Source organism: Miniphocaeibacter halophilus, from assembly GCF_016458825.1.
GTDB classification, from domain to species: Bacteria; Bacillota; Clostridia; order Tissierellales; family Peptoniphilaceae; genus Miniphocaeibacter; species Miniphocaeibacter halophilus.
The window spans coordinates 1,273,265-1,330,935 of the sequence record NZ_CP066744.1 but is presented as its reverse complement, the minus strand read 5'-3'; the positions used below and the strand labels follow the sequence as shown (position 1 = coordinate 1,330,935).

The following is a 57,671-nucleotide window of genomic DNA, read 5'->3' as shown; positions in this document are numbered from 1 at the left end:
TATTTACTATTTAAGAGAAGCTGTGAAAGTTTCAGAAGAATCAGTTGCTAAGGGAAATCATCCCTTTGGGGCTATTTTAGTTTCTCCTGAAGGAGAAATTTTACTAAGGCAAGGTAATGTTGAAGTAACAAATAAGTCATCTATAGGCCATGCTGAAACAAAATTAATGGAAAAGGCCGGTGAGTTGTTCGATAAAGAATACTTATGGAATTGTACTATGTACACTACCTGTGAGCCATGTGTAATGTGCTGTGGTGCTGCCTATTGGACTAATGTTGGAACAATAGTCTATGGTGTTTCAGAGAAGAAACTCTTGGAAATAACCGGCTCTGATGATAGAAACCCAACATTTGATTTACCTTCTAGAGAAATTTTTTCAAGAGGACAAAAAAATATAAAAGTTATTGGGCCTATTGAAGAAATGACTGAAGAAATATTGAAACCGCATTTAAATTATTGGAATAAAAAATAAAACAATTTACCCTTATCCCCTAAATCAAGTATTGGTTTAGGGGGTTTTTTGTATTTTAAAATAATGAGATATTTAATATAAGATTTAATAGATTTTTTATTAACTTTTACCTTTGTTTTTTTATTTAATATATAATATATTTATATACTATGGTCATACTGTAGCTTACTTACTAAAGCTTTTAAATAGTATGGTTATATAGTAAAATCAATAATAACTAATTTTTTGGAGGCATTAATATGAGAAGGTCCGATAGAGAGGTTACAGGGCTTAATAATATACTATCTATAGCAAAAAACGGCGATACAATTATACTGGCTTTTAACGACAAGGATTTTCCTTATATTTTGCCTGTTAATTACGGTTGTGAATTAAAGGATAATAATTTATATTTCTATTTTCATGGTGCCTTAGAAGGTAATAAATATAAGTATATTTATAATGGCGCTAGGGTCTCCTTTGAAATAGACTGTAATCATAAGCTTGTAACTGGAAAAAGCAACTGTTCCTTTTCAATGAAATACGAATCTTTAATTGGAAGGGGAATTATTTATGAAATAAAGGAATATGAGGAAGTTACCAATGCCTTAAATTGTATAATGAAACAGTATACCGATTCCTATAGTCGCCAATATGATGAAGGCTCTTTAAAAAAAGTTAAAGTCTTTAAAATAGAAGTTATTAGTATAACTGGCAAATCCAATATATAAGTAGGAGGAGTTATGAGAAAAGCTGAAAGAGAAGTGTTTGGTATAGAAAATTTTTACAGGATTGCTTTAAGTGGAGATGTTATTGTACTGGCCTTCAATAATGGCGAATACCCCTATGTTCTACCTGTAAATTATGGATGTGAATTAAGGGATGATAATCTATATTTCTATTTCCATGGTGCCTTAGAAGGTAATAAGTATGATTTTATATACGACAATGCTAAACTTACCTTTGAAATAGACTGTAATCATGAACTTATTGTAAAATATGATAAGGGCTATTGTACAATGGCCTATGATTCAATTATTGGAAAGGGCGTTTTGCGAGAATTAAAAGATTATGATGAAATTTATAAGGCTTTAAATATTTTAGTAAAACACCATCATAAGGATGATGATTTTAAGTTTAATCCTGCAGCAATTAGTAGAACAAGGGTTTTTGAAATTAAAGCTACAAATATTACTGGAAAATCAAAAAAATAATATTTCCATAAACGAGGTTATACATGAAAAATTTTTTTAAATTTATTACAAGTAGAATGTTCTTTGTTAGTATTATTTTCATTCTACAGGTACTTCTTACTTACGAAGTATATGTTTTACTTGCTGACAACTTCTTTTGGTTCTATGTTGCAAGTTTAATTTTAGGTCTTATTTTAGTAGTAACTATTATAAATAAAGATACAAACCCTGCTTATAAAATAGCCTGGATTGTTCCTATTATAGCCTTTCCAATGTTTGGATCAATCATCTATTTGTTTTTTGCACAAAATAGATTTGTATCTAATATAAGAATGTCCATGTCAACAACAACCTCCTCTTTTCATTTTTTAATGACTAATCATATAAATACCTTAGAGGAGATTACAGATGAAGATGCCTACATACAAAGTAGGTACTTAGAACGATATGCTAGCTGTCCTGTCTATAAAAATACCAATTCTAAATACTATCCCAGTGGAGAAATGTTTTTTTACGATTTTATTAAAGATCTTAAAAATGCAAAAAATTTTATTTTTTTAGAATTCTTTATTATTGAAGAAGGTTATATGTGGAATACGGTTTTGGATATTTTAGTAGAAAAAGTCAAAGAAGGCGTTGATGTAAGACTAATTTATGATGATTTTGGCTGTATTTCTAAATTACCAAGAAACTATGATAAGTTTTTAATTTCTAAGGGAATAAAGTGTCAAGTTTTTAATCCTATAAAGCTATTTGTTATGCCAAAACATAACAACAGGGATCACCGAAAGATAATTGTTATCGATGGAAATATCGGATATACCGGCGGGGTAAATTTAGCAGATGAATATATTAATAAGGTGGAAAGATTTGGTCATTGGAAAGATAGTGCCGTTAGATTATATGGTCAGGCTGTATGGAGTTTAACTGTAATATTTTTATCTATGTGGAATTCTATTTCCGATGAATTTGTAGATTTTGAGTCCCATTTACATAGACTAAATTTTGATGATGAAATAGAAGATCCCGATAACGGTTTTGTCCAACCTTTTTCCGATTCACCTTTAGATGCTGATCCTGTTGGTGAAAATATTTATTTAAATATAATTAACAGAGCAAAAAACTATGTATATATTACAACACCCTATTTAATACTTTCCAATGAAATGCTTACAGCCTTAAAAAATGCTGCAAAGGGTGGTATTGATGTTAGGATTTTAACTCCTCATATTCCCGATAAAAAAACTGTCTTTATGGTTACTAGAAGCCATTATGAAAGTTTAATTGCCTCCGGTGTTAAAATATATGAATATACGCCTGGTTTTATACACGCTAAAAACTTTGTCTCCGATGATAAATTTGCAGTAGTCGGAACTATAAACGTAGATTTTAGAAGTCTTTATCTCCATTTTGAAGATGCAGTTTGGTTTTATGACTCTCCTGTTATTTTTGATATAAAAAGGGATTTTCTTAACACAATAGATATTTCTCAAAGAAAAACATTAACAGAGATGAAAAAAACATTATGGATAAAAAAAGTTGCTAGATCTGTACTAAGGGTCTTTGCACCAATGATGTAAAGGAAAAATTATGAAAGAACGATATAATTCAATTGATTTTATAAGAGGCTTTGCAATAATTAATATGGTCATCTACCATTTGTTCTATGACCTAGTCTATATATTTGGAGAAAATATTTCCTGGTTTCCCAGTAAGTACTCCTCTATATGGCAAAATTTAATAGCTATGACCTTTATAGTAACTTCCGGTATTTCCTATAATTTCGGAAAGAAAAATTCCAGAAAATTTACTATGCTTTTAGCTTGTGCCGCAATACTTTCAGTTTTTACCGCAATTTTTATGAAGGACCAATTTATAGCCTTTGGAATAATACATTTTTTTGCTTTTGCAACACTAATACTACTGGCTATTGATCCAATATTAAAACGTATAAATCCATTTATAGGAATAATCCTATTTGTTTTATTGTTTATAGCTACAAAACCAATTACAAATGGATATATTAATTTATTTTTTACAAAACATTACTTACCTGAAAATTTATATAATTTGAAATTTTTATTTTGGCTAGGATTTCCTGGTCCTAATTTTACATCAGCAGACTATTTTCCAATACTGCCATGGATATTTCTATTTATAGTCGGCTTTTATATTGGCCGCCTAATAGTAACTAAAAAGCCTATTATGAAGAAAAAAAGATACAACCCTGTGTGTATAATTGGAAGGCATAGTTTATTTATATATATGATTCATCAACCAATAATATATTTAATACTGTCTTTTGTTTATAAAACTTCTTTATTTTAAGGAAGTTTTTAAAAAAGGAAGTTTCAATAAAGAGAAAGGAGAAGAAATTGAAAAAAATAGTTACTCTTGGAGAAATAATGTTAAGACTTGCTACTCCTAATTTTGAAAAATTTAATCAAGCAACTAATTACAACGCCGTCTTTGGAGGAGGGGAAGCCAATGTTGCAGTTTCTTTAGCAAATTATAATAATAGGGTTCAGCACGTTACAAAGCTTCCCGACAATGAATTAGGTCAAGCTGCCATAGATTCTTTAAACAAATACAGAGTACATACTAATTATATTCCTAGAGGAGGAAAAAGAATTGGCATTTATTTTCTGGAACAAGGCTATTCCTACAGACCTTCTAAGATAATTTACGATAGGGAAAGTTCATCACTGGCAACTGCTACTATAGATGATTTTGATTTTTATAGTATTTTCGATAGAGCAGAATGGTTTCATATATCTGGTATTACCCCTGCCCTTAGTAAAAGTTGTGAAGAAATAACATTAAAAGCATTACAAGTGGCTAAAGAAATGGGAATTACCGTTTCTATGGATGTAAATTTCAGGGCCAGCCTTTGGGATATTGAAACAGCTAGAAAAGTAATCTCCAATTTAATGCAGTATGTAGATGTTTGTTTTGACGGTGATTGGCCATTAGGCTTTAGAGAAACAACACCGGACGGAACGAGTTTAGAAGATGAATTAAAATTATATGAAAAAGCTTTTAAAAATATGTCAAAAGTATATGGCTGTAAATATTATTTTAGTTCATTGAGAAAATTAATATCCTCTTCTTCAAATTTCTATTCTGCCTGTGGCTATAATGGAAATGAATTTTATCACACAAAGGTTTACGATGTAGATATTATTGACAGAGTTGGAACTGGCGACTCCTTTGTTGCCGGTGTAATAAATTGTTTAGTAAAGGGCAAAAACTTTAAAGAAGCCTTAGATTTTGGAGTTGCTGCTGCTGTTTTAAAACACACAATTCCAGGTGATGTTAACTTAGTCAAGGAAGAGGATGTCTATAATTTGTTACAAGGTGGAAACACCCGAATACAACGATAAAACTCCCTTAATTTAGGGAGTTTTTATTATTTTTATAGTTGAATTAAAATATTTTTCTATAAATAAGGTTCTTTTAAAAATCTCATCTTTTGAATAAATATTTTTGCCTATAACCCATTTTTCCTCAATATCATCTTTTCTTATTATTTTTGCTATTAATTCTCCTGTAAACTCTTCCAAGGGCTTATTGTCTTCTGTTAAAATATAAGCATCTTGTTCTTCACCATCACCACTACTAATTCCTAAAATATACCCATAATTAACAGGGTAAATATTTCCATAAAAATCTCTATATCCAATCGGCCTGTCAACAATAACTTTGAATTTTTTTCCTTTAAAATAATCCTCTGCTAAAATTCCATAAATTGAAATATCTGTAAACTCCCCCTTATTTTTAAACCTTTGTCTTAGAGTTCCTTCATATTTCAACCCACACTTTTTCATTACTTTACCAGAAGCAAAATTTAAAGGCATATGAGTGGCTTCAATTCTATTGACTTTAATATCTTCAAACAAAAATTTAATAATTCTTAAAAAAGCCTCTGTAACTATTCCTCTATTCCACCAATTTTTTCCTATAACATAGCCAATGGTTGCCATATTTAATTCTTCGTCCATATCTACAACATCTATTGTTCCAATAGGCTCTCTTATTTCCTTTAATTCGATTATCCATCGGTATGTTTTTTTGGACTTGTATTCATTAATCCAATTTGTAAATATTCTTTTCGTCTCTTCTAGGTTTTCATGTTTGCTCCATCCGACAAATTTAGTTACTTCCTTATCGGTAGCCCAGTTTTTATAAGCAAAACGAAAATCATCTGAAGATATTTTTCTTAAAATTAGTCTTTCCGTTTCAAGTCTTACAGTGCCTATATGATTCATTTCTTTATTACTAAAATAGACAATAGTAAATCTATTGTCTCAGGCTGTTGACAATGAAATTGTCAGCAGCCTTTTAAAATGGGTAAAAATAATATAGGGTGATAAAAATGATGGGTAAAAAAGACAAGATAAGTAAAACACAAATAGAGATATTAAGTTTAGATTCATTAGTTCCACAAGATCATTTGGTAAGAAAACTGGATCAAGTTATTGATTTAAGCTTTATCTACGATTTAGTAAAAGATCTTTATTCTAAAACAGGAGCCGAAAGTATAGATCCTGTTGTTTTAATAAAATTAAATATTATCCAATATACATTTGGAATTAGGTCTATGCGACAAACAATAAAAGAAATAGAAGTTAATGCAGCATATAGATGGTACTTAGGATATGGATTAACTGAGAAAATACCACATTTCTCAACCTTTAGTAAAAATTATCAAAGACGATTTAAAGGAACAGATATTTTTGAACAAATATTTTTCAGAATTTTAAATGAAATAGCTAAATGTGGATTACTTACAGAAGAAAATATATACATAGATGGAACTCATATAAAGGCAAATGCAAATATACATAATAAAGAAACCATAGAAGTAGAAGAATCTGTTAAATATTACCAAGACATATTAGAAAAAGAAATAAATGAAGATAGAAAAAATCATAATAAAAAACCATTAAAAAAAAACGAAGAAATCAAAACAAAAGAAATAACAGTAAGTAAAAATGACCCAGATTGTGGAATATTTCATAAAGGAGAGCATAAAAAAGTATTTGCATATTTATCAAATACAGCGTGTAATGATTATGGAATAATACTTGATTTTGAAGTAACCTCAGGAAATAAACATGATTCAACAGTATTTCCTATATTATATGAGAGAATAAAGAATAAATATAAAAGTAATAAATACATAGCAATTGATGCAGGATATAAAACACCGGCAATAGCAAAACAAATACTTGATAATGATAAAATACCATTATTACCATATAAAAGACCAATGACAAAAAAAGGGTTCTATAAAAAATATGAATATGTTTATGATGAATATTATGATTGTTATATATGTCCAAATAACAAAATATTAAAATATAGTACAACCAATAGAAATGGATATCAAGAATATAAAAGTAATCCTAACGATTGTAAAAACTGTAAATATGTCAAAAATTGTACAGAAAGTAAGAATAATCAAAAAGTAGTAACTCGTCATATCTGGGAAGAATACATAGAAAAATGCGAAGATATTAGACATACTAAAGGATTTAAAGAAAAATATGGAAGAAGGAAAGAAACAATAGAGAGAGTTTTCGCTGATGCAAAAGAATTACATGGGATGCGATACACATTACATAGGGGTTTAGAAAGAGTTAAAAATGAACTATACCTCTTATTTGGGTGCATGAATTTAAAGAAGTTGGCAAAAATCATATGGAAAAGGTATAAGAATTCTTCCGAATTACATGTTTTATTTGAAGATTTGAAAAATATTTCAAATTTCAGAATTTTAAAAAGGCATTTTAGATTATTGATAAATTCTAAAATGCCTTTTGTCTTCAATCTGAGACAATAGTAAATCTATTGTCTATTTTTGTCTCCTTTGTTTATTTTTCCTTACTCTATTTTCTCAATAAAAGCTGCTATTAAAATACAAATACCTCTAATAAATTCAAGCTTACTAAACCCAATTATAGAGCTTCCAAATATCATATATTAAAAATAAAGGATTTTTATTATGGCAAAAAATCCTTTATTGTATAATCTTCTGTATTATAGCTAATTGAAAGAAGTTTTTCCTATCTATTAATTAATATATTATTCACCTAAAAATTATCATTAGACCAAACTTAATTGCTTCCATAACTTTTTTATTTATAACAGATTTTACTAATATCTATTTTTATCTTCATTAATTATTTTTTCTTTTATTTTCTCGTATTCCTCTTCTGTAATTACACCTTTTTGCATTAATTCAAAGGCTTTTTCCAGCTCCATTAATTCATCTATATTAGAATTATTTCTAGCACTTTCATAATAATTTGCTAGAAAATACGCTACTAATAAACAAATTCCTCCAACTACCCAAGCAGTAAAGATAAATATAATTCCCCAGACTAATATATTATTGCTTTTTTCTTTAAATTCTTCATCGGAAAAATCTTTATATTTTAATAACGTAACTCCTCCAATAATATCTACAACTCCAAATATGACTCCAACAACTGTAAAAAACATAATAACTCCACCAACGATGCCAATTACTGCACCAATGAAAGTTAAAGTTTTTGCTATGTTAATATTTTTACTATCCATAAATACTCCCTATTTCCCTTCAAAATAATCTTCCGATATTAGTCCATAGTAAGAAGCGTCAACAATACCTTGATTACTCCAATCAGCTTGTTTTAAAGTGCCTTCGTATTTCATTCCACATTTTTTCATAACCCTGCCAGAACCAATATTGTTAGGATCAAACATAGACTCTATCCTATTAACTTCAACTTCTTCAAAAAAGAATTCTATTAGCCTAGTTAAAGCCTCTGTCATTATTCCATTTCCCCACCAAGCTCTTCCCAAGGCATATCCAATATGAACCATTTCTATTCTATTATCTATTTTTATAGCACCTATTGTCCCTATAGGCTCATTAATTTCCTTTAATTCTATTATCCAGTTATAGACTTCATTATTGTATTCATTAATCCAAGATGAAAAAATATACTTTGTTTCATCTATATTATTATGACTTTTCCATCTTAAAAATTTAGTAACCTCATCGTCTGTAACCCAATTTTTATAGGCCGGTACTACATCCTGTAAAGTAGCTTTTCGTAAAATTAGCCTTTCTGTTTCCAACCTTACAGTTCCTAAATGTTTCATAACCCCTCCAAAATATAATCTATACCTATATATTACTTTATATTTAACTCTACAACAAAATTATTTAAATTACCTTTATTGCTGTAATATATTTCACCCTTGTGTTTATTAATAATAGTTTTAGAAATGGAAAGTCCTAAGCCTAAACCACCGGAAGTAGACCTTGCCTTATCCCCTCTTACAAAGGGATTAAATAAAGTCTTTCTAGTATTCTTATCTATTAATTTACCATTGTCTGAAATTTCAAGTATTAGCTTATTGTTTTCTTCTTCTAAGGATATTCTTGTAAAAGTTCCACTATTATATTTTAACTGGTTCTCCATTAAATTATTTAAAACTCTTTTTATTAAATTTAAATCTATATTAATATATATGTCATCCTTGGGTAAATTTACCTCTACATCAATTTTTTTGTTCTCTAATTCATTGTAGTATTCTGAAACAGTTTGTCTTACAACTTCAGAAAAATTAGCTTTTTCCATATATAATTTATAATCTTTATTATCTAATTTTAACATATTTGTCATTTCATCTACTAAGTAGGAAATTCTAGAGGCTTTTTTGTCCAAGATATCATAATAATCTTTTTTATCTTCTTCTTTTACTAAATCATCCTTTAAGGCTAATGAATAGGATTTTATTGTTGAGATTGGAGTTTTAATATCGTGGGATAAATCAAGAAGTAATTTGTTTTTTTCCTCTTCTTTTTTTATTCTGTACTCCTCTTCCCTTTCTAATTTTATAATCATATCATTAAAATTATCCTTTAATTCATTTAACTCATTTTTAGTTTGAAAGTCAATTTGAACTCCCTTTTCTCCATCTTTTACCCTATCCATAGCAAAAAGCATCTTATCTATTGGTTTTTTTATTTTATTAGAAAGCCTTTTACTTAATAGAATAATCATAAATATATAAAAAGCTAAAAATAGTATTCCAAATACCTTGCTATTTTTACTCCTGCTATTTGTTAAGTTCAAGGTTAAGGCTAAATTTTTTGTTGGGATTTTTATTAAATATTTTTCTTCACCTAGAAATTTAATAAAAACATGAAATTCTTCACTATTATCCTTTAAATTTAATAGCTCCATAATATCCCTATCACTATAATTCATGGTTTTATCCAATTTATTTCCCACAACTGAAACAACCTTATTATTGCTATCCAACTGTTCTACCCAAGCATTATAATTATCTATTAAAAATCTACTTTGAATTTCTCCCTTATCATTTATCATATTTGTTGGTATATAATTATCTTCATTTTCAATAATATTAAATATAACTAAAGCTCCTGAAATTACCAATATTAATACAATTGATAAGGAAAATACTACAAAACTAGCTATTAATTCTTTAAATATACTTTTTTTCCTAGTCATCTTCTTCTACCATTTTATAGCCTAGGCCCTTTATAGTTTTAATTATATTTCTATTACTATCTCCAATTTTATTTCGAATTCTACTAATATGTACCATAATAGTATTTTCATCGTTCATAAATTCATCTTCCCAAACATAGGAAAAAATCTGTTCCTTGGTAAATATAATATTAATGTTCTCCATAAATAGAGTTAGTATTTTAAATTCTGTTGATGTTAGGTCTATAGGCCTCTTATTGTAGAAAAATTCCCCTGTAGTCTTATTTAATTTCATATTGCCAACTACTACTTCCCTGTTTTCCTTATTGCTTTTTAAAGCTCCATAATTTCTTCTTAGCTGGGCCTTCACCCTGGCAACTACTTCCATAGGATTGTAGGGTTTAGTAATATAGTCATCTGCTCCTAAATCAAGTCCTATTATTTTATCGAAATCCTGTGATTTTGCTGTTAACATAATTACAGGAATTAAACTCTTTTTCCTAATTTCTTGAAGCACTTCTATACCGTCAACTTCAGGCATCATTATGTCAAGAACTACTAAGTCCGCCCTTTCAAAATTTTCCAGTGCTTCCTTTCCGTCCTTTGCTTTAATTATTTCCCAGTTTTCCCTTTTGAAATAAAGCTCCAATACTTCAAGTAATTCAATTTCATCATCTGCTACTAAAATTCTGTATTTCATATCTACCTGTCCTCATTTTAATATCTTAAATATACCATAAAAAAATAGAAAAAAAGGAAGATCTTCCTAATTTTCTAATCATTTTTTCTTTTATATACTATTAATACTATAAGTCCTATAATAATTCCAATTCCTACTGCTATTAATGGTTTATAACTTACCTTGTTTCCAAATAAGTAGTTTTTTCCAATATTTAACACCTCATATAGATTAGGTGTAATTTTTAATACTATCTCTATTATTTTTGAAAGAATTCCCTCTGTTATTTTACTAAAAAATTCCAACATTTCATGAAAATATCCAATTATTGTAAAAAACATTCCTCCTATAGTCCCTAGTAAAAACCCTCCTATATTTGATAGGGAAGTACTAACTAAGGAAATAAATATTATATTTGGCAGCAATAAGAAAAACATCCCTATTAATTTTATTAGATTTATATTATCACCATACCTAACCCCAACAACTATAACCGGTATGAAAAGAAGTGCCATAAAAAACACTGAAGATATTATATTTCCTAAGCTTATTTTCAAATGATATTCCGGCTGTTTTATTCCCCTAATATAAATTAACTGGTTTCTCTTCTTGTTATATTCATCCGGTATTGAATTAGCAGAAATAAATGTAGCTATTACCGATGAAAAAAACATGGTCACAGGCAGCAATGTTGAAATAGCACCTTCAAAACTATTAATAGGCTTACCATTTATAGTTAAAGCACCAGGACTAAAAAATAAAAACACAAGTAGGGCACCTATTATTAAAGCGATTGTTAAATTTTTAAGCTTTAAATTCTTTCTAGTTATTATTTTACTTATACTCATAATTTCCAACTCCTTCAATAAATATTTCGTCTAAAGATCTACCTGTTTTATCCTTTTCCCAATTTACAACAATACGCCCCTTGTTAATTATTATTCCACTATTACAAGTTCTTTCAATATCGTTTAAAATATGGGAATTAATAACTATGGTCTTTCCTTTTTTCTGTAGCTCTAAAATCAAGTCCATAATAGTGTTTCTTCCTATTACATCTAGGTCTGAAGTTGGTTCATCTAGGATTAAAAGTTCCGGATTCCCCAGTAAGGCTTGGGCAATAGATAATCTTTGTCTCATTCCCTTTGAATAACCCTTAACCTTTGTTTTATTATTTTCCAAACCTACTATATCCAAGACTTTTAATATTTCATTTTTAAGTTCCTTCTTACTTATCTTCTGTAATTCTCCATAGAATTTTAAATGTTCATAGCCGGTTAACATCTCATAAAAACTAGGTCTTTCCGGAGAATATCCTATTTTTACCTTATCCTTTATATAAATATCCCCTGAAGTTTTTTTAGTAAGATTTAAAATCATCTTTATTGTTGTAGTTTTTCCTGCTCCATTACTTCCCAGTAAGGCAAAAACCTCTCCCTGCTCTATTTCAAAGGAAATATTATCCACTACTGTATTATTTCCATATTTCTTTGTTAAGTTCCTACATTTAATCATTTTTTCCCTCCTGTGTCCTTTTCTAAATACGTATTCTTGGGTTTTTACTTTAATCTTTTCTTAAATTCAAAATATACTATAATAAATGAAATAAATATTAAGAATAAATACAAACATGCTATTGTTTTTATTTCTAAATTCATGATTATAGTTAAGATTAATAAAACAACCCCTAATATAATCCATACTTTTCCTGTAAATTTATTTATATCTTCTTTTCTGTCCTTGAAAATAAAATAAATAAAATTATTCCATGTTAATTTTTTAAATACAATAAATAATAGCCCACCAATAATTAATAATATACTTGGTACATATTTTAAGAACATTGTAAGCATTTAAACATACTCCCTTTCATTTATTTCCTGTAACTATATTCTATGGCACCAATCTAAATATAAAATTGCTTTAACCTTAAGATAAGCTTAAGATTAAATAGGCTATAATTTAATTGGAGGTTATTATGATTAAATATAAAGATTATGTTGACAAGGACAATATTGAAATAGAAAATGGGGAAATAAGCGGATATAATTACAGGTATTCAATAGAAATTCCAATTTTAAATAGTAATTATAGAAAAGACAATAGACTTTTAATTTGCTCAATGAACCCAAGTAAGGCAACAAAAATACAATCCGATAATACTTTAAACAAATTATGTAAATACGCCTATGAAAATAACTATAAAACCTTAACTGTTGTAGGAATATTACCTTTTTACGAAACCAATTCAAAGGATTTAAATAAATTTAATAGTAATGAATTTGAAAATATAATCGATGAAAATTTCAATAGAATTAATGAAAAAATGAATTATGTAGATAATATTATTATAGCAACGGGAAATCCTACAAATAAAGGCATGGAAAAACTGATTTTTCGACTGAAGAAGCTTCTGGAAAGTAAGAATAATTTATTTTGTTTTAAAACAAACACCGGTGAACTACTTACTAAAAGAGGGTTTACTGTCCATCCCTTGTATTTAAAAGAACTAGTAGCCTGTAATTTACCGGAGGAGTATTTTTATAAATAATAACAAAGCAATAAGTCTTGTATGAGAAAAATAGCAGATTAACAAATATTTTTAACATTATATATAGAAATAAAAAAAACCTGTTATTTTAAAATAACAGGTTTTTTACTAGCTAAAGCTCATAGACATATTTGATAATTCATTTATTATATTTAAGTTTTTAACGGATATTGACTTTCTGTTTTTTATAATATATCCATTAATTTCTTCCGTAAATTTATTTAAAGATTTTTTAAAGGACTTGTCCTCTGCCTCTAAATCTTTTAAAGCCTTAATAATTGAATTTTTGATTTTTTTGTCCTTTGTATCTGACATTTCTATATTTAATTTGTTTATTAACTCTCTAGCTATTTCTCTATCTGTTTTTAACATGTCATACCTCCTAAGATAGATTTGTAAATATCTTACTTGGAGAATGATATATGATTACAAGGACTCTGTCAATAAAATAAAAAGCCCTCTACTAACTTTGTTAAGTTTTTGTAAAATTTACCAACATGTTAAAAAAACGAAATTTATTATTTATTTTAAATCCTTATTTTTCCACCTTTAAATCAAACCCTTGTCTTATTGCAGAATTTAATATCTTAGCTCTATTTTCCAATACATTTTCAAGTTTGCCAATAACCTGCTTACTGAAGCTGTCAACCCTTCTATTTGCCTCTCTTAAATCATAGTATGTTTGCATTTCCTCATCATAATCCTTAATTTCTTCCATATAATTATCGAATTTTTTATATTCATTTTCAAATACTCTTAAATTCATATCCATTCTAGGTTTTAATTGCGGCTCTTGATTTGGATAGCCAAAAGCAACTCCCAATACAGGAAAAGTAAGTTCCGGTAGTTTTAAAATCTCAATTATTTTATCGGTATCATTTAAAACAGAACCTAGAAAAACCCCACCTAGTCCTTCAGATTCTACTGCATTGGTTAAATTTTGAGCAGCTAAACAAGAATCTGTCCAACCTTGAAAAAACCTATCCATGTCATGGCTTGCAGAAAATTTACTTCCTGTTTTATCTTCAGCTATTCTATTATTCCTATATGCATCAACTATAAATATAAAAAGTTCCGGTGCCCGTCCAACATATTCCTGTTTACAAACCTCTGCAATTTGTTTTTTAATATTATTGTCAGTAACCCTAATTACTGAAGAAGTCTGCATTCCTGTACTACTTGCCGTTCTTTGAATTACTGAAATAAATTTTTCTAATAGATTTTCAGGAACTTCCTTCTCTTTAAATTCCCTAATAGTTCTGTGATTTAATTGAGTCTTTATTGTATCGTTCATAATACCTCCTATTAAAATGTTAATTATTGTTAATAAAAAATATATAAAATCCTATAATTATATATACCCTCTAATAATACTTATTTAAAGATTATTTGAAATTTTCATGATTATATAATTTATAGAAAAACCCTTAGAACTGTTTTTGTTAAAAAATCAACATACATTTAAAATAACTCAAAAGGAAGCTTGGATTAATGGTGTTTAAATTATAAAAAGGAATGAGTGTTTAAAATTTCAACAATAATGAAGTGACAATATAAAAATGAGTCCTAAACTAAAGGACTCATTTTTATAATTTCTTTAAATCTAGTTAACTAGCAAAAACTATTCTTTTATAAAATACTGTGGTTCAAATTCCATTTTTGCAAAAGCTGTTTGAGTCATAAATTCAAATTTAAATTTTTGACCAGGCTTCCAATTATTGACACTATTACTATAAGTAGATTCTACAATTATCCCTTCTTCATCTATTAGGGAAATTTCAAATGCAAAATTCTCAAATTCTACAGAAGATGTGTTTTCAACAACCGCTTCATAGTAGGATGAACCGTATTCTTCCTTCACCTTAGTAAATTCCACTTTGTTTACAATATCTTCTATTTCTTTATTCTTAGTATCATCTTCTATTGCCATCTGTGCATTTAATTTAAAATCATCTAAAATATTCTCATATTTCCCAGAAAATTCTATTTTATAACTATCAACAATATCTACTAAAATTTTACTTCTTTCAGCAGCAATTTTATCCCAAGTTTCATAAAATTTTATTTCATCAACAGTAAAATAATCGAAGGCTTCTTTTTGTTCTTTTAAAATGTTTATATAACTTAAAGCCTTTTCTTGTAATTTAGTATCTTCAAATTTTTCGCCACTGTAATCTTTAATTTCATTTAATTCAGTGTCAATCGCTTTTAAATATTCTTCTTTTTGCCCTTGAGTATCCATAGTTAAATCTACTTCTGGTAAATCCCATCTTTTTTCTAAACCCTTTTTAAAGCTAGATAAAAACTCTTTATCTACATAATTTATTTCCGTACTATCCTTAGCTCCATTAGATGAACAACCTACTAATAATGTTAAAAATAGTAATCCTATAATTAATATTGATTTCTTTTTCATATCTTCTCTCCATTACTTCATTCTCTTTACATTATAAAAAAAAACAAAACACTAACTTTGCTCATCATTCAACACCCAATGCCTTATATACAGCATCTTCTGCTGTATTGTAGAATATTAAGTTAAAGCCACCTATTAAGTCTGACGGAACTGTCCCAATATCTACCGCTGAACTCATTGGTAGTAATACTTTCTTTGCTCCAGCATCCTTACAAACCTGTAAAGTGTTTGCTAGTTCTTCTACTTTTATAATTGTACCGCCAATACTTAAATCTCCCAATACTGCAGCACTAGAAATAACAGGTTTATTTAAAGCTGCCGAACATATGGCTATTAGTGTAGCCAAGGTTAAAGTTGAAGTCATGCCTATTCCTGTCATATCCTGTATATTCACTAAATAATCATAATTAGTTGTACTAATACTTCCACTTATGCTTTTGCTATTGGCCTTTAAATATTTAAAGGCTAAGTCTACAGACTCCTTGGCTTCTGAATTAGAGCCAAGTCCTGTCCTTTCGAATTTTCCACTACCTGCTGTAACTTGAGTTTCTAGTTTAAATGTACCTATCATGTCACTTTTTCCCCTAGCGACTGTGTAAAGATGTCCAGGTTTTCCTATGCCTTCCGGTATTAAAGTCCCTCCACCTTGTTCAGGTACTGGAACATATTCCTCAATAAAACTTTCATTGTCAATATAGGAAAAATTAATATCATAGAATTCCATACCACCAATGCGTTTTAGCTGTTCCTTAACCCTTCTTCTCATTTCTAAAGCAAATCGAAGTATTTTTTCAATATTTTCTTTTTCAAAAACACCATTAGGGTATATTATTTTTACTAAACCGGAAATAGTCTTTTTTACACCTATAACATCCCTTTGATTTAATTGTCTTCCAAGTTTAAAGTACTTATCATAGGCATCTCCGTAAGATACCTTTCTTAATTCCCTCATTATTTCAGAATAATAATCGGTAATAAAACCATAATCATCTGTAAAAAATTCCGGTCTATATTTAGGTATTTCCCATCCTGGAATATAAGAGTGCATTCTATCTAAAAAAGCCGTGTCCTGTCCCATAGCATCTGGAAAGGGTTCAAAGAGACTAGATGTTTTTAACATTACATCTACAGATTGATTAATATTGCCAACAAAAACCATAGATGCTGTAGCATTTTTTTCTTCCTTTCCTCTAGCAAAAGATCCTGATGCCATATAGTCCTTCATAATTTGTACACCATCTTGATCTTTAAATTTAATACCTGCAACTTCGTCAAAAGCAACACAATCCCATAATCCTACTAGGCCTACTTGCCTTGTTCCCATATTGTAAAATAGATTTGCAACAGTAGTTTGCCCACCTGAAACCAAAATACTATTAGGGCTTATCTCCTTATATATATGGGACTTTCCCGTTCCTCTTGGCCCAAGTTCACATAGGTTATAGTTGTTTTCAACTAATGGAATTAAACGAGCCAGATGTAACCATTTTTCCCGTTCATTAAAATTACTTGGCTCCATTCCAGTACTTCGTAAAATCAAGTCAATCCATTCATCATCAGTAAAATTACTTCTTGCCTTTTTAAACTCTTCAATATCTATTTTAGGCATTTGAACTGGTGTTAGTTTCTTAATAATAAAAGGACTTTTCTTTTTATCCCCTTCATCATAGAAATACTCCATTTGAACTATACACCAAATACCACCACCTAAAAGGCGTTCATATTTCAAAGGGTAACCAGAGTCAATTTGAACTCCTCTTAAGGCTAAATTTGAAAATTCAGCCTCATACCTGTCTTCTTTTACATTTAATTTTACAGTTATCCTATCAATAACAGTGTAACTTCCCTTTTCCCTTATTTTAGATTTTATTTTCTCAGCTTCATCTGGTCTAACATAATTTTCGGCTAAAATTGTTTTTACGGATTTAACCCCCGACTCAATATCCTCTTCATCAGTAGAGGTGCAATACATTCCCAGCAAGTATTCTAAAACATATATAGGAACATTTGCTCCCTCTTTAATTTTTTTAGTTAAATCCTTCCTAACAAATTTCCCAGGAAAGTTCATTTGAAGTTTTTCAATTAAATTATTTTCTTCCATATTATTATCCACCTATACATCAAATCCAAAGTCATCAGCAAAAGGTATATCTATTTTTACCATGAGCTTGTCCTCAATACCAGTTTTTGTATTCTTTATTACAATATAATATTTTCCATTAGGATCATAGGACTTTTCTTTAAGTCTAAAAAATAGTTTTCTTATTCTATTTCCTGTATTTTCATCTCTGCTATCTGCAAAATATAACTCTTCGTTGGATATAATTTCACCAAGGGAATCTTCAAAATAAATACTATAATTAACAGCCTTAATTATATCTGTAACAATATCCTTCTGGTAGATTTCTAAAGAGGTATTTAAAGAAGTAATATTTTTAGAATTATTCAACATTTCAATAGAAACATCCTTAGTTTCCACAGCCCCTCTTCTGGTTTTAATATTAATTAAGGGAGTAATAACTTCCTGCATAGAGGCCCCACCATGGAAGTAATTTTGCCCTCCACCTTGAAGTTTAAAAACATTGGAACTATTTGGAAATATTACATACCTTTTGTCATTATTATTTAAAACTTTTCCCAAAGAAATACTTTTAGTACCATGAATCTTATATTCATTTTCAGAAATAATAAACCTTCTGTTTTTAATATCATCAGTCTTGTAAAATTTATCTATTTTTTCGGCTTCACTATTAACAGATCTTTTATAAATAAAACCATGGTCTGAAGTAACAATATAATTATGAATTGAAACATGCCCTGAAAGTTTTCTTATAAGGTTAATAATTTCTTCAATAGCTTCATTACAAGCATTAAAAACCTCATTTTCGGTTTTTAACTCATCACCTCTAGCGTCGATTTGATTATGGTAAATGTAAATAACGGATTGGTCTTTGACAAATTCCCTTAACTCTTCCTTACTGTAGTTATTTATGACATCAAATTGAATTGCCCTACTGTTTTCTTTACGGGATTTTAAAATATTTTCCCTTTCCGTTAGGGAGCCTGCCTTTTTTTCGTCTACAAACACATCGAATTTTTTATTTATTTCAATTTCCTTATGAGGTAATAAGGCAGCCATTCCCAATTTTGTAATAGAGGGCAATATGGAAATTTGAGGTTCAATTTCAGCCTCAAATTTTTCACTTAAATTCATTTGACTTACAAGATCCTTTCCAACCTCATACCTTAAGGCATCGGAAATAATAACAAGGGACCTTCTGTTGTCAAAATGAATATTATTATTATAAAAATCCTTTTGTAATTTTATATTATCTAGGTCCCCATAATTAAACACATTGTTAAAGGCAATATTGTAAGGGTCTAAGAAATTATTAACATATGTATTTTCAACATAATCCCTTAACTTTTCATATTGACTTACATTTTCAATTTTATCTAAATGAAAATAGAAACGTCTGTAGTTAAGGTCCTGTAAATACCAAGACTTATCATATTCCTTAACCATTTCATTAAGTTCAAGATCATAATTCCTATTTTCAAATGACAATACCTTGTAAGCAGCTAAAAGCATTTCGTAATCATTTGAAAAATCTTTGCCGAAGAACTTTTCTTTTCTTAAATTAATTAAATCTACAATGTTATACTCTTTCACCTTTGTGTCAAAATGTTCATCAAGAAATCTATTCACTATCCAGTTTATAAATTTATATTCAAGACTTTCAAAAACATCTAAATCCAATAGAACTTCTAGGTCAATTTTAGAAAATAAACTATCACCATCTATTTGTTCATATACATATTTAGATAAACTCCTAAAGGTTTCCTGCATTCTAATATCGTTCATTAAAGAGTTGATAAAAGCAATAACTCCGCCTGGTTTTTCAAGTATATATTCTTCGTTTTTAAGTATATTTTCAAGGCCTGTTTTTCTTTGAATATAGGTAGCAAACAAACCTAGAACAAATTTAACCAAAGTAGGTTCCTTTGAATTGTAGCCAAAATATTTATAGGAGTATTTCCAAAAAGCTTCCTTTAAACTATATTTTCCAAAATCCTTTAAAATACTATTTTCTTCTAAATTTCCTTCCTTTAAAATACTCTTTACTATGGATTCAAATCTTACTTCCTTTATTCCTACAAGTATAGCTAAGAATCCTAGCTCAATATTTTCCTCTGTATAACTATCTATTTCCAATTCCTTAAATTTATTAAACCTTTCTTTACTATTAAAGAATTTAGAATATTTTTCCAACAGTATCTTTCTTTCCTCTTTAATACCTAGTTCAACCATTATTAAAGACAGACGGTCAGCTACAAAGGTTTTCGAATAGAGAATTGTATCTGCTAAATGATTGTCCTCATTTCTAGGTCTTGGAAAAGGAGCGTAAACTAAGTAATTACTCTCCTTGTCCTCAACCTCTAAAATATGTTTTGTTTCAAATAGGTGATTTTCTTTTAATATCAACAGTTTTGCATTTTCTAAAACAAGTGAAGAAACATCTTCTACAAAATCACCTTTTGAATCATACCAAAAAACAATTTTTCTTCTAGAAGATACATCTCTAAATTCATCATTTAAGGTATTTTCTATTTGAGATAAATTTAATTCTGCCATGTATCCTCCTAAATTTTACTTAAAATTTTTAAAACTTTTCCATCTCTGTCTTTTTGTACTTTTTCGTAATTCACCTTAACACCATCATCAAGGTCTATAGTAATTCTTTCGTTGGCAATATGACCTAGGACTTCATCATATTTCCTACATTCATCTAATTGTTTTTGAATCTTTATTTTTTCATCTTCTAGTTTTTTCTTTGTTGATGCACTATTTTGGCTAAGTATATCCATTTCTATTAAATTAATTCTGTCCTCATAGTATTTTTGTAATTTATGAAGGTAATTTGTTCTAACCTTACCTGTTGTGTATTCATCGTAACGGTGCATATATATTAAGGCCTTAAAACCATTTTGTTTTCCTGAATCATATAGCCAGTAAATAGGTCTTTTTTGATATGTTTTTACATGGTCCTTGTAAAAATCCTTAAGGAAATAAGAGCGAATTACCTCTCTACTATCTCCCTTACCAGTTAAGGCTTCTGCAATAAAGCCCAAGTTTTCCTCCAAGGAATCTTCTCCATAAACCACTTTAACAAATTCTTCAAATCTTGTAACAATATCATCTTCAAAGTATTTAGAATCTGTAATAGGTATACAGTTGTCTCTATCTGGAATAAATCTCTTATACTTACTTTTGTCAAATTCCCCACCGCCATAGGCTAAGCCTTCAACATCTAGGGAATAACGGCCTAACATACAGCCTACGCCGTAGGAGATAAACTGTTTTACTACATCTTTTTTCGTAAGAACATATTTGTTTCCCTTAATCTCCTGGTCAATGTCCTTGTTGGTGTCAAATATTTTTGCTATAGTAATATCCCTGTCGGAAACCTCTGGGGTAAGTTCATCTTCTAAACCATAAATTTCTATGAAAATTCTATTTAACTCCTCTTCATTTTCCTTTAATTTTTGGAATTGCTGGTTGGTAAATTCCTTGTATTGTAAATAGGCATCTTCCATGTTTTTAATATAATATTCTTGTCTTTCAACTAGAGTTCCACTTTCTGCAAGGCTCTTATAATATTCATTTAAATAGTTGTTGAAATCAACTAAGGGATTTACCTTAAAATCCCAGGAGGTTTCAAAAGTATCCCAGTCGAATTTGGAGATAGTAACGGATAAGTTAATAAATATATCGACCTCGTTTCCTATATAGTTCATTTTTTCAACTAGAATAGGAAATTTTGCCACTTCTCCTGATTGAAAATTTAATGTCGGATTTAGTTCTCCAAAAATATAAATAAATACATTAGAGTTTAATAATCCTAAAACTGAATTTGAAGTTGTTCCTAAATCAAATATACAACATCCACCATTGTCAAAAATAAAACCATTTCCAAATTTTCTAAGACTGAATAATTTGCTGGATACTGTTGACCATGTAAGTCCAGGTTTACAAAAATATTGATAATTTGCTATTACTGCTGTTTTAATTTTTCTAATTTCTTCAGCATCATTATACCAATCAATAACATATTCATTGTTACCGTACCACTTCCTATATCCACCACCTTTATTATATGGATACCATGGTTGTATCAATGTATCTTCCAATATAATCTCAGTACTTTTGAATTTAATTTTTTTAAATTCAATTTCATACCATAATTTTAAAAATCTATTATTATCTGATGTAGAATTACCTTTTCGTGGTGAAGCTAAATTCCCCAATGGTATACCCTTTACATAGATATTTAAAAAGTTCTCACTAGCCCAATAAGCAATAGGCATACCTGGAATTTTTGTGAAATTTTCTTCTGATGTTTCGTAAAAATATCCACAATCTTTATTCTCCAATGCTTCTAAGACTTTTTTCTTTTGAACATCCATTCCACCCTTAAACTCTGAAAGTCTAAAATAGAGTCCTTTTGAACTTTCTTTTCCATTTTTCAAGACAAAGGAACATATAGGAACAGTTGCTTCTTCAAAGGCGGAGTATTCCATTTGAATTAATGTAGTTATAGATTTATGGTTAATTATATAGTTTCTTAATTCCTCATAGGTTTTTATAAACATCCATACAAAAGGTGTCATAAAACCAGAATATCCATTTTCTTCTAAAAACTCAAAATTCCTAAAAATAAAAGCAGAAAATAAATCACCTTTATATTGTTTATATTCTGTAGTTATAAATTTCTTTAATTTACCCTCAAATTTATTTAAATACGGTGGATTTGTTGCTACAACCTTATATTTATTGGATAGTATTTTTGCTTGTCTCGTTAAATTTTTAAATAGGGGTAAAGTTTTTCTTTTCCATTCAAAATTATAAATATTTTCTTCTACTTCTTCACATTCTTTTAAATATTCTTCAAATTTTTCATAGTCTAAATTTTCTACTTTTATTAAAGAACCATATTCTTTAGCATCTTTTAAAATATTAAGTAAGTAACTACCAATCTTATTCATTTCAGAATTATTAGTAACTCCAGCACATTCAAATTCATCAATTAAATTAGTTTCTTTAATATCCATAATATTAGGCTTTATTTCTCTAGTAAAAAATCTTCTGTCAAAACTTCGTCCCTTTATCATTATAGAAAAATATGCCAGTTGAGCAGCTCTTTTATCAATATCAAGTCCATACAAGTTTTTTTCTACTATTTTTTGAGCGGCTTCCCTTTCTATATAACCTTCCTCTTTGTAAATCTCCATTAAAACATTAAAAGCATATATAAGAAAATGACCAGATCCTACACAAGGATCAAAAAAGGTTAATCCTTCAATATTTACTTTTTCATCTATATAATGTATTTTATTGTCTTTAGATGTAACAAAAAACTCCAACTTATCTTGTAATTTACTATTAGGATTTCTTTCTATCCAATATCTGCCTAAAGAATTATCTACTATATATTTTACAACCCAGTCTGTAGTAAATAATTGAGTAGCAGCTGGTATATCCGCTTTTTTTACTGTACCTTTGTATATATTAATAACTTTGTCCTTGTATTCTTCATTATAGTACTGGTATAGCCAACCAATGATTTCTATTGTTCCTGTAACTTTTGGTTCTTCATCCTTATATACTTCTTCTTGGAGATTAATATTAAAATCATCTTCATCTATTTCATTTACTAGTTTGTAGATTACCCCTGTTTCTTCTATAAAGGAAGGTTTAAATAAAAGTTCCAAATAATCATCGGTTTTTTCAAATAAATAAGGGAGGTAGTTCTTAAGCTTTTCTGTTACTTTAAAAAATAAAAAACTGAAAAGTTCTTCGTCAGACTCTTTTGTAGCAGATTTTTTTAAATCTATTACATATTCTTTTTCTTGGTCTGTAAGATTTTCAAAAATGTCCAAATCCAATATATTGGTTAATATTTCCGGAATATGGTCGTCCTTACTTGCTGATGAAAGGACTCTTACTCTTTCTGGTAAGTATTCGTTTACCTCCATAAATCTAATAGCTATTAGCCGGTTAAACCAAGTGTAAGCTGTTTCTTCTACTAATTGTTCAAAATCTTCTTCATAGTTTTTAGCATTACTTAGTCTTTCTACTAATTTTTTCCTGTATTTTACTTCTTTTCCTTTTAAGGTGAAATTTCCTACTCCACCTATGTTAAAGGACATAAAGTCAGGCTCATCTATTTCCGGCTCTGTAATTCCCTCTTTGTTTACTCCTATTTGAGAAGCTAGGAGAATTACATCATCTCTTAGCTTTCTTCTAGCATGGGTAGCAAAATTTCTTAAAGCTGTTTTATTCATTATTTTCCTCTTTAAAATTCTATATTTATAATATCTTCATCTTGTATTTGGGATTTTATTTTATTCTTTAATTCCTGTAAGTAATTATCTAAGTCCTCTTCTTTTTCAATTTTCCAAGTACGGGTTGGATTTATATTTCTGAAAAGTATTGTTTTTTGTTTCTTTAACTTAGACTTTTCAATATTTTCATCATTACCTACTTCTTGTCCCTCTTCTTCTCCTCTTTGTCTTTCTTTCTCTCTTCTTATTCGTTCTTTCTCTAGCTCTTTTTCATATTCAATATCGGCATTTTTTAATGCTGATTCAAATATTGTATTTGCTTCAGCCTCTACAGAATATACATCCTTTAAATTGTCATAGCTTTCAGCCTTTTCCACTAGTTGCTTAAATCTTTTAATATGTTTATTTTCAAATTCTTCATTTAAATTATATTCTGCTGTTTTTTCACTAACTCTTGTTTCATATTCCTTAATTTGTTCTAAAACAGGATTTAAGGTTTCCTCTAATATAGGAGCATAGAGATTTAAAAATTTCATTCTTAAGTCCGGTAAATCCTTTATTTTATTAAAGGGCATATCCATTTTCAGAATATGATTTATTTCTCCTACTACTTCTTCAATTTCGGAATTATTTACAAAGTTTTTAGAATCTTCATAAATATTCATGGTTTGAAAGGCTTTTTTCCAAATATCTATTTGATTACTTTTTTCATAGCTTGTTCCAAAGAATGACTGTACTGGTTCAAAGTCTTCTACAAAATCTTCAAATTCATCCCTATTTTTGTAGATATAGTCAAAAAACTCTTCTGAATTTTTAATATTTACAAGATAATTAAATAATTTTTCTCCCGATTTAAGTATTTCTTTTCCAGGATATTTTATATTTATATCTTTATTGGAGAAATATGAGTTATATAATCTTTCAATTTCCTTTAATTTTCTTGAGGATTCATCTTTGAAATTTTTAGTCATACCATCTGACTCGTCGGTTCTCATATCCATATTAAAGATTAATTTGTAAAGGTCTTTTAAATTCTTCTTCTTTTTAGGATCTATTTCCTTTTTTAAACTTAAGAGAACCTTGTCTTCAAATTTTTTCTTTGTAATATAGTCCAATATTACTTCTTTGTCTGTATTTAGTAGATTTATTGAATTTCCACTAACGGTAAATTCTAATTTTCCATCCATAAATAATTTAGCTATAAGCCAGCTTATGTCATAATCTACAAAACCATAAGGGGCTTTGGAAAATTTGTTTTTTATATCCCTAATGGAAACCTTAGCATTTCCTAAAGTTTGTAATGAAATAAATTCTTCTAAATCCCTCAAAGCTAATTCGTTTTCTTTTATTTCTTCATCTAAATTCATTTGAGGTTTTTTATTTAGTAAAGCCCTAATGTGAGATATATCCTTTGTAGCAGTAATATAATCTAATTTATTGTAGGTGTATTTTACAAGGGTCCCAATAGCTTTTGTTAGGGAGGATTTAAAATCCATACTATTTGTAGGAACTTCTTCCCCTTCTACATAGTAAGTAGCATTTTTTAAAGCATCCTCTAAGGCTCTTTTACTTCTTTCTCGGTACTCTTTTAATTCAGAACTTTTTAGACCTTTTATTTCGTCGGATTTTGGAAAATTCCTTAATTCATTGGAAACTAAAAAACTTTCTATCTGTAGCACTTGTTTTTTCTCTTTTAAAAAGCTTTCATCTGATGGTAATTCCACATACACTGCTCTTTCATTGCTACTTAAAAGTTTTATAGTATCTTTTGCACCACTATATTCTGAACTTGGTGTTATTATTTTTACGAATATTTCCCCTAATTGATTTCCTATAGGTATTTCATCTACTTCTTTGTTAAAGGAAAATGTGTATCTGCCTCCAAATTCAGGATATATATATTTGTCGTTTATATAGATATCGTCAAAAATATCCTTACCTATACTTTTTGAAATCTCCGTTGATCTTACATCAATCTTTGTTATTAAACGTTCTACTTCCTGTTCCTCGTCTGTTAGGAAAATATAAATATCTCCATTTTGTTGAATAAGAGTTTGGCTTTTTAATATATTTAAGGCATCCTGAACTTTTTCTTTTAAAGCTAAGCGGTCTTCATCTATATTAGATGCCATTAGTGTTGTAATATTGTCCACTGTTGCTGTAATTTCCTTTACATATTTAACCATGAAGAGTGTTTTTAATACATTTACATTAAAACAATTTTCTTCTCCTTCAGGATTTATAGCTTTGTTCCTACTTGCTTGACTTACTACCCTAGCATGGGAAGAGTCTAGAAATTGAGAAAGGGCATTATAGAATTTATCAAAGGACACTAAAACTCCATCTTCTTCATTTTGAACCTTTTGAGCACTTTCCTTAAACATAGCAAGCATTGAACGTTCACCTTCTGAAAGATGTTTTCCACTTGCTCCAAATTGTCTTATGGCAGTTAAAACATTTGAAAGTAAATTAAATTGGTAGGGTATAAAAGGGTAGACCCTTACAAAATCATCTACATTTTCGTATTTTTTCTTTTCTACAGAATCATTAAATATTATTAAGTTGTCTAAAACCGATTGTTTTTGCTTGTATAAAATACTTAAAGTATCTTTAGCAGTGTCATTTTTTTCTAGGATTCTCTTTTCTATTACTTCTGAAACATCAGCTGATGTTAGGTTTATTCTTGTGTCAAAACGACCTTGTATTTTAGAAAAGTCGTCTCCTTTTATTACTGTAATTTGATCAATAGCTTCTTGACTAGTTACTACCACCCAAGCTTTTCCTTTACAGGCTGTTCCTAAATCCTCTACTACTGTTTGGAGATTTAACATTAACTCCCTATTATCTCCAATATATTGACCAACTTCATCTACAAAGAAAACTACATGATGGTTATTGCCTTTTTCCTCTATATATTTATTAACTAATTCTGCAAATTCACTTATGGAAATACTATATTCTTTGGAAGTTATTTTCTCATACCAGCCTTCTGCTGACTCTTCTGTCATGGAATTGGAGTTTACTAAGGCTTCAACTAGTTCACCACTTAAAAAGTCCAGTTCATATCTTTTGTCCTTCCACCTATCTCCTGTAATTTTTTCAAATTCAGCTTTGAAAGAATCATATTTTCCATTTTTTTCCAACCATCTTTCTAGGTCTGCTACATAGGGATCTGTTTCACTATAGCCTTGCATTTCATTAAATACTTTTAAAAATACTGAAAGTATTGCTTCTTTACCGGTAGTTCCAGTGTCGGATCTCGAGTCTATATTAAATAAGATGGAGTCAGTGGAAATTTGACTAGCTAGTTTCATATTTGCAACAACCATAGGATCGTTGATTTTATTATCATCTAAAAATATATCTATCGCTTTTTTCTTTTCTCCTTCATATTCTATTTCCTTGTTTGAAATTAAATAGGAAAGTATTTTTAAAAGATGTGACTTACCACTGCCAAAAAACCCTGATATCCATACACCCATTTTATCTGTGTAGCCATTTATTCCTTTAACATAGGCAGTAAAAAAATCTCTAAAATGTTTTTGTAATTCATCTGTTACTACATATTCTTCTAATTCCTGTTTTATATTTTCAACATTGTCCTGTCCAACTTTAATAACACCTTGAATATCCCTATTAATATCCTTAGTAAACATATCTTTTATTAACATATTCAAACTCCTTTATTTTATTAGGGGAAATGCCCTATAATAATTATCGTCTTTAAATTCTCCAAAAAGACTTAAACTTTGTCCATCATATTTTCCTGGATAAAACATTACTACTGGAGATTTGTAAAAGTTTAAATGTAAATTATTAAGTATTTTATGACTTCTTACGAAAGGAAATATTTTGCCTATGCCTGTTATAAATACTACTGCGCTATCTGGAGTATTTTCTTTTATTGTCCTTGTGAATAAATCATTGCCGCTACCCATTCTTAGTAGGGAAGTTATAGCTTTAACAAGCTGTTTCATACCTTTTTTTTCTTCAATTTCCTTACACTTTTTAATATATTTTTTTTCTTTTAAATGATCTATTAAAATTTCGTATAAATCATATTCTACTATTTTAAAGGAATATGACTGTTTTTCAATTAAGCCTTCTACATATTCCCTTACTATAATTTCATATTCTGGTTCATAATCAAATATAAAATAACCAACCTCATTTCCCAAACCCTTGTTTTCTAAAAAATCACTCTTTGTAATTGCTGGTTCAATTTTATCTAGTTTTTCATAAATATTCATTAGTATTCACCTTTTATAGCTTTAATATAGGAATTTAATCCCTCTTCTTTCATTAGCCTTTCCAGTTCTAAATCTAGAAAAATATTTTTATAATATGTTTTCCCATCAATATTTTCCAAAAGTCCAGCTTCTTTTAAATAGGTCCCATAAGCACCTGTCATTCTCTTTATAGAATTATCCGAAAATTTTGCAACTTCTTCATTTCTGTTTTGCATTTCTCTTAAAAATATTCTTACAATTGAAGGATTGTATTCCTTTGTTCCTAGTTGAATTTCCTCTCTATACTTTGTATATATAAATTCAAATAGTAATTGGTCTGTAAGTAAAACCCCTAGGAGGTTAATTATTTTTTGTGTGGAAATATCTGTGTTTTGAAAATATTCCAATATTTTTTTAGGTAAAGCCGTGGTTCTTCTTTTCATCTCACCTAAAATTTTAATGGCATAATCCTTAGATGGAGCTGCTAAAAAATTTTCCTTTTCTTGTTTTTTTCTAATTTCTTGTGGAGAATAACCTTCATTTAATAAATTTATGTATTTTTTAAATTCTATAAACCAAAACCCTTTACTTACAATTCCTGCACTATATTTTCTAGCCATATTAAACCTCCACTTCACAAATATCGCTTAATTGACATTTTAGTACACGACAGATCCTAACTAATACATCCATGGAAACATATTCATCCTTGGTGAGTTTCGACAAAGTACTTGTGCTCATTTTAGTTAACACTCTTAAGTCAGATTTTTTCATATCCTTATCTATTAGTAACTTCCATAATCCTTTATAATTTATGTACATTTTCCCCTCTTTTTATATTATTATATATTATTCCATACCATTTAATAGTATCTTAAAAGATACTTAATAACAAGATATAACTTTGACTTCTCAAATAAAATATTCGCATAAAAACAGAGCGGATTTTCTGCTCTGTTTAAGGAATTATTTGAAGATTATTATAATTTTCTATGTATTAAATTAACTTTAATTTTATGCTTGTTCAATTTTATTTTGTATTTTAAACTCGCATTTATTCTTTTTGATATTATTAATTTTGCTAGTTATTAAAAACTTCATTTCTAAAATTGATTCATCAATTTCAGCCTTTAATTCATTATTAGATTTTCCTTTATTAATAAGTTCAGCACTAGAATGATTTATTGGACTTGCATTTCTTAAATCATGTGCTTTTTTAATTATTTTTTCTGCATTATCTATTTTCTTATAAACTCTAGATAAACTCTTATTACTATAATATTTTTTAATATTGGGTTTCTTCTTTTTAAATGACTTTTTATCAACCTCACTATACATAGCTAACCAAGCAGTATATCTATCAAAAAAGCTTTTAAAGTAAGAATAAGCATTTATATAATTTTCCATTTGATAATTACACAAATACATTCCGTATAAAAAACAAATTGTATCATCTTTTTTTATTTCTGATAATTCAATTAAACAAGAAGAGCTATTTATCCAAAAACTATCCTTACAATATTCTATATAATAATAATAAAGATTCTTATCTTCTTCTTTTAATAATTCTAACAAATCTAAATGTTGAAATCCTCTCATAAGAAAGTATTGGATTAAGCTACACATCTCATATATAGTCCAATTGTCATTTCTAGATAGTCTAAATAATCGATTAAGCATACTTTTTATTAGTTTACCATTATTAGTATTTACAATAATCCTTGTTAATCGTTTAGGATCTAATCTTAAATAATTATTCTTTGATAAAATTAATTTATCTAGTAATTTTATTACTTTATTTTTATCTTTTTTAATATTTTTTAAAGATAAAGTTGTAAAAATTTCTTGTGGTTGTAGTGCTATATCTTCAACCGTATAAATCTCATCAATAATTGCTTCGTATTCTTTAAAGTCAATAGCTTCGTCTAATGAATTTAATTTCTCAAGAAAAGGAATTAATGAAACTCTATATTTATCCTGTATATTAAATTTTATTTCATTAACTTCTTCATCATAAAACGCTTGTCTTAACACTTCATTTATTTTTATTGTCCTATCATAAGTACTTTTCCCATTGTTTAGTGTTAAATGTTTTTTTGAAATTATCGAATTGTATATGCTACTTATACTTAAAAATATATCTGCTAATTCCACGCTTTCAGAAAGATTTAATAATATATATGTATCGTCTACGTATCTAAATATTTTAAAGGAAGTTATATTTTTATTTCTTTTTAAAGATTCAATAAATTTATTTTCTACATCTTCCAAGTATATAACAGAAGCAATATATGATAATGAAGATGAATTCTCTATTGTTGGATATTTTCCTCCTCCAATCATAGATAAAGTAGTTTTAAATAATAGTAAATTTTTTTCATCTTTTAAATATTCAGGTAGAGCTTTTATACTAAGAATGTCACTAAATAATATATCCAACGAAATATTATCATAAAAGCTTTTAATATCTAGCTTAATAAAATATTCATATTCCTCAGAAGCTATTTTTACTGATTTAGCAAAATCATTATATGGTTCAGCATAAAAAGATATATCTGCCATTAAATTACCTGCATAAAATATTTTCTTATCGGTACTGTCATATGAAAAATTATCATTTAATAAAAATCCAAAACATTGTATTACCAAGAACATAATAGGTGATACTAAATTTACATTTCTAAAGGATCCATCATTATTAATATAATAGTGTTTTCGTATTTCTAGATTAGATTTTTCAAGCATCCATAAGCCATTTTCTATATTGTTTTCGAAAAATTTCATTGACATTATTTTTTCCTTATCCTTTTTAGATAATTGTCCTATTGGATAAAGCTGCAAATACATTTTTAATCTATTTGGACTTTCTTTAAAAATAGATTTACATGTTCGCAACCATAAATTATAATCGATAAATAGCATATTATTTCCTCTCTTAAATAACTTCTATCCTTTCTGTTGCATATTAATAAAGATGAGAATATTTTAGTAAATATATTATCTTATATATATATTACCTGATTAGAATAATATTACAACCTTTGCATAATATATTATTTAATGTTAATATAATATATATTAATAGGCTATAGTAGAATGTAAATTTGCAAAATATTTTATTTATTATTTGTACTTTATTTTAATTGAACCAAATTGGAAAATCTTTAAAAACAAAATCACTAGCGAAATGTAATTCGCTAGTGATTTTGTTAAATGCCGTATATTATTTATATTGGTCTATTCTTTTTCTATTAGTTTATATTTTTGATTAGGGCTTGTCGGTTTATCGGGTATTGTCCTTTCAATTATATAATTCTCCATTAATGGATTCAGAATATTTTTTCTCAAGGTATTCAAATCTTTAATATTAAGAAGTTTTAAAATTTCTTTACTAGTTCTAGGTATTATTAAAAAATCAACAACAAGTTTTTGTTGATCTGATAAAACAAATACATTAGTTTTTAAAATACATACTTTAAAAATATCTTCATTAATTATTTTAGGATAAGATTTATATATTAAATCAGTATATTTGAAAATTTTACCAAATCCTGATCCAACTTCATCAATTAAACCTAAAATATTAAATACTTTTGCTATTGTAGGATTTTTAGGATATGGAGCAATAGTTCCCTTTTTTATAATTCCTGGATGTATGGGTTTATTTGCATTCTCAACAATAATAGAATCTTTCTCTATAATCAATTTTGAAACATAAGCATTTGAATATTCTCTATGAACCAGCATATTTACAATTAGCTCTCTAAATAAAATATCTCTAACATTAATCCTTCTATCATTTTCTAGATAGAAAAAACTAGAAGTATGTTTTTTTACAAAATCCATTAAAATATCATATGAGTCTATTAAATTCGTTCTAATATTTTCTCTATCATCATATCTCTCAATATCTTCCTCCCTCAAAAGAGCATCTATTCTAAAATAAGGCAATACTGAAGATATAAGCTCATCTGTCCCAAAAGTTATCGCTGCTGCTAATGTAAAACCTTCGTCTCCTGTAATATAGTCTTTACTATACATCCCTATAGATTTCAATATTTCTAAATGATCATAAGATACCCAACTTTGATATTCTTCCTGTAAAATTGCAGCCTTTTTTAACTTATCTATTAATGTTAAGTCTAGGTCATCCAAAGTTATATAGGGATAAATTTTTCTTTCCGTATACTCTGTTTGTTTCCTACTAAAAAGCTGTTGAACTGCTACAGTATTATTTGTTATATCAATGTCGGCATCTTCATTTCTATCATAAATTTTATTATTTAGTCTATGAACTTGAGAACTATTAGGTACAAATATATGTAGTATACTTTTCCCTTCTAAGTCATGTTCATTAATATCTAGATATAGTGGTGGACATATTTTTTTATTAGATTGAATAGTAGTAACAAAATCTTTTTTCATTTGTATAATACTATTTGGATCTACACCAATTATAGTACCATCATCTTTTATTCCCAGATAAATATTTCCACCATTCCTATTCGAAAAGGAACATACTGTTTCATAAATACTTTTAGGAATTTTATTTTTCGCTTCTTTAAATTCAACAGTTTTCGTTTCTTTTCCTGTCATTATTTCATTAATTAAATCTTTACTAATCATAGAATTATTAATTCTCCTGTTATTCATATTATATAAATATATAACTAATATATCAATTTTGAACCTTTGTATTTCATAAAATCAACAAGCTTTCAGTAAGCTGACCGGCTTGTAAGCTTATTCAATCAACAAGCTTTCAGTAAGCTGACCGGCTTGTAAGCTTATTCAATCAACAAGCTTTCAGTAAGCTGACTGGCTTGTAAGCTTATTCAATCAACAAGCTTTCAGTAAGCTGACTGGCTTGTAAGCTTATTCAATCAACAAGCTTTCAGTAAACTGACTGGCTTGTAAGCTTATTTAATCAACAAGCTTTCAGTAAGCTGACTGGCTTGTAAGCTTATTTAATCAACAAGCTTTCAGTAAGCTGACTGGCTTGTAAGCTTATTTAATCAACAAGCTTTCAGTAAGCTATATTGACTATTTAGCTTACTACTTAAATATATTATCTACAATTCAAATGAAATAGAGCTATTTAAAAAAATTTTCTAAATTTTTTATTGTATATTTAATTATTGGCATAAATCCATAATGATGATGTTACTGTTTTTACCCCGAATTTATAGTTAAACATACATATTTATTATATCAGAAGTAACGTTACTTTAACGTTACATTCTTATACTAAAAAAGAGCCCTTGGCTCTTAATATATTGTGTAGAGTTATTTTTTAATTGATTTATTACCATATAATATTGTTTCTGTCTCCCTTATTATTAAAATAAACTATTTCAAATTTTTCCCACACAAAAAAGCCTAGTTTGCAACTAGACTAATCATTTATTTTTAACACTATTTCCAATGCTATTTGCATATTTGTTTTTTCTTGCTCCGTTATTGGTTTTCCATTATATAATAAGTTATCATCTTTATTTAACATTGTAAGAATTTGTTTTATCAGTAATGCAATATCATTTTTATCTTTTGTTGTAAGTATATTCTTTATTTCTGTTCTGCCTAGCAGATAATCAGTAGAAACATTAAAAAAGTTCGCCAAATCTACTACTTTATCAGAACCTGGAACTTGAGTTTTTAAACGATATAAAACATTTTGTGAATAACCTAACTGTCTTTCTAATTCACTTATTGATATACCCTTTACTTTACATAATTCTTTTATTATTTCAAACATAGAGACTCCTTTCAAAGCCTCGTATTCTAGATTAAAGTATATTTATTGACATTTTCTATACTTTAATCTAGAATATAGTTAAAGGCTAGTTTATCACACACGAATAGTTTAATTGAAATTATCGCCTGCCAGCATATTATTTCAATTTTTTAACTATCCTTATTTAATTTTAGTTTATTTGTTGAAAAAATTCAACAATTCTATCTTATAGTTTAATAAACTAGCCCTTTTTTTAAGAAAGAGGGTGATTTTTTGTGCAATTTTATAAAATCCATAATTTTTTACAACTAATATAGATATAATTGATTTTTTATTTAAAAGAAATTATAAAAAATTATGGAAAATTTGGTCGATTTTATTACCGTTTTTTGTTTTTAAGTCTTAAGGTTATTAAAACCATTTGGAAATCGTTTTATTATTTTAAGAAAGCAATAATTTAAAAGTTTTAAGTGTAGTTGTAGGCTGTGTTTTAAAAGAAAAATACACGAATATAGTAAACCCAATTTACTATATTCAAATTTGTAAGAAATTTATTAGACAACGGAGGTTTTAAAATGGAAAAAAATTTATCGGTTTGGGACAAGGAAGTTGGAGAAATTAGAAAACCGGGCTTATCCCATGTTGTAATGACAGCCTTATTTTCAGGTGTTGGCATTGTTGTAGGTACTATTGGCAGTTTAGCTGTACCTGTGGGTTTTGTTTCAGCCTTTTGGCCGGGACAGGCAATTCAAAGTGTTGGTTCTATTTGGTACGGGGCTTGGGGAGGAATAGCAGGTGTTTTGTTTCCAATTATATCCAATGTTATTGGTGCCGGTGTTGCTATTCCCGTTTCATTGGCATATATTCCGGGAAATTTTCTTCAAAGTATGATTGCCGGTATTGCCTTTAGAACTTTAAAAAGAGACCCAAGATTAAAGTCTTTTAAGGACTGGATAGTATATATAATTTTCGGAATTTTAATTTCAAATGCTGTAGGTGCTTTTTGGGGTACTTGGACCCAAAGATTATTTGGACTATTAACTCCTGATTCTCATTTTGTTACTTTTATGGGATGGTGGATAGGAAATTCAGTAGGCTCGGGAATTTTGGGAATAGTAATGTTAAAATTCATTTCTCCAATAGTAATAAAAAGCAAGACCTTCTGTAAGGGCTACTGGGCTTAAATCTTTATTATTTGAGAGATTTATATCTACATAAGATATTTAGGAGGAAAGGAATGACTGAAATAATAACAGAAAACTTAAAGGACACCCGAAAAAACAGAATGGAAAAAACCATACTGGGTTATGTTCCGAAGGAGTCGAGAGCCTATTCTCTACATCCAAATATAAGGTTGTCCTTGTATTTACTAATGGGAATTTTACCTATGTTTATACAAATTCCGGAATTTACAATTATTTTTATAATTTTTGAGTTAATAATTTTCTACTGGGCTAATATTAGTTTTTCAAACTTTAAAAAATTTACTCCAATGTTTATTACGGTATTTTTCTTTTTAATGCTTATTCATTGGCTGGCACCTATTAAAGTAAAAAACGATATTATTGTATTTACTCTATTTGGAAAACCGGGATATTATTATTCTTTAATGTGGGGATTTTGTATATACCTTAGAATGATGTCCCTTATTATTGCTTCAATATTTTATTTTTCAACAAATAGAGAAAAGGATTTGCTATTGGCTCTTAGAACATGGAAAGTACCTTTTTCCGTATCCTATTTTGTTGGTTTAGCCATGCGCTCAGCTGGCACTTTCGGAGAGGATTATAGAATAATCAGAGAAGCTGAAAAAGCTAGAGGTTTAAATACTAAAAATTTGAGTTTATCGGGTAAAATTAAACATTTTGCTATGTACCTGGTTCCACTTTTTACTCTTTCAATTAGAAGAAGTGACGAAATAAGTACTGCCTTATATGCAAAGGGGTTGGAATTTAAAAGTAAAATAGATGGTAAAAAAAGAGCCGACTGGATAAAATCAAAAAACAAAATGAACAAGGCGGATATGTTAGTAGTGGCTTTGATTTTAATAATTCTTATAATAGGTATGGTTGTGGCTATATCAACACCATATTTAAAGTTGGAAAACTCAATTATATATAATACACTCTATAACTTTTTAGCTAAATAAAACAGGAGATTTTAAATGAAAGCAGTTGAAATTAAAAATTTTAGTTGGAAATATGATAAGGCAAGGGACTATGCTTTAAAAGATATTAATCTTGAAATAAATGATAACGAATTTATTGGTGTTATTGGACCTAATGAGTCCGGAAAAACAACCTTGATGAATGTAATTAAAGGTATTATCCCACAAAATTTTACCGGAATATACAAGGGCGATGTAAAAATTTACGGCGACGATGTTGCCGGATTATCGCCAATTGAAATAACAAGAAGAGTGGGAATGGTTTTTGCCGATCCTGAATCACAATTTAATTCTATGAGCGTAGAAGAGGAAATTACTTTTGGAATGGAAAATATAGGACTAGGCATAGATGAAATAGCTACCAGGCTTAATAATGTATGTAGATTAACCGATATTCAAAATCTACTGGAAAAGCCTCCCTATAATCTGTCGGGAGGTCAAAAACAGAGAATTGCAATTGCTTCAATACTTGCAATGCAACCTAAAATTATAATTTTAGACGAGCCTACTTCCATGTTGGACCCTATTTCAAAAGATATGATTTTTGATTTGTTAAAAATAATGAAAACCGAATTGAAGTTAACGGTCATAGTAGTAGAGCACAATATTGAACAACTGGTAGAAATTTGTGATAAGTTTCTTCTGGTTAATAAGGGTGTCATAGAAAAATATGATAATACCGAAGAATTTTTTACGAACATAGATTTTTTAGACAGTAGAAATGTTAGGGTTCCTAGTGGAATAAAAATTATAAATAAGATTGGTAATTTAAATAAACCTAAGTCTTTACCTATTAAGTTTGAAGAAATAGTTAAGGTTTTGACTAAAATCTTAGATAAAAATAGGAGCAAGCAATATGAATACAAATAAATCAATTGTAAAGGTGAAAAATTTAGAGTTTGAATATCCTGATGGTACCAAGGCTTTGAAAAATATTTCTTTAAATTTAAAAGATGGTGATTTTATTGCTCTAATTGGTACTAACGGGTGTGGAAAGACAACTTTTTCAAAATGTTTAAATGGTATTTTAAAGGCTACTAAAGGAAAGGTTATTGTAAACGGTATAGATGTAGTTAAAAGTAAAGACCCTTCAGAGCTGGTAAAAAATGTAGGTTATGTTTTTCAAAATCCCGACCATCAGCTATTTAATAATCGGGTATATGATGAAATTGCCTATGCTCCCAGAAATATTGGACTTAATGAAAGTGAAATAGACAAAAGGGTAATTACTGCTGCAAAAATTGCCGGTGTTTCTAAAGATTTGTTTAATGAACATCCATTTTTTCTAGCTAGAGGCTTGCGACAAAGAGTAGCTATTGCTTCAATCTTGTCCCTACAACCAAAAATAATAATAGTTGATGAGCCGACAACAGGACAAGACTATAAACAGTCCATAGAAATAATGGAATTTTTGAAAATGTTAAATGAAGAACATGGTCACACTATTATTATAATAACTCATGACATGGACATAGTTGCTGAATATGCAAAGTGGTTGGTAGTTATGCACCAAGGTGAAATAATTATTGAAGGAACTCTAAAGGATGTATATTCGGAAACAAAAAAATTGGAAAAGGCAAGTTTAAAACCACCACAAGTTACCAGAATTGCTCAATCACTTTCTAAGTACGGCTTTAAAAAGGATATTATTAATGTAGAAGAGTTTTATACGGAATTTAGAGGGCTTTATGAATAATAAAAAAAGAATATTGGTTATTAATCCAAATAGTTCAAAAAAGATGACTGCTGATATTGCACATACTTTAGAGAAGTTAAAAATAGAGAATTTAATTTATGAGCTAATATCATGTAAAGATTCTCCGGAATTTTTGGAAAGTTTTAAGGATTATGTAGATGCAAGTTTTAATGTTGTTAAATTGTTGGAAAAAACTCCAAATAAGGATTTTGATGGATATTTACTAGCTTGTATGGGAGATCCCGGTATTTATGCCTTAAAGGAAATTGTAAAAGCTCCCATTATTGGAATAGCCGAGGCGGCAATTTCCACATCCTTGCTTTTAGGTTTTAAGTTTTCAATTTTAGCAGCCAGTAAAAAAGCAAAGTATATGATGGAATCTATGGTTTTAAAGTATGGACTAAACGAGCGATTAGCATCTGTTGAGTATATTAATAGCAATATTGAGGGAATAATGAAGAGTGAAGAGTTTTTAATAGACAGTTTGAAAACGGGTGCAAAAAAAGCTCAATTAAAAGGTGCTGAAGTTTTAATTTTAGGCTGTGCTGCAATGACTGCATTACCTAATGACCTAGTTACAGAAATCCCTATACTCGATCCTATTAAAAATGGAGTTTTTCTTTTAGAAAGTATTATAAATAACGAGTTAAATATTTCAAAAGCAGGTTTATATATGTAAGGAGTTGAAAATGTTTGACACTATAATTAAAAATGCAAATATATATACTGATGGCAATAATTTTGAAGCTGATATAGGCATAAAAGATGGAATAATAGCTGAATTAGCTAAAAAGGGAACAATTTCCGGGGGACATAAAATAATAGACGCTAAAGGTAAGCTTGTCATTCCCGGTTTAATTGACCCTCATGTTCATATTCATGCTCCTTTTGGTAACAATATAGATATACTGGATTTTTATAGCGCAAGTAAGCTGGCAGCTTTTGGAGGAGTTACTTCCATAATTGACTTTACCAATACCGTGAAAGGTGATTCTATTGTAGAAGTTGTGAAAAACAGAAAGAACGAAATGAAAAATAGTGCAATAGATTATAGTTTACATGTAAAATATGTTGAATCCAATGAAAAACTGTTAAAGGAAATCCCAGAAATAATAGAAATGGGTTGTCCATCTTTTAAAATGTTTATGACCTACAAAAAAGCAGGTGTTATGATTGATGATATAGATATTTTAAAGGTTTTGGAAACCATAAAGAAAAACAAGGCAATGGCGGGTTTTCATGCTGAAAGTAATTCTATTTCTGAATTTATGGAGGATAAGTTTTCAAATGAACATCTGTTAGGTTGGGAAAACTTTCCAAACTACAAACCTAATATATGTGAATATGAAGCAGTTGAAAGGGTAATTTCCTACGCTGAATTAACAGGAGCAAGAATATATTTATTTCATATAACTACAGCTGAATCAGTTGAAATAATTAGAAAGGCAAAGGAAAGAGGAGTTGATGTAATAGCTGAAACCTGCTTACATTATTTAATATTCAACAAGGAAAAAAATCAAGGCGAAGATGGCATTTTATATATTATGAGTCCACCTTTAAGAACCGATAAGGACATTGAAGCTTTATGGAAGGGCATTAACGACGGAACCTTAAGTATAGTAAGCTCTGATAATTGTTCTTTTACAAGGGAACTTAAAGAGATTAACCTCCATAAAAGCGATGACGGAACTATAATAAAGGACTTTAGAAAAGTAGTTAACGGTGTAAGTGGTTTAGAAGAGAGACTAGGCATATTAATTAGTGAAGGAGTCAAGAAAAATAGGATATCCTTTAATAAATTTGTAGAAATAACATCTACCAATCCGGCTAAAATATTCGGTATGTATCCTAAAAAAGGCACAATATCCATTGGAGCAGATGCGGATATAGTAATTCTAGATCCAAATAGAAAGAAAGCCTTAACTAAAGAAAATTTACATTATAACTTAGATTATTCTATTTATGAGGATTATGTTGGAGAATATCTGCCGGTATATACAATTCGTAGAGGAGAAATATTGGTAGAAAATGATGAATTTAAAGGAAAAGAAGGTACCGGACAGTTTATAAAAAGGAAACTAATAGGATAATAAATTAAAAGATGAGGATTTTGACCTAAATAAAATCCTCATCAGAATTTAATACTTAGGTCAAAATATAAGTTTAAGAATTTAAATAAAGTTTATTAAGAAAGGACTGTACAAAGTAAATTCTATAGATTTATTAAATGATTATATAGTTCTTCTCTATCCTTCGTTGAAAAAATTGATTTATCCTTTATTTCTCTTGCGAAAATAAAATTTTCAAGTTCTCCATCAATACTCTTGCTTTTGTAAATTTCCCAATTATTATTATAATGAGTAATAATGAATTCTTCATCTTCTTTTTTTATTGTAAAATACTTACGTGTTTCAGCTCCTTGAGTAGGTGAATAGTTCATAAAAGTAATATTTTTTAATATTTTTGTATCTTGTTTTTTTAAATACAAATATAAATATAAACTTTCTTTTTCATAGCAATATCCATTAGTTTGGGTTGATGATAATAATAAAAACGGATTATATTTAGACATATTCATTCTTATTAATAAATTATTCCCACAGTATTTAAACATTTCCGGCTCATCTATAAATTCATATCTCCAGTCATTCCTATCTGCCTTATCTCTAAAATCATTTATTATTTTTTCTAAGCTATTTGTAGTCTCTTTTTCTATCTCCTTGGAAGTATCTATTTCATCAAGTACCAATTGTAATTCTTCTATTTTTTTATCTCTGAAAAGTCGTTTCCAGCTTCTATCTCTATGAAAATCATTTGTACAAAAACATTTATTCTTCCCACTTTGTAATAAATAATCTCCTTTGGCTAGCATCGCTCTTCTAAATAACATTTGATTATTACTTAATCCTGACTCATTAAATAAGTAATTAATTTTATATGAATAATCAATAAATCTATTTAATGACTCTTTTTTTATCTGCATATTAAACTCTATTCCGGACATCTCTAAAATAAATCCTATATTACCTTTTAAGTATGAGTTGTTTTCCACTTTTTCTATTAGATATTGCCAATCTTTATTTAATTTAATTAAATATGACTTTATTTTTTCCTCTTCAACTTGGCTACCAAAAAAACCCTCAACTTTATAATTTTGTTTTAAAAATAGTTTAAGAATATCATAACTAACTTCATCTAAATCCGTATATAATTTTTTGATAGATTTCAATGATCTAATAAAATCTTCTTCTTTATTGTATATATGGTTTTCTATTAGATTATTAACTACTCTTAGCCATTGATATAAGTTTTCTTCATTTTTTCTTAAAGATAAATTTTCATCAGAGATACCTAAGAAAAATGTAAAAAATTTTAAATAATCACTATATTCTAAATTTCCTTCTTTACGAATGACTAACATTAAATCATTATCTTCACAATAAAGATTAGTATATTTTGTAAATTTTTTTTCTTCTTTATTAATAAGCTTATCTAAAAATTTATCAATCCTATCTATTGTTTCTTCGTTAATATAATCTAAATAGATAAAAATATCTTGTTTCTTAATAATTTCCTCAGTCTTTATTATAAAATTACAATACAAAACTGCCTCAAAAAAATTTAACATATATTCATCAAGTTTTTTTATATCTTTTTTACTATACTTCCAAAATAAATCAGTCCAGGCATTATCCATTTTCATTTTTACTTCACCTAGTCTTTTATCATTCAGTAAAGTACTAATTTTTTCCTCCAGCGAAGCTTTGAAGTTTTCAAACGAAGTTAACGGCTTTCCTCTAACATTTAATTTAATATATAAATCATCATCTTGTTCTAGATCTTTAATATCTATAAACTGAAAATAGATGTTAGGATTTTTTATATCTATCAATTTTTCAAAAACTCGTTCATCTATATTTTTAAATTTATCGTGGATTGCCTCTAACATATTCAACATAGATGAAATAGTTTTATCATTATCCCATTCTGTTCGATACCATTTTTTATTTTTTATCTTCGAAATTATAGAAGTAATATCTTTTTGAAATTCAATGTCTTTAATATTAATAACTTGCCTACAAAATTCTTTAGAACTAGATCTCACTTCATACTCAAACTTCAGAAATTTAGAAGCAACATCTTCATTTTCTAACTGTCCTTCTTTCCATGCTAAATATAGATGTAATAAATATAAAGTGGTTAATCGTTGTTGGCCATCTAGTGGAATAAATATTTGATTGCCTATTTCATCATTTCTAACATATCCATAAATAAAATCTAAGGAAAGATTATTTTCTTCTACTGTAACATCGTAAATATCTTTAATAAAATTCTCTCTAATCTTATCTATATTTCTACCAGTTTCTGTGTTAAGTTTTTTTGAACTTAAACCTTGAACATAATCTCTTTGTATTATTGGTATACTAATTTTATATTTATTTAAAATTTCCCATAAACTCCATTTATTCTTCATCATAAACACCTATAATAGTTTCAATTTTATTTTTTATATCTTGCAAATAAGATTCTCTATCGTCTTTTGTCCAAATTTCAAAATTTTTATTTTCTACTAAATTAGAATAATATTTTAAAAACACATTTTTAGTACAAATTGGTATAAATCTTCCATTTTTATCATTTTCAATAATAACTTCTCTTTTTTTAGGAAAAACCGCATTTTTATATGCTCTGTTTGTATAAGAATCTAAAAGTGCTAAATTACTAATTTTATTATTATCTTCTAAGTTTTCAGCACCAAAATATTTTAATATTATCTTCTTATAAATTTTATCAAACTCAATTTCTGCAATTTTCTCTTTTTTTATATATTCTTGTATTTCATATTCTTTATCTATATCTGGTAAGTTTTTCAACCATTCAATTCTTTCATCATTACTACCGGGTGTTATTTCTACATTTGCATTTATATGCTCAATATCCCATCCTCCTTCTCCATTTTCTCCATTTTTAAAAATATTAAAAGGAAATTTAAAAAAAGATTTATCCTTCACTAAAGTTAAAATGTTATGAAGTAATAAGATTTTCTTAATTGTTTTTGTGTCATCAATATAATTTAAATCATCAATGTCTTTTTCCAGTTTAATAATTTCCTTTATTTTTCTTTTTAATTTAGATACTATTTCATTTTTGTCTAAATTAATCAAATCGATAATTATTTTTATGTTATTATTATCAGTGCCAAAATAAAAAATAAATCCTAAATAATGATATATTGTACTATCTTGATAGCATTCATTTATAAACATATATATACTCTTAATCTTATTCCAAGAATTTTCTATATACGTTGAAAGATTTTCCTTTTCATTTTCAATTTTTTGGTTATACGCATAAAATAAAGCATACGAATTTTCTCCTTTATCATTATAGTCTGGTAGCATTTTCTCATTTAAAGCATATATTTTTAGAATATACTCTATCCTATTTTCAATGTTTTGATTGTTAAAGAAAAACCAAAAATCATCATCTTGAAGCTTTTTTTCCATTAAATCCCATTCATAAGCTAACTGTATTTGATTTATTCTAATAAAATCATTTTTTTCTCCAAATTTTTTATAATCGCCTTCATAATTATCTTTTTTTAAATACAAAGCTTTTATTAGTTCTGAATTTGTTAGTGGAATTTTACCCATATTAATACGTTGGAATAATTTTATTGGATTTTCATTTTCAACATCATACCAAAGAAAAATCATATTTTTTATCACTGTCTTGTATAAATCATCAACTAAAATACTTGAATCTTCTTCCAAATTTGGATCTTCTAACCACTTTTTTATGTTAGCAAATGCTTCTTTTATAAAATAAGAATCTATACTTTCATCATTAATATTTCCTTTTAACAATTCTTCAATATAATTATCCACTTTATTTCTAACCTCATATTCTATTTCAAAAGCGATGTTTATTTTAGGCTTATATTCTTTCATACATATAAGTAATATATAGACTGTCGTTAATCTTTGTTGTCCATCAACTACAATATATACATTGTCTTCTTCTTTTTTTACAACTAATGGCTGCAAACAATATTTTTGGCCATAATCATTTTCGTTTTTCTTCTTTGTAAATGTTTTCAAATCATTTAATAAATCTATTACTTCTCTTTCAGACCACCTATAACCTCTTTGATATGATGGAATTATAAATTTTATTTTGTCTGTAATAAAAGATTGAATGTTTTTCTCTAAACTAGTAGACATTATTATCTCCTTTACATTATTAAATATGCTAATCTATTTATCTTTTGTTGTTCATCCTTTATTCTTCTTTTAATTCAAATTTTTAAAGTTTATATATAAATAATAAAAACACGCATTAAAAACGTTTATTTGAACATATATTATATATAGCTTATTCACAATAAAATAGTAAGCATCTATGAATATCATTAAAATTTTTAAAAAATACAATCTTATGATTTGACTAATAAACTAGTAAAACTATTTATTAATATTATATCTTAAAATCTCAAATAATTATTATATTATTTTTTATCCGTGCCTATAGATTCACAATATTTCGCTGTCTTTTAAATCATATTTACAATTTCATCTAAAAACTCTTTCCCTTTTTCCACATCTTTTTCATTTGGATGGCCTTTTGCAACTCCTCCGATTATTTTAAATGGACCGTATGTATCGTAGCCTTTACAATTATAGGCTCCTAGTATTTCAAAGCCCCTTTCTTCAAGATAGTTTATAAAATTCTCTACAGTTTTTTTACTTGCCATACCGGCTGTATAAATTACAAAGGATTTTTTAGGAATGTTTTTATTTTCTTCTATGTACTTATATATTGATTTATGAAGTTTTGAATAATATATTCCTGAAGCAAAACCTACTACTTGGTACTTAGACAGCTCGATATTCTTTTCATGTAAGAGGTCAATTAGATCTACGGGTTTGTTTTTTACTATTTCTTTTAACAGCTTTTCTGTGTTTTTGTGGTGAATTGATGCATACAGTATTACAAGATTATTCATTTTACTCTCCTTCTTTTTTTACCATCTTGTTCTTTTTTCATCGGTTATTACTTCCGTTCTTTCTTTTAATTTATAAAAGCCTAATATTTCCTTTTTTCTACTCCTTTAATATTTTTTAATTCTTTATAGTATATAAATCCTAAGTAATTATCTTCAGAAAAACTTTCATTATAAATTAGTGTTTTTATTTCAAATTCACTCCTGTATACAATGGTGAATAATTGTCCTTTTGCATTATAGGCAAAATTTAATGGTTTTCTTGGTTTTTCTCCCTTTTCTTCTAAAAATTTAGAGACTATTTCATACTGCTTTATAAATTTTTCTTGCTTATCTTCTAATTCTTTGTTTTCTTCTTTTTTTTCTAAAGAGCCTTTCTTTTCTTCTGCCCTTGTAGGCTTTTCACTACCATTTTCATAAAGTATTTGTATTTTTGATGAAGCAAAAAGTGTTGCTATTATTTTCTTATACTTTATTATATCTTATAAACTAATTTTCTTTTCTTACAAATAAGACATGCTTTGAGGTATCTTATTAATTTAATTAAATTTATTTATTTTATTTGACTTTTATTAATTTTATATATATATTGTTATGTGATATTAATTTGTTAAATAATTTTCTTGATTATAAATTTATAATCCAGGAAATTATTTATTTTAATGTCTAATTTATTTTATTGGAGGATATTTGTGAAAAAAACACTTAGTTTAATAATGATTTTTATAATGACTTTGTCTTTAGTTTCATGTAAGGGAAATAACAATTCTACTACAGATGTTTCTAAGACAGAAGTTCAAGCTAAAAAATCAGAAGATGTACCTACTATTAGTATTTCTTGGGGAAATGAAATGCATACGGGAATTATGTACCTACCTTTTATTTCGCCTGAATTATTTGAAGATGAAGAAATAAGAATTAATCCGGTTTCAGAATCTCAAGGAGAGTTACAGGTAAAGGGAGAAACCATTGCTATTTTAAATCAAGTAGTAACTAAAGGTGGCTCAGAAGTTGCAACTTTAATGGGCCAAAAGCATTTAGATGTTGGCTACACTTCAAGTACAGCAATGTTAACTGCCTATGACACAGGAACGGAAATCTCTATTCTTTGTCCTATTCAGTCAGACGGCGTTGCTATAGCTGCTACAAAAGATGCATCTTATAATACCTTTGAAGAATTTGTTGAATATGCAAAAATTCCCAACAACCTATTAAAGCAGGTTATCATTCTGCTATTAGTAGTCCTAGAGTTGTTTTAGAATACTCTATGAAGGATGCCGGCCTAAAGGTAACTGAAGATCCTGGCGATGTTGATGCAGATGTTCTACTTGTTGACTTAAAAGGTGTACAAAATTTAGTTCCTTCTCTTTCAAGTGGCCAAGTTGAAATTTGGGCAGGACCTGCTCCTCATCCACAGAATGCAGAAAATACCAATGTCGGAAAAATAATAGCTACTTTAAATGATCTACCGGAAGGTAAATGGGAAAATTTCCCTTGCTGTGTTTTTGCTGTAAGAAATGAAATGTTAGAGCAATACCCGGAAGTTTTTGACGCCTTATTAACTGTAACTAATTACACTTGTGATTATGCAAATAATAATCAAGAGAAAAGTGGGGAATTACTTGCTGACACTATTGGTGTTGAAAAGGACATTTTACCTAAATCTCTAATTAAATATTCAACTGAACCAACTGAAAGATTTTTAGCAGGTATGAATATATACTATGATGCTATGAAGGATATGGGCAAATTCGAAGGACGTTTAAAGGATAATACTTTTGAAGAGGCAGAAAAAGATATTTTTAAATTAGATCCTATTAATAAAGTAAGGTCTAATTAAATTGAGAAAATAAAAGGAGGTTACATACTTGCGTAAAAATATTGAAAAATGGATATATCCAATTATTGTACCAATAATTTTATTAATAGTGTGGAGTATTTTAGCAAAAATAATCAATAATGATTCAATTTTACCACCTGTTAGTGACATCCTATATAACTTTACCCATGCTTTTGATAATTTTATAGGATTAGGGTCTTTACCAAGAAATATTGGTTTTAGTCTTGTAAGGGTTTTACTAGGCTACGGCTTAGGAGTATTAGTTGCTATTCCCTTAGGTCTATTAATTGGATATTTTAAAACTATGAGTGCTTTATTTGAAAGTTTTATAAATCTATTTAAACCAATTCCTCCTTTAGCATGGCAACCCTTAATTTTAGGTTGGTTTGGAGTTAGTAGTATTGCAACTGTTTTTGGTCTAAAATATGGTGAACAATTTGTTCTTTGGGATAACTATAAAATTTCAATGATCTTTCTTATTGCTTTAGGTTCATTTTTCCCTGTTATTGGAAATGTAATTTTTGGAGTTAGAAATGTGCAAAAAACCCTAATAGAATCAGCTAAGGTTCTAGGGGCAAATAATAAGGATATATTTTTAAATATTCTTTTACCTGCATCTTCTCCAACTATACTAAATGGACTAAGAATGGGATTAGCTACTGCTTGGGGTTGTTTAGTCGGTGCAGAAATGTTGCCGGGAAGTGTTTCCGGTGTAGGATATTTAATAACCCACGCCTATGAACTAGCTAGAATTGATTTAGTAATTACCGGAATTATATGTATAGGTTTAGTTGGTGCCTTATTAGATGGAATTTTTAAATTTATTGGCCAAAGGTATTTTTCCTGGGAAAGTAAAGTAAAATAGGAGCTTTTATGGAATATTTAAAATTAAATAATATTAAGAAAACTTTTTCTAAAAATAAATTTACTGCTTTGGAAAATGTTAATTTAACTATAAATGAATCTGAATTTATATGTTTGTTAGGTCCTTCCGGTTGTGGAAAATCTACAATTCTTAGGATGATAGCCGGTCTGGAAAGCCCTACTTCAGGAACTATTATGTATAAAGACAAGCCAATTACAGGGGCAAAAAAAGAAATTGGAATGGTATTTCAAAACTATTCTTTAATGCCCTGGCTAAATGTGTTGGAAAATATAGCTCTTGGTCCAAAATTTTCAGGAAAAAGTAAAAATGAACGTATGAAAATAGCTAAAGAATATCTTGAATTAATAAATATGTCCGATTTTGGAAATGTTTATCCCTATGAATTGTCAGGTGGTATGCAGCAAAGAGTTGCCATTGCCAGAGCCTTGGCAAACAAGCCGGATGTTCTTCTAATGGACGAACCTTTTGGTGCTTTAGACGCCTATACAAGAATAGTTTTACAAAAAGAATTGCTACGTATATGGGAAAAACAAAAAATTACAATTATTTTTGTTACCCACAGTGTTGACGAAGCGGTTTACTTGGCTGATAAGGTATATTTTATGAAATCCAAACCTGGAAAGATTTATAAGGAAATACCAATAACCATACCTAGAGAAAGGGAAAGAAATGACCCCTTATTTGGCGAGCTAACTACTAAGTTGTTGGATTTATTTGAAGAAAATAATAATTAATCTTGTTTTAATACTAAAACCTCCTTCTATTTTAGAATAAATACTGAATAGAGGAGGTTTTATAGTATGTTTGATTAATATCTGTAATGTATTAATTCTTTAAATTCGTCTTTAAGTTTCTTGTTTAATTCATCACCACCATCTAAATTTGCACTATAGTATATAGGTGGATGTACTTTACCATTTTCTATAAGTTTTTTACATACTTCTGATACTATCGTGTTAAGAATTGTAGCTCCTACTACAGTGGATGATGGCCCAACCTTTTGTTCTAAACCTTCAATTTCACACATTGCATCACCTATATCACCATGATTATCTATAGTTATATCTGCTAATTCATATAATTTTTTTCTTGAACTGTGACGAGATTCTACAGATTTAGAATATTCCAAATTTGTTAAAGCAATAATTTTTACGCCTTTTTTCTTTGCATACAGTCCTAAATCTAATATTACAGAATTTCTTCCAGATACTGAATGAAGTATTAATACATCATTTTCTTTAAAATCAACTGTTTTACCTAAATTTTCACCATAGCCTTCTAAACGTTCCATTTGACTTGTTAGTGTTATAGGTTCCGTGTCTAACATTATTTCCCGTCCAAAAATAGGGTTTATAACCATTAATCCACCAGCCCTGTAATACATTTCTTGTGTTAGTATTCCGGCATGACTTGCTCCAAATATATATATGGATTGTTTTTTTTCAATTGCTTCTACCAGCAGATCAATGGTCCCTTCTATTTTATATTTTTCTTCTTTTTCTACAATTTTTAATTTTTCTATTATTTTATCGAAATATTGATACATACTCACTCCTCTATCCAAATATACTAGCAATAAATTTAGCTATTATTCCGAATAATGAAAAATCATTACCTCCAAATATTAATATCCAGCTTTGAATTGTATTACTATATATAACTGCTGAAAACCCAACTAATGCAACCATTACTACAGATGCTACTATAGTTCCTATAATTGAACCTCTTAAACCTCCTTGACCTTCTCCAATAACTGCAGCAGCTCCACATTCAAAAAATGATGTAATTACTAAAGGCACTAGCATAATTCCAAAAACATTAAATGTATTTGCAATTACTATTAATATTGTTGAAGTGATCATTGCTACTAAAAATCCAATTATTACCGCATTTGGCTTGTAGTTAAAAAGTATTGGACAGTCAAATGCAGGTTTAGCATTTGGAATAAGTTTTTCAGATATTCCTTGAAAAGCTGGTACTATTTGATTGATTAATAGTCTCACACCATAAAGCATAACCAATAATCCTGCTCCAAATATAAGCCCACTATTTATTGATGTCATTACAGTACTAGCACCCTCTTCTATTAAAGCAGGTATTATCAATCCAACTACTAAGTACATTATAAAAATTACTAATGCTCCTGTTACTGAAATTTCTCTAAAAAAAGATAATTTTTCAGGTACTTTTAAATCCTCTGTAGATTTTTTCTTATTTCCAACTCTTTTTGCTACAAAACCTGAAACCAAACTTAACATTCCTGTAGGATGTCCTATTAAAAACGAGTCATCTTCTGTTGCATCCCAAACATATTTTCTCATTATCCACGGCATAAAAGACCAATAAAGAGCAGAACAAATTGCACCAAATGCTATTAATATTCCCCCTGTTAATCCTCCCTCTACTCCTGCTGCCACGAATATAAACGGAAACCACCATATCATATGACCTGTTAAGAAAACTGTTTTAACAGGAGTAAATCTTGCAATTAATAAATGGATTATTAATCCTACAAACATTGCCATTCCTACAGTTCCACCAAATGACTTAGTAAACGTTACATCATTTAATCCTTCAGCTGTTGTTATTCCTAAGGTAGTTTGAAATGCCGTATTAATTGGTGCTATTACGCCTGAAAGCATTCCAACTCCCTCATTTAAAACAACCATTCCAAATGCCGCCATAAGAGTTCCCTTTATTGTTTCTGCAAATGATTTTCTTTGAATTATTAAACCAATCATTGCAATTAAACCCAATAATACCGGCGGATTTCTTAAAATATTATTTGTAATAAATTGCATACTACTCCTCCTTTAATGTAGCTAAATATTTTTCGAATTGTTCTTTTACCTCATTTTTATCCATAAATTTATGAATAGGATAAACAGGATTTTTTACTGAGTTTTCTAATTCAGAAACCAATTCTGCGCTTGTAAAATATGCATCTGCTTCTGTTGCTTTTGCTGTAGATAAATCAGTATTTTCAACTTCAACCTTTATGCCTAAATCTTTTGCCACTTTATCCAATGCCATTTTCAATACCATTGAACTTCCAACTCCGAATCCACAAACTGCTAAAACTTTCATTTAATCCCTCCTTTAATTATTTTTTAATATTTGTAATATTTTTTCTTTTTCTCCATGAAGAATGGTGTTAAAATTATCCTCATCCAATAATATTTCAGATATTTTTTGTAAATACTCTAAATGACTTGATTTATCAACAGATGCCAAAACCATAAATATACGTACCGGTTTTCCTTCTAAGTCTATGTTTTTATTATTTACTAACAGACTCATAGAAACTTCATTGACACCTTCTCCTGCTTTTGCATGCATTAATGCAAAATAATCCGTTAACACCATATATGGTCCATTAACTTCAACATTTTTCATCATATTTTCTACATAAACATCAGTGATTTTCCCTTCTTTTAACAATGGTTCGCTAGCTATTTTTACAGCTTCTTGCCATGTCATATCCTTGTTTTCTATAATTACATTTTTTTCATTAAAAATTTCATATAATTTATTATCCATTTATTTCCTCCAACTTGCTCAATAATACTTTTTTATCGTCAATATTTTCTATAATAAATTCCAGAATTTTTTCAGTTTTATTTATATCTTTATCAGATATTCCTAAAAGAATAAGCATATCTACCTGTTCATTATTCCAATTTATACAATCTTTCATTTTTAAAATATAAATAAAGCTGTTAATGATTTTTTTAGGATCACCATGAGGTAACGCTATTTTATTTTTTAAATAAGTAGTTCCTAGTTTTTCTCTATTTATTACAGTACTAGTATATTCATTATTTACTAATAGATTATCCTTAGCTTTATCACATAAATATAAAATTGCTTTTTCTTTATTATCAAATCGCTTTTCAAAAACTTTAATTGTTAAATTAGATAAATACAATTTACTTTCATTTGTTTCTGGTTTAGAATCATAAATAATATCTATATAACAATCTGTTATTTTTTTTAATTCTTCTTTTGAAATAACTGGTGATACGATTATAGTTGGTATATTTTCAAATTTTATATTTACTGTACTTACTATAAAATCTATTGAATTTAAATTATAATTTTCCACTTCTTCAAGAGAAATAATTTCATAGATATTAATAGATGGTAGAATTCTTTTTATTTGAGAACTAATTAACGAACTTGTTCCTACCCCATTTGGACAAATGAACAAAACCTTTATAGATTCTTTTTTACGCTCAATAGCAGCTTGAAAATGGAGCATTATAAATGATATTTCATCTTCTGTAATTTCAACATTATAACCTGATATAAAATCATTCAATGATAACCACACTATTGCGTAAATAATAGAATACTTTTCCTTTAATTCATCAAGTAATGGATTATCAACTCTAATATTTGACTGAAGTCTAAATAGCATTTGATGAAGATGATTTTTTAAATCATTAAGTAATTTTAGATCATTGCTTAAAATTATTCCCAAACTTCTTTCTACACTAATAACTAAATCTTTTATATTTCTTTCAAAATCCTCATTAAAAAACTCTAGACTGTTCAGTCCATTTATTCCTAATCCCATAAAAATATTATTTATAAAATAAATTTCATCTATTGTAAAATCATGATTTAATTTATTTTTTAATCTAAAAAGTATTTCATAAGTAAAAGGATATATTTCCATACCTTCAACTTTATTGGATATTAAAGTTTTGTTTTTTAAGTTTTTAATTTTTTTCCCTTCTTCGCTTCGTTTAATTAATGTATATAGTGATATTGCTACAATACCTATATAAAAATTTGAAACTATTAAATTCTTCTTTTTGAGAATATTCTTTAGATCATACCTTATTTCATTAATCCAACTAATGTTAATCCAATCCAAAAATCTACTATTTGTTGTATTAAATTTAAATTTATTTCTATCTAGCAGTTGCTCTATAATTATTTCTCTTATTAATTGCTGTTTGTCCATTTCATTTCCAACAATAAGTGTACCTCTATTATCTGAATATAATTTCAATTTCGCTTTTACTATAATCTTTTTAATTTCTGATAAATCATTAAATATGGAACTTTTGGATACGTAATACTTTTCGGACAATTTATTATAGCTAACGGTATTTTCTTCAATTAATAATTCATATAATATATCTAATTTTCTGCTCTTAGGATCATATTTTGACATAGTTCTATTATCAAAAATAGATAAAATTCTATTATTGTTTAAGTAGTTTTTATTAAAAAATATTTTACTATTTTTCAATAAGATTAAATTATGATAACCATTTCTTTCAAAAAAATTATTTAAATCGACAATATCATTTCTGATTGTTCTGGCTGAAACTTTTAATTTTTTTGATATTTCTATTAAATTAATAGTTTTACCATCTAAAATCTCAAATAAAATATACCGTTGTCTATTTTTCATTTATTTCCCCTCACTAAGTTAATTATATTAAATATAATATATCTAGAAAATTACATTTTTTTTACTAAAAATCTCGAAAAAAATTGAACACCTAATTAATACATCTTTCAATTTTAATATTGTTTCTTTTCTTAGATCATCCCGATTATAAATATGTTAAATTAAAATCTTACATTTCAATATTTCCATCTATGATATAATAACTATAATTTAGAAAATTCTAATAAATTCCTATAGACTAACTATATGAAGTCAAGTAAAAAAGATAAATTACGCAGACAATTAAATATCTAAAAATAGGCACACAAAAAATAAGTTATCAACAATAGAAATTATAAAAACACTATTGTGGAACAAACTCTAAATCGTTAATTAATAAATAGTGAAGAACTCTAATAAGTTTTTAGCAACATGAGTAATAGCAACATTATGACACTTACCTTCACTGCGTTTCTTTTGGTAATAGTTTTTAAAGTTGTTATCTCTCATAGAAATTAGCCTAGCGGCTTGTAATAAAGCCCATCTTAAGTAAGGTGAACCTCGCTTTACCATAGAAACATTACTGGCTCTAAAATTACCGGATTGGTAGGTAGAAGGATCGAGCCCTGCAAAAGCTACAAGCTTTGAAGAAGAAGAAAATCTATGGATATCACCTATCTCCGATAAGATAATAGAACCTAGATTATATGAGATACCAGGTATAGTCAAAATAGGACTTTGAACATCCTCCATAATTGATTTTATCTCATTATCAAGTAATATAAGCTCCTCTTCGATATCATTGATTAGACGGATAGTTTGCTTAAGTTCAAAACTTAAAGCTCTACTATCAGAACCGATAGAGTTTTTAGCAGAGTTTTTGATATCAATTGCTTTAGCCTTGGAATACTTGTCCTTAGAATTTTTCTTAAGGATATTAGTAAACTTAGTAAGGTGAGCATCAGCTATTAATTTAAGAGATGGAAACTCATAAAGAATAGCCATAGTAGATTTTTGATTAATAGAATACAGACAATCAGTAATCTCAGGAAACATAATTTCAACAAGGCGGTTTAAAGAAACCTTTAGCTTAGAAGATTGTTCCCTAAGATGTTTTCTATGTCTAGTTAATGACTTTAACTCCAAAATCTGATAATCTAGATTAGAGTGGGGTTTTAAGTCAGGATTACTTAGCATAGAAGCAATACACTTAGCATCAACCTTATCGGTTTTAGTCTTTCTAAGCGTTAGAGCTTTTCTGAAAAGACTAGTTTGAAGCGGATTGAGGATAATGGGTGGGTAACCATTGCTGTTAAGAAAATTAGCGATATTAATGCTATAATGTCCAGTGGCTTCAAGCCCCACTTTTACAATTTCATCAGTAGAAGGAATAGAATCAATTAGATACTTAAAACCTTCAATAGAATTAGGAATAGTAAAAACATCCTTGATAACAGTACCATCAGAATGAACAATAAAACAATCATGCTTATTTTTAGAAACATCGATACCAACACATATCATAAAAAAAATCACCTCAATTAAAATTTGTTGTGTTTTCCACATAGGCTATGTTGTGTATCCTTGTTCTAGATAAAACGTCTAGCGTTATCTAACTAATAAACAATAAAACATAGGTATGTGGTTGGAGCCTAAAAAGAATAGTCAAGCTATAGGAGAGAGAACCAATCCACAACATTATGTTTATTATATATAAAATAATTAACTATAGTTGACTAAGTTCATTATACAAGGAGAGTGTATGGACTGGAATAGAAAAGAATTAAAGCTAAATGCTAAGAAAACTATTAAAAGAAATTATATTCAATATATTATTGTATGTTTGGTTATTGCTATTGTAGCCGGCGGATATACTTCTTCCCATTTAAATACGGATTTATTACGAGGTTCCGATAAAGTAAAACCTCCTGCTGTTGTAGACAGTGTGGTGAAAATATTAGACGGTTTTGGTGTTACTACTCTATACTCTGAACAGGAGGAAGTTGTTAACAAGGTTGAAGATAAATTCAATTTAAGAAATGCAACTGAAGGTGTCTTTGCCACTATTATTAACAATTCCGGTGCTTCAAGGTCCTTTATAATAGGGCTTTTAAATACTATTAATCAGTTAATTTTCAACAACCATTTTTTTCAAAGCACCATTATGATAATTGCTACTATTTTAATTATTGGCTTTTGGCTCTTTGTTCAGAATATTTTAATAGTAGGACAAAGTAGATTTTTTATTGAAAATAAGAATTACAGCAACACTAAAATAGACCGAATTCTTTTTATTTATCGTATAGGAAGAATAAGACATACTGCCTATATTATGTTTTGTAAGTATATTTTTAATTTTCTATGGTTTTTTACAATTATTGGCGGATTTATTAAATACTATGACTACAAGATGATTCCTTTTATTATTGCAGAAAACCCTGACATTTCAAGAAAAGACGCTTTTAAACTGTCCCATGAGATGATGGTTGGAAATAAATGGAAGGCCTTTAAGTTGGATTTGTCCTTTTTACTTTGGCATATTCTTTCCCTTTTAACCTTTGGAATTATAAGATATCTTTATTTGAACCCGTTAATTGGTGCCAGTTATTCTGAACTTTACTTTCTTCTTCGTGAAGAAGCTATTGAGAATAAATTACCCTTAAGTAGTTATTTTAATGACAGATACCTAACTAATCCAATAGATAAAACCACAGAGGCTTACCCTGTTGAATTATATACAATACCGGAAAAACATAAAAGAGATTGGCTGGTTTTAGATTATGATAGAAAATATAGTATTACTTCCTATATTTTAATATTTTTCTCCCTTGCCTTTATTGGATGGATTTGGGAGGTTGCTTTACATCTTTTAAAAACCGGTGTTTTTGTTAATAGAGGAACCATGATAGGACCTTGGTTACCAATTTACGGTACAGGAACCTTGTTAATGTTAATTTTACTTAAGCCTCTTATTGAAAAACCACTGGTACTTTTTCCTTCTGCAATGGTGCTTTGTGGAATTTTAGAGTATTTCACCTCTTGGGCTTTGGAGAAGCTATTTAATACTACTTGGTGGAATTATAAAAATGTATTTTTTAATATTAATGGTCGTATTTGCTTTGAAGGTTTATTGTTTTTTGCCATTGGAGGATTTTTAATAATTTACTTTATTGCACCATTAATTGATGAGTTTTTACAATACATCCCAAATAAATTAAAAAAAGGTATGTGTTTAATATTAATTGTTCTCTTTACTTTAGATTTATCGCAAAGTGCTACTAATCCTAATACCGGAAAGGGAGTTTCACAGACAATTTCCTATAAGTCATTAAATTACAAATATAAAAAGCCCTAGTTTATGCTTGTAAACTAAGGCTTTTTTTACTTCAAATCCTCTAAAGCTTTCCCAATTTCCTCTTTTATGCAGATTGTTCTGTTTTCTATTTCTTTAGGAATATAATGGTCATCTATATTTATAGTTGCGTAAATGGAGTTAGGATTTTTAGAAGTCATTATTCTAAAAGGATATTTTATTATTCCTGGAGTATTGTAGCCAACTCCTATTTCTAAATATATTATTTTTGATTTAAGATTTTCTTCTTTAAACTTCAAATATCTTCTTGAAGCTTCCTGCCATTTTTCATCTTCTACAAATTTATCATCTACTCTTAAATTCATTGTAAGTGGCGCCTTACAATAAGGGCAATAGGGTATTAATTCTTTTGGAATCCTCATGTTTTTTTGTTCTTTTACCATAAGTTTTATACTTTTTTCATTGTTGAAGGTTTCTTTTCTACAGGGTAGTGAGCATTGCCAAAGGCCGTAATCACCTTGGGTACAAAACAAGTTTTTACTATCAAAGCCGGCTTTTTGAAACATATGGTCTACATTTGTAGTTATTACAAAATAGTTTTTATTTTTTACTAATTCAAGTAGGTCCTTGTAAGGCTTTCCAACTTCTGCTTTATACCTATTTAAATCAATATGCCTACTCCAATAGGCCCAATATTCCTCCAAACTTTTAAAGGGATAAAATCCTGCTGAATACATATCCGTTAATTTGTATTTGCTAATAAAATCAGAAAAATTATCGGTAAATCTTTTTCCATAGTATTCTAGGCCGGCAGCAGTAGACAGGCCTGAACCTGCTCCAATTAAAATTGCATCTGCTGTATTAATTTTATATTTTAATTTTTCTATTTGTTCTAAATAATTAATACCTTTCATATTAATCCTTTCCCTTAGTTTCTACTCTTTTATTAAGACTTGAATTTCCGTTAAATACTCTTCTTCTATTTCCGTGTATCTTGTATCTATATAATATAGTTCATAGATGGTATTATCTAATTTTAAGTTTTTGTTTTTCGCAAATTCAAAAATTTTCTCTAAATTATTTTTAAGTTTTTTATAACTTCCTTTATATACATAAGAAAGGTAAGACCCTTTTGGCAAAAATTCACCAGTATTTCCCTTGCTATTTTCCTGTAACATAAAAACCGTATTATATTTTCCTACTATACCGTCCTTTATATCTTCCTTAAGCATACTTGCACCAATTTC

Annotated in this window: 51 protein-coding genes (2 of these 51 running past the window's edge); 19 read left to right on the top strand and 32 right to left on the bottom strand. The window is 28.2% G+C overall.

Annotated features, from left to right (window positions below; all coding sequences use genetic code 11):
* The 6 genes from JFY71_RS06500 to JFY71_RS06475 all read left to right on the top strand — a co-directional run.
* A protein-coding gene (locus JFY71_RS06500; RefSeq protein ID WP_243660012.1) for a nucleoside deaminase crosses the window boundary here: on the top strand, window positions 1–472 show its 3' portion. Its footprint begins 11 nt before the window's first position; the window shows 472 of its 483 coding nt (coding positions 12–483); the start codon falls outside the window, past its left edge; the stop codon is at window positions 470–472.
* 239 nt (window positions 473–711) lie between these two features.
* Entirely contained in the window at window positions 712–1,182 is a 471-nt protein-coding gene (locus JFY71_RS06495; RefSeq protein WP_243660011.1) for a pyridoxamine 5'-phosphate oxidase family protein, read from the top strand.
* A gap of 12 nt (window positions 1,183–1,194) precedes the next feature.
* On the top strand, window positions 1,195–1,665 hold the full coding sequence (locus tag JFY71_RS06490) for a pyridoxamine 5'-phosphate oxidase family protein (RefSeq protein WP_243660010.1): 471 nt from the start codon (window positions 1,195–1,197) through the stop codon (window positions 1,663–1,665).
* A gap of 23 nt (window positions 1,666–1,688) precedes the next feature.
* Window positions 1,689–3,224 carry a cardiolipin synthase gene (cls, locus tag JFY71_RS06485; protein ID WP_243660009.1) on the top strand — a complete coding sequence of 512 codons (1,536 nt, stop codon included), beginning with the start codon at window positions 1,689–1,691 and terminating at the stop codon, window positions 3,222–3,224.
* Between the two features lie 10 nt (window positions 3,225–3,234).
* Window positions 3,235–3,972: a heparan-alpha-glucosaminide N-acetyltransferase gene (locus tag JFY71_RS06480; RefSeq protein ID WP_243660008.1), complete on the top strand. Its 738-nt coding sequence runs from the start codon at window positions 3,235–3,237 to the stop codon at window positions 3,970–3,972.
* A 47-nt stretch (window positions 3,973–4,019) separates the two neighbouring features.
* The gene (locus JFY71_RS06475; protein ID WP_243660007.1) at window positions 4,020–5,027 is read left to right on the top strand and encodes a sugar kinase; all 1,008 of its coding nucleotides are present in this window, start codon (window positions 4,020–4,022) and stop codon (window positions 5,025–5,027) included.
* Between the two features lie 12 nt (window positions 5,028–5,039).
* On the opposite strand, the gene JFY71_RS06470 is transcribed toward JFY71_RS06475, so the two are convergent.
* Window positions 5,040–5,912 carry a GNAT family N-acetyltransferase gene (locus JFY71_RS06470; RefSeq protein WP_243660006.1) on the bottom strand — a complete coding sequence of 291 codons (873 nt, stop codon included), beginning with the start codon at window positions 5,910–5,912 and terminating at the stop codon, window positions 5,040–5,042.
* Window positions 5,913–6,019: 107 nt separating this feature from the next.
* On the opposite strand from JFY71_RS06470, the gene JFY71_RS06465 reads away from it, so the two are divergent.
* A complete protein-coding gene (locus JFY71_RS06465; protein WP_243660005.1) occupies window positions 6,020–7,489 on the top strand; it encodes an IS1182 family transposase in 1,470 nt (489 codons plus the stop codon).
* Window positions 7,490–7,803: 314 nt separating this feature from the next.
* On the opposite strand, the gene JFY71_RS06460 is transcribed toward JFY71_RS06465, so the two are convergent.
* The 7 genes from JFY71_RS06460 to JFY71_RS06430 all read right to left on the bottom strand — a co-directional run bounded on the left by JFY71_RS06460 (window position 7,804) and on the right by JFY71_RS06430 (window position 12,689).
* On the bottom strand, window positions 7,804–8,229 hold the full coding sequence (locus JFY71_RS06460) for a hypothetical protein (RefSeq protein ID WP_243660004.1): 426 nt from the start codon (window positions 8,227–8,229) through the stop codon (window positions 7,804–7,806).
* Window positions 8,230–8,238: 9 nt separating this feature from the next.
* Complete coding sequence (locus JFY71_RS06455; protein WP_243660003.1) at window positions 8,239–8,796, bottom strand: GNAT family N-acetyltransferase; 558 nt, start codon at window positions 8,794–8,796, stop codon at window positions 8,239–8,241.
* Window positions 8,797–8,828: 32 nt separating this feature from the next.
* The gene (locus tag JFY71_RS06450; protein WP_243660002.1) at window positions 8,829–10,178 is read right to left on the bottom strand and encodes a HAMP domain-containing sensor histidine kinase; all 1,350 of its coding nucleotides are present in this window, start codon (window positions 10,176–10,178) and stop codon (window positions 8,829–8,831) included.
* Window positions 10,171–10,857, bottom strand: a complete 687-nt coding sequence (locus JFY71_RS06445; RefSeq protein ID WP_243660001.1) for a response regulator transcription factor — start codon at window positions 10,855–10,857, stop codon at window positions 10,171–10,173. The genes JFY71_RS06450 and JFY71_RS06445 overlap by 8 nt, the downstream gene beginning before the upstream one ends.
* A gap of 74 nt (window positions 10,858–10,931) precedes the next feature.
* A complete protein-coding gene (locus JFY71_RS06440) occupies window positions 10,932–11,684 on the bottom strand; it encodes a hypothetical protein (RefSeq protein WP_243660000.1) in 753 nt (250 codons plus the stop codon).
* Window positions 11,671–12,351, bottom strand: coding sequence for an ABC transporter ATP-binding protein (locus JFY71_RS06435; protein ID WP_243659999.1), 681 nt, complete (start codon window positions 12,349–12,351; stop codon window positions 11,671–11,673). Before JFY71_RS06435 ends, JFY71_RS06440 begins: the two co-directional genes overlap by 14 nt.
* A 44-nt stretch (window positions 12,352–12,395) precedes the next feature.
* Window positions 12,396–12,689 carry a hypothetical protein gene (locus JFY71_RS06430; RefSeq protein WP_243659998.1) on the bottom strand — a complete coding sequence of 98 codons (294 nt, stop codon included), beginning with the start codon at window positions 12,687–12,689 and terminating at the stop codon, window positions 12,396–12,398.
* Window positions 12,690–12,814: 125 nt separating this feature from the next.
* On the opposite strand from JFY71_RS06430, the gene JFY71_RS06425 reads away from it, so the two are divergent.
* On the top strand, window positions 12,815–13,387 hold the full coding sequence (locus JFY71_RS06425; protein ID WP_243659997.1) for a DUF1643 domain-containing protein: 573 nt from the start codon (window positions 12,815–12,817) through the stop codon (window positions 13,385–13,387).
* 108 nt (window positions 13,388–13,495) lie between these two features.
* Here the strand turns inward: JFY71_RS06425 and JFY71_RS06420 are convergent, their stop codons facing one another.
* The 13 genes from JFY71_RS06420 to JFY71_RS06360 form a co-directional block, all read right to left on the bottom strand.
* A complete protein-coding gene (locus JFY71_RS06420; protein ID WP_243659996.1) occupies window positions 13,496–13,759 on the bottom strand; it encodes a hypothetical protein in 264 nt (87 codons plus the stop codon).
* A 163-nt stretch (window positions 13,760–13,922) separates the two neighbouring features.
* Complete coding sequence (locus tag JFY71_RS06415) at window positions 13,923–14,681, bottom strand: NADPH-dependent oxidoreductase (protein WP_243659995.1); 759 nt, start codon at window positions 14,679–14,681, stop codon at window positions 13,923–13,925.
* Between the two features lie 327 nt (window positions 14,682–15,008).
* Entirely contained in the window at window positions 15,009–15,803 is a 795-nt protein-coding gene (locus JFY71_RS06410) for an FxLYD domain-containing protein (protein ID WP_243659994.1), read from the bottom strand.
* A 64-nt stretch (window positions 15,804–15,867) separates the two neighbouring features.
* Entirely contained in the window at window positions 15,868–17,904 is a 2,037-nt protein-coding gene (brxL, locus tag JFY71_RS06405; RefSeq protein WP_243659993.1) for a protease Lon-related BREX system protein BrxL, read from the bottom strand.
* A gap of 12 nt (window positions 17,905–17,916) precedes the next feature.
* Window positions 17,917–20,439, bottom strand: a complete 2,523-nt coding sequence (gene pglZ / locus JFY71_RS06400; RefSeq protein ID WP_243659992.1) for a BREX-1 system phosphatase PglZ type A — start codon at window positions 20,437–20,439, stop codon at window positions 17,917–17,919.
* Between the two features lie 8 nt (window positions 20,440–20,447).
* Complete coding sequence (pglX, locus tag JFY71_RS06395; RefSeq protein ID WP_243659991.1) at window positions 20,448–24,149, bottom strand: BREX-1 system adenine-specific DNA-methyltransferase PglX; 3,702 nt, start codon at window positions 24,147–24,149, stop codon at window positions 20,448–20,450.
* Between the two features lie 11 nt (window positions 24,150–24,160).
* Window positions 24,161–27,820 carry a BREX system P-loop protein BrxC gene (brxC, locus tag JFY71_RS06390; RefSeq protein WP_243659990.1) on the bottom strand — a complete coding sequence of 1,220 codons (3,660 nt, stop codon included), beginning with the start codon at window positions 27,818–27,820 and terminating at the stop codon, window positions 24,161–24,163.
* A 12-nt stretch (window positions 27,821–27,832) separates the two neighbouring features.
* Window positions 27,833–28,399: a DUF1788 domain-containing protein gene (locus tag JFY71_RS06385; RefSeq protein ID WP_243659989.1), complete on the bottom strand. Its 567-nt coding sequence runs from the start codon at window positions 28,397–28,399 to the stop codon at window positions 27,833–27,835.
* A complete protein-coding gene (locus JFY71_RS06380; RefSeq protein WP_243659988.1) occupies window positions 28,399–28,998 on the bottom strand; it encodes a DUF1819 family protein in 600 nt (199 codons plus the stop codon). The genes JFY71_RS06385 and JFY71_RS06380 overlap by 1 nt, the downstream gene beginning before the upstream one ends.
* Before the next feature lies 1 nt (window position 28,999).
* Window positions 29,000–29,200, bottom strand: a complete 201-nt coding sequence (locus tag JFY71_RS06375; protein ID WP_243659987.1) for a helix-turn-helix domain-containing protein — start codon at window positions 29,198–29,200, stop codon at window positions 29,000–29,002.
* A gap of 192 nt (window positions 29,201–29,392) precedes the next feature.
* The gene (locus JFY71_RS06370; protein WP_243659986.1) at window positions 29,393–31,300 is read right to left on the bottom strand and encodes an AbiA family abortive infection protein; all 1,908 of its coding nucleotides are present in this window, start codon (window positions 31,298–31,300) and stop codon (window positions 29,393–29,395) included.
* 315 nt (window positions 31,301–31,615) lie between these two features.
* Entirely contained in the window at window positions 31,616–33,004 is a 1,389-nt protein-coding gene (locus tag JFY71_RS06365) for an RNA-binding domain-containing protein (RefSeq protein ID WP_243659985.1), read from the bottom strand.
* Window positions 33,005–33,773: 769 nt separating this feature from the next.
* Window positions 33,774–34,133, bottom strand: coding sequence for a helix-turn-helix domain-containing protein (locus JFY71_RS06360; RefSeq protein WP_243659984.1), 360 nt, complete (start codon window positions 34,131–34,133; stop codon window positions 33,774–33,776).
* Between the two features lie 554 nt (window positions 34,134–34,687).
* Here JFY71_RS06360 and JFY71_RS06355 point away from each other — a divergent pair.
* From JFY71_RS06355 to hydA, 6 genes are read left to right on the top strand one after another with little or no spacing between them, the layout of a single operon-like run.
* Window positions 34,688–35,296: a hypothetical protein gene (locus JFY71_RS06355; RefSeq protein ID WP_243659983.1), complete on the top strand. Its 609-nt coding sequence runs from the start codon at window positions 34,688–34,690 to the stop codon at window positions 35,294–35,296.
* Window positions 35,297–35,349: 53 nt separating this feature from the next.
* Window positions 35,350–36,261 (top strand): energy-coupling factor transporter transmembrane component T family protein, encoded by a 912-nt coding sequence (locus JFY71_RS06350; protein WP_243659982.1) that lies wholly within the window; start codon window positions 35,350–35,352, stop codon window positions 36,259–36,261.
* A gap of 15 nt (window positions 36,262–36,276) precedes the next feature.
* Entirely contained in the window at window positions 36,277–37,149 is an 873-nt protein-coding gene (locus JFY71_RS06345) for an energy-coupling factor ABC transporter ATP-binding protein (RefSeq protein WP_243659981.1), read from the top strand.
* Window positions 37,136–37,975 (top strand): energy-coupling factor ABC transporter ATP-binding protein, encoded by an 840-nt coding sequence (locus tag JFY71_RS06340; RefSeq protein WP_243659980.1) that lies wholly within the window; start codon window positions 37,136–37,138, stop codon window positions 37,973–37,975. Before JFY71_RS06345 ends, JFY71_RS06340 begins: the two co-directional genes overlap by 14 nt.
* Window positions 37,968–38,654, top strand: coding sequence for an aspartate/glutamate racemase family protein (locus JFY71_RS06335; protein WP_243659979.1), 687 nt, complete (start codon window positions 37,968–37,970; stop codon window positions 38,652–38,654). The genes JFY71_RS06340 and JFY71_RS06335 overlap by 8 nt, the downstream gene beginning before the upstream one ends.
* A gap of 10 nt (window positions 38,655–38,664) precedes the next feature.
* Window positions 38,665–40,065, top strand: a complete 1,401-nt coding sequence (hydA, locus tag JFY71_RS06330) for a dihydropyrimidinase (protein WP_243659978.1) — start codon at window positions 38,665–38,667, stop codon at window positions 40,063–40,065.
* A gap of 122 nt (window positions 40,066–40,187) precedes the next feature.
* Here the strand turns inward: hydA and JFY71_RS06325 are convergent, their stop codons facing one another.
* From JFY71_RS06325 to JFY71_RS06315, 3 genes are all read right to left on the bottom strand, one after another.
* A complete protein-coding gene (locus tag JFY71_RS06325; protein ID WP_243659977.1) occupies window positions 40,188–42,452 on the bottom strand; it encodes a DUF262 domain-containing protein in 2,265 nt (754 codons plus the stop codon).
* Complete coding sequence (locus JFY71_RS06320; protein ID WP_243659976.1) at window positions 42,439–44,199, bottom strand: DUF262 domain-containing protein; 1,761 nt, start codon at window positions 44,197–44,199, stop codon at window positions 42,439–42,441. Before JFY71_RS06320 ends, JFY71_RS06325 begins: the two co-directional genes overlap by 14 nt.
* 329 nt (window positions 44,200–44,528) lie before the next feature.
* Entirely contained in the window at window positions 44,529–44,981 is a 453-nt protein-coding gene (locus tag JFY71_RS06315) for a flavodoxin domain-containing protein (RefSeq protein ID WP_243659975.1), read from the bottom strand.
* Between the two features lie 689 nt (window positions 44,982–45,670).
* Here JFY71_RS06315 and JFY71_RS06310 point away from each other — a divergent pair.
* Genes JFY71_RS06310 through JFY71_RS06295 form a run of 4 tightly spaced genes read left to right on the top strand, consistent with a single transcriptional unit; the run spans window position 45,671 to window position 48,438 of the window.
* On the top strand, window positions 45,671–46,237 hold the full coding sequence (locus tag JFY71_RS06310) for a hypothetical protein (protein ID WP_243659974.1): 567 nt from the start codon (window positions 45,671–45,673) through the stop codon (window positions 46,235–46,237).
* A complete protein-coding gene (locus JFY71_RS06305; protein WP_338041884.1) occupies window positions 46,165–46,818 on the top strand; it encodes an ABC transporter substrate-binding protein in 654 nt (217 codons plus the stop codon). Before JFY71_RS06310 ends, JFY71_RS06305 begins: the two co-directional genes overlap by 73 nt.
* A 28-nt stretch (window positions 46,819–46,846) precedes the next feature.
* Complete coding sequence (locus tag JFY71_RS06300; RefSeq protein ID WP_243659973.1) at window positions 46,847–47,683, top strand: ABC transporter permease; 837 nt, start codon at window positions 46,847–46,849, stop codon at window positions 47,681–47,683.
* 8 nt (window positions 47,684–47,691) lie between these two features.
* On the top strand, window positions 47,692–48,438 hold the full coding sequence (locus tag JFY71_RS06295; protein ID WP_243659972.1) for an ABC transporter ATP-binding protein: 747 nt from the start codon (window positions 47,692–47,694) through the stop codon (window positions 48,436–48,438).
* A gap of 74 nt (window positions 48,439–48,512) precedes the next feature.
* On the opposite strand, the gene JFY71_RS06290 is transcribed toward JFY71_RS06295, so the two are convergent.
* From JFY71_RS06290 to JFY71_RS06265, 6 genes are all read right to left on the bottom strand, one after another.
* Window positions 48,513–49,250, bottom strand: coding sequence for a sugar isomerase domain-containing protein (locus JFY71_RS06290; protein WP_243659971.1), 738 nt, complete (start codon window positions 49,248–49,250; stop codon window positions 48,513–48,515).
* A gap of 10 nt (window positions 49,251–49,260) precedes the next feature.
* A complete protein-coding gene (locus tag JFY71_RS06285; protein WP_243659970.1) occupies window positions 49,261–50,505 on the bottom strand; it encodes a PTS ascorbate transporter subunit IIC in 1,245 nt (414 codons plus the stop codon).
* A gap of 1 nt (window position 50,506) precedes the next feature.
* Window positions 50,507–50,791 carry a PTS sugar transporter subunit IIB gene (locus tag JFY71_RS06280; RefSeq protein ID WP_243659969.1) on the bottom strand — a complete coding sequence of 95 codons (285 nt, stop codon included), beginning with the start codon at window positions 50,789–50,791 and terminating at the stop codon, window positions 50,507–50,509.
* 12 nt (window positions 50,792–50,803) lie between these two features.
* Complete coding sequence (locus JFY71_RS06275; protein WP_243659968.1) at window positions 50,804–51,244, bottom strand: PTS sugar transporter subunit IIA; 441 nt, start codon at window positions 51,242–51,244, stop codon at window positions 50,804–50,806.
* On the bottom strand, window positions 51,237–53,132 hold the full coding sequence (locus JFY71_RS06270; protein WP_243659967.1) for a BglG family transcription antiterminator: 1,896 nt from the start codon (window positions 53,130–53,132) through the stop codon (window positions 51,237–51,239). The genes JFY71_RS06275 and JFY71_RS06270 overlap by 8 nt, the downstream gene beginning before the upstream one ends.
* Window positions 53,133–53,504: 372 nt before the next feature.
* Complete coding sequence (locus tag JFY71_RS06265; protein WP_243659966.1) at window positions 53,505–54,677, bottom strand: IS110 family RNA-guided transposase; 1,173 nt, start codon at window positions 54,675–54,677, stop codon at window positions 53,505–53,507.
* 196 nt (window positions 54,678–54,873) lie between these two features.
* Here JFY71_RS06265 and JFY71_RS06260 point away from each other — a divergent pair, with 196 nt between their 5' ends.
* Window positions 54,874–56,466, top strand: a complete 1,593-nt coding sequence (locus tag JFY71_RS06260) for a DUF975 family protein (RefSeq protein ID WP_243659965.1) — start codon at window positions 54,874–54,876, stop codon at window positions 56,464–56,466.
* Window positions 56,467–56,492: 26 nt separating this feature from the next.
* Here the strand turns inward: JFY71_RS06260 and JFY71_RS06255 are convergent, their stop codons facing one another.
* Window positions 56,493–57,338, bottom strand: a complete 846-nt coding sequence (locus tag JFY71_RS06255) for an SIR2 family NAD-dependent protein deacylase (RefSeq protein WP_243659964.1) — start codon at window positions 57,336–57,338, stop codon at window positions 56,493–56,495.
* A gap of 21 nt (window positions 57,339–57,359) precedes the next feature.
* Window positions 57,360–57,671, bottom strand: partial view of a MerR family transcriptional regulator gene (locus JFY71_RS06250; RefSeq protein ID WP_243659963.1) — the 3' portion only. It continues 495 nt past the right edge of the window; 312 of the gene's 807 nt are visible here — the last part of the coding sequence; its start codon lies off the right edge, out of view; the stop codon is at window positions 57,360–57,362.

What these genes read in the sequence shown, in the direction of transcription:
- JFY71_RS06495 (WP_243660011.1), top strand. Translation starts at nt 712, where the DNA reads ATGAGAAGGTCCGATAGAGAGGTTACAGGGCTTAATAATATACTATCT.
- JFY71_RS06490 (WP_243660010.1), top strand. Translation starts at nt 1,195, where the DNA reads ATGAGAAAAGCTGAAAGAGAAGTGTTTGGTATAGAAAATTTTTACAGG.
- cls (WP_243660009.1), top strand. Translation starts at nt 1,689, where the DNA reads ATGAAAAATTTTTTTAAATTTATTACAAGTAGAATGTTCTTTGTTAGT.
- JFY71_RS06480 (WP_243660008.1), top strand. Translation starts at nt 3,235, where the DNA reads ATGAAAGAACGATATAATTCAATTGATTTTATAAGAGGCTTTGCAATA.
- JFY71_RS06470 (WP_243660006.1), bottom strand. Translation starts at nt 5,912, where the DNA reads ATGAATCATATAGGCACTGTAAGACTTGAAACGGAAAGACTAATTTTA.
- JFY71_RS06465 (WP_243660005.1), top strand. Translation starts at nt 6,020, where the DNA reads ATGATGGGTAAAAAAGACAAGATAAGTAAAACACAAATAGAGATATTA.
- JFY71_RS06460 (WP_243660004.1), bottom strand. Translation starts at nt 8,229, where the DNA reads ATGGATAGTAAAAATATTAACATAGCAAAAACTTTAACTTTCATTGGT.
- JFY71_RS06455 (WP_243660003.1), bottom strand. Translation starts at nt 8,796, where the DNA reads ATGAAACATTTAGGAACTGTAAGGTTGGAAACAGAAAGGCTAATTTTA.
- JFY71_RS06450 (WP_243660002.1), bottom strand. Translation starts at nt 10,178, where the DNA reads ATGACTAGGAAAAAAAGTATATTTAAAGAATTAATAGCTAGTTTTGTA.
- JFY71_RS06445 (WP_243660001.1), bottom strand. Translation starts at nt 10,857, where the DNA reads ATGAAATACAGAATTTTAGTAGCAGATGATGAAATTGAATTACTTGAA.
- JFY71_RS06440 (WP_243660000.1), bottom strand. Translation starts at nt 11,684, where the DNA reads ATGAGTATAAGTAAAATAATAACTAGAAAGAATTTAAAGCTTAAAAAT.
- JFY71_RS06435 (WP_243659999.1), bottom strand. Translation starts at nt 12,351, where the DNA reads ATGATTAAATGTAGGAACTTAACAAAGAAATATGGAAATAATACAGTA.
- JFY71_RS06430 (WP_243659998.1), bottom strand. Translation starts at nt 12,689, where the DNA reads ATGCTTACAATGTTCTTAAAATATGTACCAAGTATATTATTAATTATT.
- JFY71_RS06425 (WP_243659997.1), top strand. Translation starts at nt 12,815, where the DNA reads ATGATTAAATATAAAGATTATGTTGACAAGGACAATATTGAAATAGAA.
- JFY71_RS06420 (WP_243659996.1), bottom strand. Translation starts at nt 13,759, where the DNA reads ATGTTAAAAACAGATAGAGAAATAGCTAGAGAGTTAATAAACAAATTA.
- JFY71_RS06415 (WP_243659995.1), bottom strand. Translation starts at nt 14,681, where the DNA reads ATGAACGATACAATAAAGACTCAATTAAATCACAGAACTATTAGGGAA.
- JFY71_RS06410 (WP_243659994.1), bottom strand. Translation starts at nt 15,803, where the DNA reads ATGAAAAAGAAATCAATATTAATTATAGGATTACTATTTTTAACATTA.
- brxL (WP_243659993.1), bottom strand. Translation starts at nt 17,904, where the DNA reads ATGGAAGAAAATAATTTAATTGAAAAACTTCAAATGAACTTTCCTGGG.
- pglZ (WP_243659992.1), bottom strand. Translation starts at nt 20,439, where the DNA reads ATGGCAGAATTAAATTTATCTCAAATAGAAAATACCTTAAATGATGAA.
- pglX (WP_243659991.1), bottom strand. Translation starts at nt 24,149, where the DNA reads ATGAATAAAACAGCTTTAAGAAATTTTGCTACCCATGCTAGAAGAAAG.
- brxC (WP_243659990.1), bottom strand. Translation starts at nt 27,820, where the DNA reads ATGTTAATAAAAGATATGTTTACTAAGGATATTAATAGGGATATTCAA.
- JFY71_RS06385 (WP_243659989.1), bottom strand. Translation starts at nt 28,399, where the DNA reads ATGAATATTTATGAAAAACTAGATAAAATTGAACCAGCAATTACAAAG.
- JFY71_RS06380 (WP_243659988.1), bottom strand. Translation starts at nt 28,998, where the DNA reads ATGGCTAGAAAATATAGTGCAGGAATTGTAAGTAAAGGGTTTTGGTTT.
- JFY71_RS06375 (WP_243659987.1), bottom strand. Translation starts at nt 29,200, where the DNA reads ATGTACATAAATTATAAAGGATTATGGAAGTTACTAATAGATAAGGAT.
- JFY71_RS06370 (WP_243659986.1), bottom strand. Translation starts at nt 31,300, where the DNA reads ATGCTATTTATCGATTATAATTTATGGTTGCGAACATGTAAATCTATT.
- JFY71_RS06365 (WP_243659985.1), bottom strand. Translation starts at nt 33,004, where the DNA reads ATGATTAGTAAAGATTTAATTAATGAAATAATGACAGGAAAAGAAACG.
- JFY71_RS06360 (WP_243659984.1), bottom strand. Translation starts at nt 34,133, where the DNA reads ATGTTTGAAATAATAAAAGAATTATGTAAAGTAAAGGGTATATCAATA.
- JFY71_RS06355 (WP_243659983.1), top strand. Translation starts at nt 34,688, where the DNA reads ATGGAAAAAAATTTATCGGTTTGGGACAAGGAAGTTGGAGAAATTAGA.
- JFY71_RS06350 (WP_243659982.1), top strand. Translation starts at nt 35,350, where the DNA reads ATGACTGAAATAATAACAGAAAACTTAAAGGACACCCGAAAAAACAGA.
- JFY71_RS06345 (WP_243659981.1), top strand. Translation starts at nt 36,277, where the DNA reads ATGAAAGCAGTTGAAATTAAAAATTTTAGTTGGAAATATGATAAGGCA.
- JFY71_RS06340 (WP_243659980.1), top strand. Translation starts at nt 37,136, where the DNA reads ATGAATACAAATAAATCAATTGTAAAGGTGAAAAATTTAGAGTTTGAA.
- JFY71_RS06335 (WP_243659979.1), top strand. Translation starts at nt 37,968, where the DNA reads ATGAATAATAAAAAAAGAATATTGGTTATTAATCCAAATAGTTCAAAA.
- hydA (WP_243659978.1), top strand. Translation starts at nt 38,665, where the DNA reads ATGTTTGACACTATAATTAAAAATGCAAATATATATACTGATGGCAAT.
- JFY71_RS06325 (WP_243659977.1), bottom strand. Translation starts at nt 42,452, where the DNA reads ATGATGAAGAATAAATGGAGTTTATGGGAAATTTTAAATAAATATAAA.
- JFY71_RS06320 (WP_243659976.1), bottom strand. Translation starts at nt 44,199, where the DNA reads ATGTCTACTAGTTTAGAGAAAAACATTCAATCTTTTATTACAGACAAA.
- JFY71_RS06315 (WP_243659975.1), bottom strand. Translation starts at nt 44,981, where the DNA reads ATGAATAATCTTGTAATACTGTATGCATCAATTCACCACAAAAACACA.
- JFY71_RS06295 (WP_243659972.1), top strand. Translation starts at nt 47,692, where the DNA reads ATGGAATATTTAAAATTAAATAATATTAAGAAAACTTTTTCTAAAAAT.
- JFY71_RS06290 (WP_243659971.1), bottom strand. Translation starts at nt 49,250, where the DNA reads ATGTATCAATATTTCGATAAAATAATAGAAAAATTAAAAATTGTAGAA.
- JFY71_RS06285 (WP_243659970.1), bottom strand. Translation starts at nt 50,505, where the DNA reads ATGCAATTTATTACAAATAATATTTTAAGAAATCCGCCGGTATTATTG.
- JFY71_RS06280 (WP_243659969.1), bottom strand. Translation starts at nt 50,791, where the DNA reads ATGAAAGTTTTAGCAGTTTGTGGATTCGGAGTTGGAAGTTCAATGGTA.
- JFY71_RS06275 (WP_243659968.1), bottom strand. Translation starts at nt 51,244, where the DNA reads ATGGATAATAAATTATATGAAATTTTTAATGAAAAAAATGTAATTATA.
- JFY71_RS06270 (WP_243659967.1), bottom strand. Translation starts at nt 53,132, where the DNA reads ATGAAAAATAGACAACGGTATATTTTATTTGAGATTTTAGATGGTAAA.
- JFY71_RS06265 (WP_243659966.1), bottom strand. Translation starts at nt 54,677, where the DNA reads ATGTGGAAAACACAACAAATTTTAATTGAGGTGATTTTTTTTATGATA.
- JFY71_RS06260 (WP_243659965.1), top strand. Translation starts at nt 54,874, where the DNA reads ATGGACTGGAATAGAAAAGAATTAAAGCTAAATGCTAAGAAAACTATT.
- JFY71_RS06255 (WP_243659964.1), bottom strand. Translation starts at nt 57,338, where the DNA reads ATGAAAGGTATTAATTATTTAGAACAAATAGAAAAATTAAAATATAAA.